This is a genomic window from Clostridium sp. HBUAS56010 (assembly GCF_007115105.1).
GTDB lineage: Bacteria > Bacillota > Clostridia > Lachnospirales > Lachnospiraceae > Lacrimispora.
Genome location: NZ_SULJ01000008.1, coordinates 57,672 through 115,342 on the forward strand (window position 1 = coordinate 57,672; position 57,671 = coordinate 115,342).

Below are 57,671 nucleotides of genomic sequence, written 5' to 3' on the forward strand. Positions count from 1 at the left end.
CCAATTCAAAAGCAGGGAAATACACCACCAAGATTTTTCTGGCTTTTATAAAAAGTCTATTTGTACTATGCCTGTTGAGCGTGATCGTGATCGCCAGCATTTCTTTTGGTATGCTAAAAGGAATCATAGACAATGCTCCTGATGTTGATATATCAACGATTGTCCCAAGTGAATATGCCTCTACTGTCTATGACAGTGCCGGCAACGTTACAGAAACTCTGGTTACTGCAGGCTCTAACCGGGAAGAAGCCACTTATGAGGAACTTCCCAAGAATCTTATAAACGCTTTTGTTTCCTATGAAGATTCCCGTTACTGGGAACACAACGGAATTGACCTTCGTTCCATACTCCGTGCTGTAAGAGGTGTTTTAACAGGCGACTCTTCTGCCGGCGGAGGAAGTACGATCACCCAGCAGCTCATCAAAAACAGCGTGTTTGGGGGCGGTATGGAAAAAAGTTTCGGAGAGAGACTTGAGCGAAAATTTCAGGAATGGTTTCTGGCTGTTAAAGTAGATGGGATTATGTCCAAGGAGCAGATCATTACCAATTATTTAAATACCATTAATCTGGGGAACAACTCTTTAGGAGTCAAAGTTGCTGCCAAAAGATACTTTAATAAGGATGTAAAGGATCTGACTTTGTCTGAATGTACAGTTCTGGCTGGAATTACCCAGAACCCTTCCAAGTTCAATCCTATTACAGGTCAAAAAGCCAATTCCGCCAAGCAAAAGGTAATCCTTCAATATATGTTCGATCAGGGTTACATTTCAAAAGAAGAGGAAGAACAGGCTCTTGCCGATGACGTTTACTCCAGAATCCAGAATGTGGACATGGCTGCCAAGGAGTCCTCTACCCCATACAGTTATTTTACCGATGAACTGGTGGAACAGGTCATAAAGGCGATGAAGGATCAACTGGGGTATACCGATACCCAGGCGCACAATATGCTCTACAGCGGCGGATTATCCATCTATACGACCCAGGATCCTAAGATCCAGACTGTGGTTGATGAAGAGATCAGCAATCCTGAGAACTATGGAGCTGCCCGATATTCCATAGAATACCGGCTGTCAGTGACCCATAAGGACGGAACTACCAATCATTATTCGGAAGAACACATCAAGCGTTTTCACAGGGAAAACAAGGCTTCCGGCTTTGATGGTTTATACAATTCAGAAGATGAGATCAAAGCAGATCTTGACGCCTTTAAGGCAGATCTTTTAAAAGAGGGGGACAACATCATCGGGGAAAGCCTTCACAAGACGTTAGAGCCTCAGGCTTCTTTTGTTATTATGGATCAAAGAACCGGCGAGGTAAAGGCCATAAGCGGCGGACGGGGAGAAAAGACAGCCAGTCTGACACTAAACCGTGCAACCAAAACTTATCGCCAGCCTGGTTCCACTTTTAAGATTCTAACTGCTTTTGCTCCTGCCATCGACACCAGCGGGGCTACACTGGGAACGGTTTATTATGACTCTGTTTACCGGATCGGCAATAAAACCTTCTCTAACTGGTACAGTTCAGGATATCAGGGATATTCCAGCATCCGGGATGGAATTGTTTATTCCATGAACATTGTTGCAGTCCGGTGCCTGATGGAGACGGTAACACCACAATTAGGTGTGGAATACGCCAAGAACTTCGGAATCAGTTCTCTGACCGATACGGATTACAACCCGGCACTGGCACTTGGCGGAATTACAAAAGGTGTCACGAATTTAGAACTGACCGGCGCCTTTGCCACAGTTGCCAACGGCGGTGTGTATACAAAACCTGTGTTTTTTACGAAAATCCTAGACCATGATGGAAAGGTTTTAATTGAAAACACACCGGAGACACACAGGGTTTTAAAAGATTCCACCGCTTTCCTGCTTACGGATGCTATGGCAGATTCCATGAAAGGCGGAAGAAAGTTCTCCAGCAACGGTCCTTCTGCAACCAGTACTGCCGCAAGAATTCCAGGAATGTCTGCCGCTGGTAAAAGCGGAACCACAACAGGCAACAACGATATCTGGTTTGTGGGATATACCCCTTATTACACCGCTGGAATCTGGGGCGGCTGTGATGATAACCAGAAGCTTACAAAACAAAACGGAGGAACTGCTTTCCATAAAGCAATTTGGCGTAAGATCATGACCCGGGTGCATGAGGGAATGTCTGATCCAGGTTTCCCACCTCCAGACAGCATTGAAACTGCAGAGATCTGCAGAAAGTCAGGTAAGCTTCCTGTTACGGGCGTGTGTACGGAGGACCCAAGAGGCAATCCGGTTTATACAGAGTATTTTGCAAAAGGCACTGTTCCTACGGATGTCTGCAACATTCATGTAAGGGCAACGGTTTGTGCTGTTTCCCACAAGCTTCCTACTCCTTACTGCCCTGAGCGGACTACTGCCGTCTTTTTAGTATTACCCCCTGGCGAGGAAGGCGAAACCGATGATTCCAAATATGCAATGCCTGGATATTGTACGATTCATTCGTCTAACTCCATTATTATTCCACCGGGGAATGTTCCTGATATTCCAGTCAGCCCGCCGGAACGTCTGCCCTATGAACCAGGACCTGTCCCCCAGGCACCTGGAGGCGGGTTCTGGCCCTGGGAACGCTAAAGAATTGGTGATTAACTCACTAATTTCTAGGTTGTAAGAAAACTGCTTGTTTCAACATGTGTGTTACAGCAGGATTGCTGTGAATAAAGGGTTAAGTCATCTCTTACGTCTTTGATTAGAGGGGAATTACCGCAGACTTTGCAGGTTTTATTAGGGGAACGGTAGGTTATAGTTCTGAAATTCATTTTTAAGGCATCAAATACCAGCATTCTTCCGATGAGCAGGTCTCCGGTTTTTAGTATATATTTCAGGGCTTCCAAGGCTTGCAGGCTTCCGATGATGCCTCCCATTGCTCCCAGGACTCCGGCCTGGGAGCAATTCGGGACTGCATCTTTTGGAGGAATCTCTTCAAATATACAACGATAGCAGGGACCTTTTTCTGGTACATAGGTCATGAGCTGCCCTTCAAACCTCAGAATTCCTCCATGAGTGAATGCCTTTCTGGCTATGACACAGGCATCGTTTATCAAGAATTTTGTTGGAAAATTATCGGTTCCGTCAATGATAAAGTCGTATTCCTGAATAATATCCATAATATTATCTGGCTGAATGCGGGTAGAATGGGTTTTTACGGTTATACCAGGATTGATTTCATGTATGGCTTGTTTAGCTGATTCTGTCTTGTCTGTTCCGACAGCTTTTGTTTTATGGATAATTTGTCTTTGAAGGTTGGATAGTTCCACCTTATCATCATCTGCAATTCCTATGGTCCCAACACCAGCGGCGGCTAAATACAATGCCGCGGGTGCTCCCAGTCCCCCTGCACCAATGATTAATATTTTGCTCTCTAAGAGAGCTTTTTGTCCTTTAACTCCTACATTTTTAAGTAAAATATGTCTGGAATAACGTTCAATTTCTTGTGCTGATAACATTGCTTATTACCTCCGATATGGTCTTTTTTAACGGGAAAGCCAGACGTTACTTGGGCTTGGAATCTGATAATGGAATTTTATGCTTCTATTTCTTCTCGCATTGTACCTGATCTTTCAGCCAGCCGCAAAATCCATCAGTTAAGTTGTAAGCCTCGTATTGCGCATCTATCAGTAATTCTACAATCTCACTGCTTATTTCTCCCTTTTGACAGCATACAATGACTGGTTTGTCTTGAGGAATTTCATAGAGCTTTGCGGCTTCTTTTGGAAATGGGATGTTGATGGAACCGGGAATGTTGCCGGTCTGAAAGACTACAGAATCCCGTATGTCTACCATCAGATAATCTTGTTTTTCAAATATCTTCATCTGAGCCAAACTCAGATTCTTTCCATTTTCTTCCTGGGGAAATAATCTTTTATTTGCTTTGATCTGCATATGGTTCCTCTTTTCTTCAAGTTTCACCTGGATTACCAATCTTACTGCGGAGAGAACCTTCTATTGCGTTTACCAATTCATCTGGATTACTGCTTTTCATGAACTGGGACATCATACAGACTCCTGTGGCCCCTGCTTCCAGGCATTGACCGGCATTTCCCATGTCAATGCCGCCTAATGCGTACACCGAGATGGATACAGAATTGCAGACTTGTCTCAAATAAGCAAGACCTCGTGGAGGTACTCCTTTTTTACAGTCCGTTTGAAAAACATGGCCGGCGGTGATATAGGTAGCTCCTAAGGATTGGGCTTCCAGAGCTTCTTCCGCTGTATGAGTGGAGCATCCTATGGTTGGAAAATTTTGTTGTGCTTCAAGGTAAACCTGCCTTAGCTGAAACAGAGGTAAATGAATGCCATCTGCCCCTTGTTTTATTGCTGTCATTATGTATGTATGATAAATACAACGAACCTGCTTTTTCTTACAGATATCAGATACTTCTGCGGCCAGTTTCTCATATTCTTTCTCCAATAAATCTTTTTCCCTTAAAATAATCGCTTCAGGACCTGCATCTGCTACTTTTTCTATTTGCCGGAGAAAGTTGTCTCCGGCAAGACTGCGATTTGTAATACACAGAACGTTAGACATAGATATAATCGTTTAAAACAGGCTGCAGACCCTCGGACTTGATATCACGGTACATGGCATCCAGAGTTCTTTCATCGACAATTTCAAACTGCTCATCTCCTGCATCCTGTTTATCCTTCCCTTCATACTTGTTTTCGTGATCCCCAATTCCCGTAGAAACTCCTGCTGATACCTTTGTTGCGGCAATTTTTACAATTCCATTGCGAAAATCCTGGCTTTCTCTTGAAGAAACCGTTATCCCAACGTAAGGGAGGAAAATACGATAAGCACACAAAATCTGACACAACTGGGTTTCATTAACGTCTAGGGATCTGATGTTCGTATTATTAACAATAGGCCTTAAACGGGGGCAGGATAAAGAATATTCCACGTGAGGATACTTTTTTTGGAGATAGTATACATGCATTGCGGTCGCAAGCGCATCCTGGCGAAAATCCCCGAGACCAAGCAATGCGGACATACCTACCCCTCGCATACCTCCTATAATGGCACGCTCCTGTGCTTCAAAACGATATGGAAAAATCCGTTTGCGTCCCAGCAAATGCAGATTTTCGTATCGATCGGAGTCATAGGTCTCTTGAAAGACCGTTATGTAATCCACGCCACACTGGTGAAGATACCGGTACTCATCCACATTGACCGGGTAGATCTCCAGTCCAATATTGCGAAAGTACTTTTTTCCCAGTCTGCACGCTTTACCAATGTATTCCACATCGCTTTTTTCAGGACTTTCACCTGTAAGGATCAGAATTTCTTCAATACCAGAATCAGCAATTACTTTCATTTCGTGCTCTATTTCCTGCATGTCCAGTTTTTTACGCACAATATCATTGTAACAGTTAAACCCACAGTAAACACAGTAGTTGGTACAGTAATTAGCAATATAGAGAGGCGTGAACACATAGACTGTATTTCCAAAAAACCTTCCAGTCTCCTGCTTAGCCCTCAGTGCCATTTTTTCTAGAAAAGGCAATGCTGCCGGGGATAAAAGAGCTTTAAAATCTTCCGTGCTGCAAGTTTCATGACCCAGAGCTCTTTTTACATCCTCCTGAGTATAGCGGCTGCAGTCGTAAGAATTCATGGTCTTCATGACTTTTGTCATAATATCAGAGGAAAGCTGGTCCATATCTGGCAGATATTCCATATGATTGGTCCGGCTTGCCGGATCTGCTTCTAATAAGTGCTTCTTTCTGTTTGCGGCTGGACTTAACCTGCCGGAATCTATTAAAAAACTATTTTCATCCATTCTATTTCACTCCAATTTATTTTACTTTTCACAACTTAGTCAATGATTCAAAGATTTCATTAATCTCTTAAAAATCCTGTCAGGGGATCAGAAGAAGCTGCTCCTCTTTCCAAGACTCTTCCAAGACCAGACAGATAGGCTTGTCTGCCAGAGCATACCGCATGCCGAAAAGCAGATGCCATTAAGGGAATATCTCCTGCTGTTGCAATGGCAGTATTGGCCATAACCGCCGCTGCTCCCATCTCCATTGCGGCACATGCCTCTGACGGTTTGCCGATTCCTGCATCCACGATAATGGGAACATCAATTTCGTCAATCAGTATCTGAATAAATTCTTTTGTGGCAAGGCCTTTGTTGGATCCAATAGGTGCCGCAAGGGGCATGACAGAGGCTGCTCCCGCATTGACCAAATCCCTGGCCGCATACAGATCCGGATACATATAAGCCAGTACCGTGAACCCTTCCTTTGCCAGCTGCTCTGTGGCTTTGACTGTTTCTGCATTATCAGGAAGCAAATATTTAGTATCCCTCATAATCTCCACCTTTATAAAATCTCCGCAGCCAAGTTCTCTTGCAAGCCTTGCGATCTGCACCGCTTCTTCTGCATTTCTCGCTCCGGAAGTGTTGGGAAGCAAGGTAGCCTCTTTTGGAATATAATCGAGAATATTTTCATTCTCTTTTGTATTTGTTCTGCGAACCGCAAGTGTAATGATCTGAGCCTCCGCACATTCGATTGCTGCCTTAATCAGATTTAGTGAATATTTTCCAGAACCCAAAATAAATCTTGATGAAAATTTCTTACCGCCTAAAACAAACAAATCCTGATTCTCCATATCCTTTGCTCCTATCCATATGTATTCTTTTTTCAACGCTTCATTTTTCTTGTTTTCCTGCTCAATAAAGGTCAGCCTCCACCTACCAGCGAAACCACATCAATTGAATCCCCCGGCACCAAAACAGTGATATCGTACTGAGCTTTTGATATAATCTGTCCATTTACCGCAACTGCAACCCGCTCCAGATGATAGCCGCTGTCCTTTAAACAATCACTTAATATCTGGTTATCTGCCGCAATTTCTGTTCCATTAATCCGAATCATAAAGTCACCTCCTTAGCAATAAAAAAGGCCGCACAAAAAGCTACACCCTAGGTGGTGTACCCCTTTATGCGACCAAATGTCAACATACAAATTTTTATTATTGATTTTATTTAGAATAACATTATTTCTAATAACTGTCAACATATAACAAAAAAATACAAGCCTTTATAAGCCTCTCTCTTAACTCTTCATCTTTGGCTTAAATAGAATGGATCCTATATAGCCAAATATAAGTGCTCCTGAAATCCCCACCGCACTTGCTGTAAATCCGCCCTTGAATATTCCCAGAAATCCATCTTCTCCCATGCTCTTCCATACGCCTTTCCACAAGCTGTTTCCAAATCCAAGAAGAGGTACGGTGGCTCCGGCTCCCGCCCATTGAGAGAAGGGCTCATAGATTCCTACGGCACCTAAGATGCTTCCGGCTACTACAAGGAGTACCATGATCCGCCCTGGCATGAGTTTGGTATTATCCATTAAAATCTGGATCAGGGCACAAATGACTCCTCCTACTAAAAATGCTTTTACATAGTCCATTTTTTACTCCTTTCCTCTTATGGCTGGTTTCCGATATGCTCAATTACGACTCCATGAGCAATACCTGGAATCGTTTCTCCCTCATTAAAGCTGACAGTCGAAAGTAAAGCTCCGGTAGGAACAAAAAGAACCCGTCTCCACTCTCCGCTTTTAACTTTGGGAAGAATATAGGAACAAAGAGTGGACGCTGCACAGCCACAGCCACTGCCTCCAGCGTGGGTATCCTGCGCCTCACTGTCATAAATTTCGATTCCGCAGTCTGTGTGGATCTTTTCTAAGTCATGTCCCTTATTTTTCATAAAATCCAGAAGAATCGTCCTGCCCACCTGGCCCAGATCGCCTGTGATGATCTTGTCGTAATGATTCTCATCTACAGAAAAGTCTTCAAAATTTTGCTGGATTGTATGAAAAGCGGCAGGCGCCATAGCGGCACCCATATTCATGGAATCTTTAATTCCCATGTCCACCATACGCCCGGTGGTAATTCCCGTTATGGCAGCGATTCCCTCTTTTCTATTTTTCCCCAAAACAACAGCACCGCATCCGGTTACTGTCCAGGAGGAAGAGAAAGGGCGCTGATTCCCGTATCCAAGAGGAAAACGGAATTGTTTCTCGGCCGTTGCAAAATGACTGGAAGCCATGGCAAGGATCTTATCCGCATACCCCCCGGCTACAGTCATTGCACCCAGATTTAGCGCTTCCCCTATGGTAGAACATGCCCCAAATAATCCAAATAAGGGAATTTCTAAGTCAACGGTTCCAAAAGACGTTGCAATCAATTGTCCAAGTAAATCTCCTGCAAATAAATATCGGATGTCTTTCCTTCGTATATCTCCTTTTTCAATAGCCAGATCAGCCGTCTGCTTCTGCAGGGCGCTTTCTGCCTTCTCCCAGGTTTCTGTCCCAAACATATCATCTTGTTCCACCACATCGAACAGCTTTCCAAGGGGGCCTTCGCCTTCTTTCTTACCGACGATGGAGGCCACGCTTTCAATAACAGGCGGTTCTTCGAATTTTATACTTGCTTTTCCTATCTGCATGTTTTTTCTCCATTTCTCTCCATGTTCTTTTCTACAATATGCCAAAAGCCTTTAACACATAGGCGATTACTCCAAGGACCCAGGAGCTTAAAATTCCATATAAAATAACAGGACCGGCTATGGTGAATATCTTGCATCCAATACCAAATATCTGTCCTTCTGCTTTAAACTCCACTGCCGGCGCTACCACAGAATTGGCAAAGCCTGTAATGGGCACCAGTGCACCTGCACCTGCAAATTTTGTAATTTTAGGATAAATGTTTAATCCGGTTAAAATAACACTGGCTGCAATCAGAATTAAGATGGTCCATGCGGAAGCCGCTTCCTTTTCAAGACCAGTATTTAAAAAATAATTCGTAATAAGCTGCCCCAGGGTACAGATGATTCCACCTACCAAAAATGCTTTCAGGATATTGGGCAGTTTTTTGTTGACTGGTGTTACTTCTTTTACATAAGCTTCATATGCTTTTTTGTTTATTTCCATTGTATTCCTCCATTTTGTACATCAGTGAATGCCGTTACTGACCAAACCGTTCTGCAAAAAAGACCAGAGAACCCAGCAATTTGCCAAGTCCCAGAGACAGGATAATATATTGAATTCCCACCCCCAGATTGATTCTCCGGCTGATGACCGGAAGCGCTTTTAGAGTCTCTGCCAGAGACATGACCAGACAGCCCACAAAAATTCCCACTGCAAGTCCAAAGGTCCCAAGAGCAAGATTCCCACCAAATCCGATGGGGATTTCATAGATGTCAGAAATATTTCCAAGAACTCCCCCAAGGATAATAAAGGTTTCATAGAGCATGATGTGTTTTTTTGTTTTTGTAATCGAGATCAGTCTTGGAAAAACTCCAATAATCGCTAAAAATGCAAAAACGCCGGCTGCGATTATGCCGCCAGCGCTTAATCCGATAAAACAAAGAAATACTTCTTTAAGTAACATCAATATCAGACTCCTTTCTTCCGTCATTCTGAATCAGGGTTTTACTGACATTATCCTCATAAAGCCGCATTTCTACCTCGATAGGCGTCGGATCGGTATTAATCTTATACTTTGCAAAATGATTAAAAAATCCTACAATCCCCAAAAACAGCCCTACAGAATAGCTGACTTCCAGAATTGTAAATCCACTGGACTCTTCTCTCATAATAATCTTGTAAATCTCTTTAAAAACATCGGTAACACTCACATCATTATTGAATGTCATAATTGCAAATGCGGCCCCACAGAAACAGATAATACAGACGAAAATGGTTTTTATCCACTGCCATACCCAGTTTGGTCTTTTGGATTTATGATAGTCAATGATATAATCCACTTCTCCAACATTATTTACGGTAATCGCCGGGTCCATTTCCACTAATTTCTTAATGACATCAAGAGCGCTTTCCACATACCTTTTATTCCGGTCCAGACGAATGGTTTTTATTCTCAAGGCATTGCACTTATTCATTGTGGCTGAATCGTCACAATATACATCAGCAACATCCTTTAACTGGATTTCCTTGTGATGCACTTCTGTAATCTGGCTGATATTTAAGTATACTGTTTTACTCATAAAACCAGCCTCTCCACTCCGGGAAATGCTTCTACTAAAGTCCCTTCTTTTTCAAGACCATCCGGCATAACTGCAATCATATACCAGATGGCAACTGCAATCGCAATCAGGCATAACACAAGAAGTGTCATGGCGATCTTATGTTTTACGGATTCCATACATGCTCACATCCTTTTCTCTGGTTTTCAAAGTTAGTATGAGCCATAGGATTTTTTTTATTCTACATTTTTTCGCGCATTTGCTTTAAAATCTTTTTTTCCAGACGGGAAACCTGAACCTGGGATATTCCGAGTTTCGCCGCAATCTGACTTTGGGTTTCATTATAATAGTACCGTCTGATAATGATCTCCCTGTCTTTATCGGAAAGTTCTGTCAGCAGATCTCTCAGCACCATTCGGTTTAATAATTCCTCCTGTGCAGAGCTTTCTTCCTCAATTTTATCAATCAGTAAAATACTGTTTTCATCATTTTTATTAACGGAGCGGTACAAGGACTCCACTTCTGCTCCCGCTTCCATGGATGCCGCAACTTCTTCTTTACTTGCCCCGATTTCCCCGGCAATCTCTTCCACCGTAGGTTCTCTTCCGAACCGGAACACCAGTTCTTCTCTCACTCGTTTTACTTTTAATGCCATCTCTTTGATGGAACGGCTGACCTTTATAATTCCGTCATCCCTTAAAAAACGTTTGATTTCTCCTGTAATCATGGGCACTGCATAAGTAGAGAATTTTACATCATAGGACATATCAAATTTATCAATGGCTTTCATCAGTCCAATGGTCCCAATCTGAAATAAATCCTCCGGCTCATAACCACGCCCTGTGAATCTGCGCACAATGCTCCAGACCAACCCAAAATTGTCGGTTACAAGCTGGTCCCTTGCCGCTTTATCTCCTTCGTGAGCCATTTCTATCAATCTCATGGTCTCATCCATAGGGCTCACCCACTAATCTTCTTTTTCATGGTCACAGCAGTTCCTTCACCCGGTACTGACTCTACCTCCACCTGATCCATAAATGCTTCCATAAAGGAAAATCCCATGCCAGACCGTTCTCCATCCGGATCTGTGGTGTACATAGGCTCCATTGCCTGCTTAATATTTGGAATACCGATTCCTGTATCCCGGATAACAATGGTAATTTCCTGACCTTCCACTTCTACAGTCAGATGTATGATTCCCCCCTTTCCCTGATACCCGTGAATGACCGCATTAGTAACAGCCTCCGACACGGCTGTTTTTACATCGTCTACTTCTTCCAGAGTAGGATTTAGCCTTGCCATAAAAACAGCAACTGCTACTCTGGCAAACTCCTCATTCTTTGATAAAGCTTCCAGTTCCATTTTCAGAATTTCTGGTTTATTTTGTTCAGACATACGTTCCTCCTCAACCTGTGACTGCTGCTTCCTTAGAGTCATATAATTTCATTAATTTTAAAACGCCTCCCATTTTAAGAATGCGGAGAGCCTGGGCGCCTGCACCATAGATGGCAACGGTTCCGCCGCTTAATGCCATCTGCTTGTAACGATTTAACAAAATTCCCAATCCTGAAGAATCCATAAATCTGGTTTTCGAAAAATCAAATAAAATCCGCTTGATATAATTCTCAGAAAGGATTAAATCGGTTTCATATTTAAGCCCTGAGCAGTTATGATGATCCAACTCCTCCGGCAGATGGACAATTAAAGTCTGACCTTCTGCCTCATATGTAAAGTGCGGTTGATTCATATGCAATCTCCTCCATTCCTTATTGTCTGCCCGTAATGTTAAAAAAGACACCACAAAAAAAGAGTTCTCTTCTGTAGTGTCTTTCTATCAATACCTTTTTAAAAACCTCGTTCTGCTTTTGCTTTTGCAGATAGTTCTGTATCTTTGCTGTTGTTAATTATATCTGAGAAAAGTCCATTGGCCTGTTCTTTCTGTTCCAGACCCTTATAGATTACTGCAGCTTTGAATTTCGCCTGCCAGCTCGCCGGTTTTAATTCAATACACTTGGAATAATAGACCAGGGCGGTCTGATTGTCACCTGCTGCCACTGCCTTATCACCAAGGTTCTCCAATACTGCCGTTCCATTCTCCGCCATGTCTTTTCTGATCTCTCCAATGACAGCCTGTACCTGATCCGACGTAATTAAACTGGAATCCAGACCGGCATAAATCTTCACGGCTGTGTTAAAATCATTTTTCTTATACGCTTCAAGAATGCCAATAACTGCCTGATACTGAGCCAGAATGCTATCTGCATTATTGGTCAGAGAGGCGAGAGATTCTTCTGCCGTCTTCTTCTGTGCTGTTAATGTCTCAAGCTGGTTATTTAAGCTGTCAGACTTCTTATTCGCCTGACTTAACTCTTCGCTATACTTTAACATTTCTTTGTTATGGCTGTCATTAATGGACTTGGTAATGGCAGGCATAACCAGAAAAAAGATGACTGCTGCGCCCAGAATCAGTCCCGCCAGAATGTTCATAACCGCCTGATCTTTTGTATTCTCCCTGTAACTGGGGGGAATAATAACATCATCGTCTTCCATCTGTCTGTGGGAAAGTACATTCTTTAATTTACGTTTTTCCGGTTCCCGTTCTCGTTCCCTTACAGGTTTTACAGGAACACCGGAAGCCTTCAAAAGTGTTTTATAATATAATGCTTTGGAGTTGCTGCAGTCTATCTGCAGAACTTTCTGAATTGCTTTTCCTGCCTTTTGGTAATCTTCTCTCGCAATGCATAAGATGGCAAATAAAAGCTGTGCCTTTATATAGTTCGGTTTGCTCTCCACCACTTTGCTAAGCTGCAGGACAGCAAGATCCTCGCTTCCGCTCTGGGCATAGACAAGTGCCTGGTTAAACCTGCGTACGGTACGCCGTTCATTGTCCATGGCACCTTTTTTTCGCTGTATCTCCCCCAGATAGTAGTCTGCCCGGTTTTCTTCCGGCTGAAGATTCATGCTGATTACCCACTGGACAAGCGCCTCACCTACTTCCCCCACTTCATAATAAATAAGCCCTAAAAGGTTTCTTGCCTCTGTCATATACTTATTAAAATGAAGGCTCTTCTTTAAACATTCTGCTGCGCCTGTCAGATCTCTGAGTCCTGCCCGTTCCAGTCCCATGTTGTAATAGCTGTTGGCAATTACACGGGTTTTTCTTTCATAATCCATATCTCAACCGCCTATTCCCTGGTGACTTCTTTTATCAGATCCATCATTAAATCCTTCATATCTGTCAGATCACTTCTCACAATGGTATCCTCAATGGCATCAACTTCAAGACTTGGCCTGTATTCGCTAATCTCCTTTTCAAAATCAATCATATCCGTTCCTCCTTAAAACTGCTTTTATCTCACCCATTAAGTAGAGGGAACCTACGCAAAAAAGCAAATGTCCGCTATCCCTTTTTTCAAGCATAGATAAAACCGCTTCCTCCACTGTAGAAAATCCTGTCACCTGACTTTGAGAAACATCCTGAAACTTCTGAAGAAGTGTCAGGCTCTCTAACCCTCTTTCTGAATCAATGTGAGTCACTGCTGCCAGATCAAGAGGAAGTGTCTCAGCAATCCTTTTTATCATCTGTTCATAATCCTTATCGGACACTGCCGAAAATAAAACTCTGGCTCTTTTCTTCCTGCTTTTACACAATCCCCCGGCTGATTCTAAAAACGCTTCAATTCCTCCAGGGTTATGGGCTCCGTCAAGAAATACTCCAGGCATAACCTCTTCCATTCTTGCAGGCCAGTGCATATGGGCAAATCCCGTTTTTATTCCTGTTCGCCTGTCAAGTCCTGCTGCCTCCAGTGCTCGGTAAGCGAGAAGCCCGTTCATAACCTGATATTCCCCCTGACAGGGGATCAGTACCTTTAATAAAGGCTCTTTATCTCCACAAAAATCTACCTGAAATCCAGTATCATCATAACCTGTAATCTGATAGTCCTGCTTGTCCACCTGATAAAAAGGTGAGCCCAGTTCTTCTGCCCTTTTTTTCATTACCAGTCCCGCCTGTCCGTCATTTCCATCAAAAACGACTGGAACTCCCGCTTTTATAATGCCTGCTTTTTCAGACGCAATCTTTTCAATGGTATCTCCAAGAAATTCTGTATGATCCAGACTGATTGAGGTAATAACGCAGCAAAGGGGATGCCGGATTACATTGGTAGTATCGAGCCTTCCTCCCAGTCCGGTTTCCAAAATAACATAATCCAGGCGTAAATCCCGGAACATGTCCATCGCCATGTAAAACAGAAATTCAAAATAGGAAGGATGTTGAAACCCTTTTTCAGTCATTGTCCGGGACAGCTTTCTGACTCTCTCAAAACTTTCTTTAAATGTATGTTCAGACACCATCTCTCCATCAATGGAGAAACGTTCCCTGGTATCAATCAGATGAGGGGACGTAAATGTCCCAACATGGAATCCGGAACTTTGTAAAGCAGATTGAAGAAATGCACATACAGATCCTTTCCCATTGGTTCCTGCCACATGAAAAATCTTCATATTCTCATCTGGCTCCCCCATCTCTTCCAAATACCTGCGGATATCCTGCAGGGAATTCTTCTTACTTGCCCACATGGGAATCCGTCCTAAGTATTCTTCTGCCGTTTCATTAAACTTCATCGTAAAAGTACCAACTTCCATTGAAAATTAACCCTTGATTTTATATTTTAAGATAAAACCAACCATTCGATTTGGAAAAGAGCAATCGAACTTCCTCAATTTATTATAATATAAGTCCGGCAATATGCAACCCATTTCTTTCGCAAAAAGCCCTTAATTTCTACAAGTGCTCCCGATTCCCGTTCTTATGGGGAATAAAAAGAGAGCACTGCATCTTAAAGTGCCGTACTCTCTTGCTTTGCCGCCTTCTTTTCTTTCCATACCAGATTGCTCTTATTCACCGCAATATGCAACTGCTTCAATCTCAATGAGAGAATCCTTTGGTAAGGCTGCCACTTCAAACGCTGCTCTGGCAGGACAATCCCCTTCAAAAAAAGTCGCATAAACTTCATTCATGGCTGAAAAATCGCCGATATTCTTCAACAATACCGTAGTCTTTACCACGTTAGCCATAGTAAAACCACCGCTTTCCAGAATTGACTGGATGTTGGTTAAGGACTGCTTTGTCTGGGTTTTGATATCATCACCTGCAAATGCTCCTGTGGCAGGGTCGATAGGAAGCTGTCCGGATACATATACATAATCGCCGCAGCGCACTCCCTGAGAATATGGACCGATCGCTGCCGGTGCCTTTGGGGTTGATAACACTTTTTTCATTCTTTCCTATCTCCTTTCGTTCGTAAAAAGTAATAGTATTAGATTAGCACACATTCTCCAAAAGTCAATATTTTACTGACTTCTTTCTTCATATATTTCTAAATTTAATCACCTTTTACCTCTTGTCATCTGGTATTCAATACTATATAATATAATAAAGGAATTCATTCCTTATGTGGGCATCTGCACACAGAACGGAGGAACAGATGAAAACAAACGACGAAAGAATGCAGGACATCTTAAAGCACCTGGAATCCTTTCAGCATATTAAACCAGAAACCATTCCAAACATTGATTTATACATGGACCAGGTCACCACATTTATGGATGAGCATTTAAAAGATACCAAGCGTTATCCAGATGATAAAGTTCTTACCAAAACCATGATCAACAATTATGCCAAGAATAATCTTTTGCCCGCTCCTAATAAGAAGAAGTATTCAAAAGAACATATTCTATTACTTATATTTATTTATTATTTTAAGAATGTCCTGTCTTTCAATGACATTGCACAGCTTTTTAAACCGATTACGGATAAACATTTTAACACCCAGCAAGACATGCCCATGGAAGAGATCTATAAAGAAATCTTTGCTCAGGAAGAATCCGAACTGAGCCGTATTAAAGCAGATATTACGGAAAAATACGAACATGCCCAGAAAGCCTTTGAAGATCAGAATTTAGATCCGGAAGATCTGGAACACCTTCGCCTGTTCTCCTGGATCTGCGGTCTTTCCTTTGATGTTTATGTAAAAAAGCAGGTAATTGAACAATTAATTGACGGATTAAAAGAAACAGAACCTGGTAAAAAGAAAAAAATATAAAACAAGGGGGCAAAGACCCGTAAGGTCTGTCCCCTTGTTTTAATCTTCCTTTTGTTCTTCCAGCCGTTTAAATACCATATCATATCCATCGTTTCCATAATTGAGGGAGCGGTTCACACGGCTTATGGTGGCGGTTGATGCACCAGTCTTCTCTGCAATCTCCAGATAAGTACGTCCTTCCCTCAGCATCTTTGCTACTTCGTATCGCTGGGATAAGCTCAGCAATTCATTTACCGTACAGACATCCTCAAAGAACCGGTAGCACTCCTCTGGTGTCTTAATTGTCAGAATTGCTTCAAACAGATGGTCTACGGCATCTGTCTTTATTTTCTTATTCATAATATAATTCGATCCCCTTTGTTTAACTTTTATTGTTATGTATATTTTAACATATTAAAGTTTTAAAATCCACTCTAAGCATGTCCCGACAGCATAAATTTTTCCACTACATGGGCAATGCCATCATCATTGTTTGAAAAAGTCACATAATCAGCCGCTTTTTTCACCGAAGGAACTGCATTCTCCATAGCCACACCAAGACCTGCATACTGAATCATGGACAGATCATTATACCCGTCTCCACATGCAATCATCTCTTCTCTTCCCATAGAAAGTTCATGAAGCAAACGCTCTAAGCTTGCCGCCTTATCAATTCCCTTTGGAAGAACTTCTAAAAAGAAGGGTTCAGAACGATACACACTGTAATCATCTCCTAAGGCTTCCTTCACTTTTGGTTCCACCTGAGAAAGAATTTCCCCATCACCGAGAAGCAGAAACTTTACAACAGGAAACGTTACATATGCTTCCATATCCTTTACTTCTTTTACTTCCAGCTTATTGATAAAGGCCTCCTTTTTCACATATTCATCGGAAGCGTCAGGGGTAATAATACAGTCATTTTCATAGGTCAGAAAATTCACGCCCTGCTCTTTGGCAATTTCTATAATCTTCTTATTCGAAGAGATGGGAAGTTCTTTTTTAAACACAATCTCTCCAGTGCTTAAATTAAGAATCCTGCCTCCGTTATAAGACAAAATATATCCACCCGTCTCATAAAGCTTCAGTTCTTGGGCAAGAGGCGTAATTCCATATGTAGGACGCCCAGATGCCAGAACAATCACACCTCCCTGGCGCTTTAACTCAAAAAGTGCCTCTTTTGTCTTAGGCGTGATCACTTTTCTTCCATTGGTCAGCGTCCCATCCAAATCCAGCACAATCATTCGATAGTTCATGTTATTTCTCCCGCTTTTGTCAATTTACCCTAGGGCGTGTCTGAAAACTCATTGATCCAATCTGCACGCTCTAGCAGTATATCACAATTTCATTTCTTATTCCATTGTAAAATAAACAATTGTTCATTTCATGAGGAACGATCCCATAGGGATTTTCATACAATGCTACCAGAACAGAGAAGAAAAGGAGGAATCATGTGAACCGGGTAGTCTTTTTATTTCTGGCTGTCCTTATGATCGCGGCCTCCATGACCAGTTGCAGATACACAGCCAGAAAACGCATACGTCCTCTTTTTTTTCATACGGAAACCCAAATGGGTGATCCGGCATTTTTTTTGAGACAAGGTACCAATTGTCAACCAGATAATACTATGTAGTATTAAGAATTCCCTAAGGAGGGTTATATGAGAAACGTTTTACGTCCTTTTCTGACTGCCATACTTGCCGGAACTGCTTTGATCACTCTGACAGCCTGTGGCTCAAAAGCAAATGCATCGGATCTGACTCCGGTCACTTTAAATGAAGTTGCCCATTCCATCTTTTACGCTCCCCAATATGCTGCCATTGAGTTGGGATATTTTGAAGATGAGGGAATTGATCTGACCCTTGTGAATGGAGCTGGTGCTGATAAAGTCATGACCGCATTGATCTCCGGTGATGCTGATATTGGATTTATGGGTTCGGAAGCCAGTATTTATACTTATGCCAACGGATCAGATGATTACGCCATAAATTTTGCCCAACTGACTCAGCGTGCCGGTAACTTTCTGGTAGCAAGAAGCAGCCAGCCTGACTTTAAATGGGCGGATTTAAAAGGAAAGAAGGTTCTTGGCGGAAGAGCCGGAGGAATGCCCCAGATGGTATTTGAATATATCCTGAAAAAGAACGGCCTTGATCCCACTACAGATTTAGCCATTGACCAGAGCATTAACTTCGGATTAACTGCTGCTGCATTTACAAGCAACGATGCCGATTATACCGTAGAGTTTGAACCCTTTGCCACCGGACTTGAAAAAGAAGGAAGCGGATTTGTTGTGGCATCTCTTGGGGTTGATTCCGGTTATGTTCCCTATACTGCTTACAGCGCAAAAAAGAGCTACTTAGAAAAAAATCCAGAGACAATCCAGAAATTTACAAATGCAGTCCAAAAAGGTCTGGAATATGTAAATTCCCATTCTGCAGAAGAGGTGGCAAAGATAATCCAGCCTCAGTTTAAAGAAACCGATGCTGCAACCATCACAGCCATTGTAGAACGCTATAAAGCCCAGGATACCTGGAAAGGGGATACTATATTCCAAAAAGACAGCTTTGATCTCCTTCAAAACATTTTAGAAGAATCCGGTCAATTAAAAGAGCGGGTTCCTTATGAAACGCTGGTCACTACAATTTTTTCGGAACAGGCAGTAAAATAAGTTTTCCTCTTTTATATTCCAATCGTAAAAAGCAAAATCACAGACCCATTATAACTTTGGCTCTGTGATTTTTTATCGATTTTTCGTATCCCTGATTGCAGCAATTGTAAGCGCGATTGGAACCGGCTCAAAAAAGCCACCGCTTACGAAATCTCTTCGAAGTCTGAATCAGTCTATGATACTTCCAATGCTTTTACAGGCACAGAAGAATCAGACAGTTCCTATTTTGAAGAAAGCACCTCTGCTTATTTAGAGGGGACTTCTGCTTCTTATCCAAAGGGGATACCATTTCCGTTACTGGAATATGCAACGGATTGTTCGCAAATATATCGTTAGATAACTGTATCATCGAATAAAAATGCCGCTGTCCGGTCTTATCAGTCCGGATGGCGGTATTTTTTTTACTTAATCTCAAAAGAAACAATGGGAAGCGCCACTCATATTACCCCCTTATCTGCATATTATAAAACAAATGCTTCTTTTGAATCGGACCGGGAGGCAAATTTGGAAAAAATTCTGGATAATGATTATTACGATCTTATTATCAATAACATTTCAATCCCGCTCGTTGATTCGGGAGATAATGTCACGATGCTTAATTTCAGGCATTCTCTTGTAAATATACCAAGAACCGACTTCGACCCCTGTATTCTTGGAGAGTATCCATATCACAATTTTCCAACCTTATATATTCCCACTTCTACCATTAGTATTGAAAAATCAGGGATTGGCAATGTTCAGCGTAACCCTTTTTTGAATCTAACCGGCCGTGGCGTTCTTGTGGGCATTATTGATACAGGAATCTATTATCCTAACTCCGCATTCCGTTATAATGATAATACAACCAGAATCCTTTCAATCTGGGACCAGACCATTCAGACAGGCCCCATACCGGAAGGTTTCACCTTTGGTACAGAATATACCAGAGATATGATTAATCTGGCTCTTACAGCGGAAGATCCATTTTCTATGGTTCCCACTACGGATACAAATGGTCACGGCACTGCCATTGCAAGTGTAATTGCAGGCAGACCCAATGCAGACACTTCCTTTTCCGGCGTTGTACCAGAAGCAGATCTGGTGGTGGTAAAGTTAAAAGAAGCAAAACCAAATACCAAACAGGTTTTTTTTGTCCCCGAAAATGTACTTTGTTATGAAGAATCTGACATTATGCTGGCTCTGCGCTATATGGAATCTGTTGCACTGAAAGCCAGCCGCCCCATGGTTATCTGCATTGCACTTGGAAGCAGTCAGGGCGGCCATGACGGAAGCGGTGCATTGAGCAATTATTTGAATTATCTCGCACGGATTCCAGGAATTGGAATCTCTGTTTCCGCAGGCAATGAAGGAAACTCCAGAAGACATTATTTTAACAGCACTTCTGCCGCCCCTTTTTTTCATGATTTTGAATTAAGGGTTGGAGAAGAGGATAATCTTTTTTCCATGGAAATATGGCCTTATGCTCTGGGCAGGCTCTCCATTGATATTTCTTCCCCAAACAGGGAATCCACCCAGCAGATCTTTCCTCAGATCAGGGATTGCCGGGTATATAACTTTATTTTTACTCCCAGTATTGTGTGGGTCAACAATTTCCTGTTTGAAGAAGAAACCGGGGACCAGCTCATACTTTCCCGCTTTCAGGATGCCCTTCCTGGTGTATGGCGCATCCGTATTCAAAGTCTGGAAGATACTCCTCTTTCCTTTCATGCCTGGCTGCCTGCCGGGAATATGATTTCAAATGAAACCTATTTTGTCAATGCAAATCAGGACACTACCATAACCTCTCCAGGCAATGCCCCCAACCAATTGACCGTAACTGCCTATAATCAATTCAATGACAGCATACTGATTGAATCCAGCAGAGGCTATACCCGCAATGGACTTGTAAAACCGGATATTGCTGCACCGGGATATCAGATTCCCTGTGCACTGCCGGCTAACGAATACGGCACCTTAACCGGGACCGGTGCTGCCGCTGCTCATGCCGCAGGTGCCATTGCAATGATCATGGAGTGGGGAATTACAAGAGGAAACTATTCCGTTTTGACTGGTTATGATGTAAGCCGTCTCATCATAAGAGGTGCAAGGCGTGACCCCTCCATTGTATATCCAAACAACATATGGGGATATGGGCAACTGGATGTCAACATGCTTTTCCAGAGACTGGCAAACATCCAGTCCTGAGCCTTTTTGCACCGCTCATAAAGGCATTTCCTGCGCATATGATATATTATACATTTTATCCAGACAGACAGGAGGCAGATTTTTGAGTAAAATTCTAGATAATGACTACTATGATTTATTCATAAGTAATATTTCTGTCCCTTCCTATGATACAGGGGATAATATCACTTATCTGAGTGAACGTAATTCGCTTCTTCATGTCATAAGAAGTCAGGTTGAACCATGTGACCTTGGAACCTATCCATATGCTTCTTTTCCCTCTATCTACACCCTTGAATCAACCATAAGTATTGAAAAATCCGGCATAGGAACCGTCCAGAGAAATCCCTTTTTAAGTCTGTTTGGCCGCGGAGTAATTGTAGGGGTAATTGATACCGGAATCGACTATCAGCATGAGGCATTCCGCAACAACGATGGAACCACACGTATTCTCTCGATCTGGGATCAGAGTATCCAGACAGGAAGCATACCGGAGAATTTTACCTTTGGCAGTGAATACAGCAAAGAAATGATTGATGAAGCACTGACTTCCGAAGACCCCCTCTCCATTGTTCCCTCCACCGATACCAACGGCCACGGAACAGCCATCACCAGCATTATTGCCGGCAGACCTTCTGAGGACGGCAGCTTCTCTGGAATCGTTCCCCAGTCAGATATTATTGTAGTTAAATTAAAAGAAGCAAAGGAGAATCTAAAAGATATCTTCTTTATAAGAAAAGATGTGCCCTGCTTTCAGGAATCTGACATCCAACTGGGGGCAAGATATCTTTTAACCGCCTCTCAGCGGATTGGAAAACCGGTCGTTATCTGCATTGCACTCGGAAGCAGCCAGGGAGCCCATGACGGCAGAGGCATACTGAGTTCTTACCTTACCTATATAGTCCAGCTTCCCGGAATTGGTGTGGCAGTTTCCGGGGGAAATGAAGGAAATAAAAGAAGACATTATTTTAATAATACCTCTGTTCCCCCATTTTTTAATGATTTCGAATTAAGAATCGGGGAAAATGACAACTTTTTCTGGATGGAAGTATGGGCATATGCCCAGGAACGGATTTCCATTGATGTGTCCTCTCCCAACAGAGAATCCACTCAACGGATATTTCCAACCCTGGGAGACTGCAGAAGATTTAATTTTATCTTTACCCAAAGCGAAATCTGGGTTAATAACATTATTTTAGAAACAGAATCAGGCGATCAACTGATTCTTATTCGTTTTCAAAACCCGGCATCTGGTATCTGGTACTTTCGTGTCCAAAGTGTGGGAGACGAACCTTTTGGCTTTAACGCCTGGCTCCCAAACGGAGATTTATTATCCAATGAAACCTTTTTTCTCAATCCCAATCCGGATACAACCATTACCTCGCCTTCAAACGGCAGCAATATGCTGACCGTAACTGCTTATAATCAGCTCAATGACAGCATTCTCCCGGAATCCAGCAGAGGATACGCAAGAAACGGTCTTGTAAAACCAGATATCGCTGCTCCAGGTTTTCAGATTCCATGTGCTGTCCCAGGCAATCTGTACGGCACTGCCACAGGTACCGGAGCCGCCTGCGCCCATGCTGCTGGAATTATCGCAATGGTTATGGAATGGGCAATTCCAAGGGGAAATTATATTTCCATGACTGGAAATAATGTGAACCGGCTTATTATCAGGGGAGCAAGACGCAGTACCACAGAACTTTACCCCAATAATGTGTGGGGATACGGACAAATTGATATAAACAATTTATTTGAACGTCTGGCAAATATCTGATTTGATTAAAAGATATAAAAGGTTTCAGTTAAATTGCCCAGATTACGTTCCTATTTTTGTGCAAAATTGTGGGAAGCCATTCATTCTTTTCACACATACTACATAAAAACAGGAGGTATCTGATGTTTCCCGACAAAATTTATTATGAACCAGCTTCTCTTGATTATGAATCAGGAAAGTTTTTAAAAGAAAAATACAATAACATTCCATGGGTGCCTATCGAAAGCCACAACAGAATTGATGAACTCCGCACTCAGCCCAACAAGGAATTTACCAATTTAAAGCAGCATCTGGTAATTGGAGTAAGAAAAACCCATAAATATGTTCCCAATCATAAAGTATCGGATTTTCTTGTTCCTTATACTTCCTCTGGCTGTACTGCCATGTGCCACTACTGCTATCTTGTCTGTAACTACAATAAATGTTCTTATCTGCGGATATTTGTAAACAGGGAACAGATGTTGAAAAAAATCATAGATCATGGAATCCGTTACGAAAAAGATTTTACTTATGAAATCGGAAGCAACAGTGATCTGGTTCTGGAAAATACCATAACGGGAAACCTTGCCTGGACGATTGAGGAGTTTCAAAAAAGTCCCTACGGTTCCCTTACATTTCCTACAAAATTTAATAAGATTGAACCTCTGTTGGGGCTAAATCATGGCGGACGTATTATTATGAGAATGAGTGTAAATCCTCAATCCATTATCAGCCGTTTTGAACCTGGCACCTCTAATTTAAATGCAAGAATTTCAGCAATCAATGCCATGTGTGATGCGGACTATCGTGTAGGGCTGCTGATTGCGCCTGTTATCTTAACAGAAAACTGGAAAACACTTTACCAGGAGTTAATTGAAACCCTGGCAGAACAACTGACTGAAAAAGCAAAAAAAAATGCTCCTATTGAAATTATCTTTATGACCTACAGCTATGTGCACAACGCCATTAATTCAGAAGCTTTTCCCTCATCCGACAAGCTTTATTCCAAAGAACTGATGACCGGACGGGGAAGAGGCAAATACTGTTACCGCAATGACTTACGGGCTGATGGAGAACATTTTTTAAAAACTTTGATTGGTGAAAAATTAAAAGAAATGAGTATTTTATACGTTGTATGATTCTCTCCCGGACAGAACATGACTGTCTGGGAGATTTTACATAGCTGCCATTAGTGGGCAATTAGTGCCTTTTGAAACTTTATTATCCGTTGTAAGGCTATTACATTTAGTCAATTAATAACCAAAATAGTTAATTATAGTAACTTTTTTTCCGATAATGTATTATTTAATGTCGATTTATGTCGATTATAATGATGTTGAACAGACTGATTTAAAAGTCAAAAGAAAGAAAGGAGGTTATTCTCTTATACGCACACAAAATCTTTTCTGTATGCTGCGCAGTAAACTTTTTGTTTTATTTTTAAGGGAACATAACAAATGATGAAAAATAAGAAACAATTGAATTTCAATGATTTCAAACTTTCAACAAAAATGTCTATCATAACAGGAATCATTCTTGCTCTGAGTCTGACTATATTGATTGGAATCTCAGCTTTGCAGTCAAGCAAAGCACTGGCAACGGCAATTAACGGAGAGTTTTCCGGAATTGCTGCTACAAACGGTCTTATGGTACAATCCATTATCACCGAAGCAAGCGGATCCGCCAAAGAATTACAGGATTATTTCACTAAACTTTACAATGGAAATCAATCCTCTGGAGACGAGTGGATCGGAGAAACTAAAAAAAGCCATATCTATCATGCAGATCTGACAGAGAAAAATTATGTTACAGAGTCTTATGTAATTAATACAGCACTGGCTGCTCTCAACAGCAATGAAGATCTGTATGGCATCGGTGCATTCTTCGAACCAGGTCAGTTTGATCCTTCTGTAAAGGATTATTCGGTCTATGTGGACAGAACTAACTTAAAAGACCGGAGTGCACAGTCCCTTGGGGCTTACAGCGAATACTCCCAAAATGATTACTACAAAATTGCAAAAGAACGGAAAGCACCTTACATTACAGATCCTTTTGATTACAAGGGTACCATGATGAGCACCATTGCCTTTCCTATTATGAAGGGAGACACCGTTATTGGTGTGGTACTGGCAGACATTGGTCTGGATAAGTTCTCACAGATTAAAACCTCGGACTCTAAATATCCCACCATGTATGTCAACATCTTTACAGACAGCGGTACCATCTCTTTTGACAGCAAGTCAAGCGATACCATTGGCAAAAAACTGGAGGAAATGGTTCCTGCCTCAGAATACAAAAAAATCATTTCCTTGCAGCAAAATAATCAGCAATTTCATTTAGATACAAAACGGGCTGACGGAACTCTGGAATCCAGCCACTACTATCCCATTACCTGTGAATCCCAGACATGGTGGGCTTCCAGCAGCCTGGATCAGTCAGATTTAAACAGGGACGTAGTTATGATTGTTGCTGTCATGATTATCATGGCTGTAATTGCCACAGTGATCACCATTCTCATCATTACATATGTTATGAAAAAAATCTTAAAACCAATTGACGGTGTTGTGGCTGCTGCCGGTAAAATTGCCGGAGGAGATCTGGACATTGACCTGGAAGTTAAATCCAATGATGAAATTGGTCTTCTTTCAAAGACATTTATTGATATGGGCCATAATCTGAAAGTAATTATCCAGGATATCAATTATCTTTTAGGAGAAATGGGCAACGGCAACTTCAAGGTGAAAACAGAGAATGAAGATAAGTACATCGGCTCTTACCGCTATATTTTAGAAGCAATGCGCAACATCCGCTTTACTCTAAGCGATGCGCTTTTAGAGATCGACCGTGCTTCTGAACAGGTCTCCACCGGTGCTTCCCAGGTATCTGATGCCGCCCAGGCTTTAAGTCAGGGAGCTACGGAACAGGCTTCTTCCATTGAAGAACTTTCTGCAACCATTACCGATATCTCCAATCATGTAAAGCAAAATGCATCCAATGCTTCTGAGGCAAACGCTTTGTCCCAGCAAACCAGTGAAGGAATCCTCACTGGAAACAAAAAAATGGAAGATATGATAGTTGCAATGAATGATATTGCAAACACCTCCAATGAAATTGGAAAAATCATTAAAACCATTGATGATATTGCATTCCAGACAAATATTCTGGCATTAAATGCTGCTGTAGAAGCGGCCAGAGCCGGTTCTGCCGGAAAAGGATTTGCAGTTGTTGCAGATGAAGTCCGCAATTTAGCCGGTAAGTCTGCAGAAGCTGCGAAAAATACTACCAGCCTGATAGAGAATGCCATTTCTGCCATTGGAAACGGAACAAAAATTGCTGGCGAAACAGCCGAAGCGCTTCGGCTTGTAGTTGACAAATCCAATGTTTCTGCGGTACGAATTGCAGAGATTGCAGAAGCATCCACAGCGCAGGCAGACGCCATCATGCAGGTAACAACTGGTATTGATCAGATTTCTGCTGTTGTCCAGACGACATCTGCCACTTCTGAAGAAAGTGCAGCGACATCTGAGGAATTATCCGCTCAGGCAGCAACCTTAAAAACACTGGTTGGAAAGTTCCAGCTTATGGATACTGCGAATGAGAATTTTAATAAACAAAAGAAAGTGGATGACAGATCAGAATATTCCAAAGATTTCCCTTCCGAGGAAAGTCCTTACGGAAAATACTAATTTTTCAATTACTGTATTTACTTAAAAAAATGCCCCCATACAGCAATCGCTTGCTGTGTGGAGGCATTTTTTCATACAGATCCAGCTTCTTTACATTTCTATATACATATGATAAAGTATTTTATATCTTAATTTTAAAGGGGTAAAAGGAGAAACCAATGCTGACTGACGATTATGCGACAAGAATGACCAATAGTGTGGTAGGCACTTTATTAAAATTGATCTTTCATATAGAACTTGGAAAAAATGAAGATACTGCATGGAAGGATGAAGAACTGAAAAAAACTTATACCGGTCTGACTCATCTGGTAGACCAGGGTGAGATTAATGAGGCTGAAAACCAGCTTTTTGACCTGTTGGATCCAGAAAATACAGAATTTTTCAAAATGGCTCTGATGTTCTATTATTATACCAATGAAAAAGATGGCGATTTTTTAGAAAAGCACGATTATACAAAGACTGAAATTACCGATGGGTTAAGACATGTATCCACCCTTTACGGGTATGAAAGCATGGCAGAGGCGCTCTTAGGTCCTGCCTCTTAAAGGACGAGCATCAAAAGGAATCAAAACCTTTCCAAAAAAGGGCTGCAAAGCTTCATTTGCCTTGCAGCCCATCTTTTCGTCAAGAATGGATTATTCTCCCTTTGCCATATGCACATTAAGCTTTTCTACCAATGGCTCTACCGGAACTCCATGAACCATGCATGCTTCTTCCAGACTTTCCATGGTTGAGGAAGGACAGCCAAGACAGTGCATTCCCATCTCAAAAAAGAATGGTGCAGTTGACTGGTCTTCTCTTAAAATCTCTCCAATTAATGTTTCCCTCGTTACTGTCATTTAAATTACCTCTCTTCTTATATTATTTAATGGGTCAACTGGTTCCAAGTGTCTCCCGTTCCCTTCTTTTTGCCAAAGCACATGCTCAAGCCTGGGGAGGGAAATACCCAGTGTCTCCTTCAGTACATCTTCTATGGTTTCTACTGAAACCACAGTGAGCTGATTCTTCACTTCTTCCGGAACCTCTTTTAGATCAATTACATTATCTTTTGGTATTAACACCTTTTTTATTCCTGCTCTCTGCGCTCCCAGAAGTTTTTCTTTCAGACCTCCGATCGGAAGCACCGCACCTCTTAATGTGAGTTCACCGGTCATTGCCAGCTTTGAATCCACTTTATTGCCTGTAACCAGAGAAGCAAGCGCTGTAAACAATGCAATTCCTGCTGACGGACCATCTTTTGGAACGGCACCTGAGGGTACATGAATGTGAAGGTCTCTTTCCTTAAAATTAAAGGAATTTAAAGGCAGTCTGGACTTTAACAGGCTTAAGGATATTCTGGCAGACTCTTTCATGACATCTCCCAGTTTTCCAGTGAGAATCACATTCCCTCCGCCTGGCATATCTGTTGCCTCGATGAAAAGAATCTCTCCTCCTACCGGTGTCCACGCAAGCCCTGTTACCACTCCAGGCGGATTATCTGACTGTGCCCTCTCATGGCGGGAAACCTGTCTTCCAAGAAGCTCTTCTAATTCGTCTTCCTTAATGTGAAATGCCTCTTTTCCTTTGTTTAATACAATCTTTTCACTGACCACTCTTGCAAGTGCCGCAAGCTGTTTTTTCAGTCCTCTTACGCCAGCTTCTAAGGTATAATCACTGATAATTTTCTTTAAAACTTCATCTTCCAGTACAAGCTGACCGTTTTTTAATCCATGATCATCTAACACAGCCGGCAGCAAATGTTCTTTTCCAATATGGAACTTCTCTTCTATCGTATAGCTGGAGATGGGAATTACTTCCATTCGGTCTCTTAAAGGACCTGGAATACTTTCTAAAGAGTTGGCTGTGGCAATAAAGAACACATCGGACAAATCATAGGGCAGATCCAGATAATGATCGGTAAAGGTGCCATTTTGCTCCGGGTCCAATACTTCTAATAATGCACTGGAAGGATCTCCGTTATAACCTCCAGTTGTGACCTTGTCAATCTCATCAAGCACCATAACCGGATTGGAATGTCCTGCCTTCTTTATACTTTGAATAATTCTTCCCGGCATAGCACCTACATAAGTTCTTCTGTGACCACGAATCTCTGACTCATCCCGGATTCCGCCAAGGCTGATTCTTATATATTCCCTGTCAAGAGCTTCTGCAATGCTTCTGCCAAGACTCGTTTTACCAGTTCCCGGAGGACCTACTAATAAGAGAATGGAACCTTTTTTATTTTTATTGAGCTGCATAACTGCAAGATGCTGTATAATTCTGTCCTTTACTTTTGAAAGTCCATAGTGCTGCTCATTGAGAATCTTTCTTGCATGCTCCAAATCAATGGATTTAGGATCTTCCTTTTTCCATGGAAGCTGAACCAGTACATCAAGGTAATTGCGAATCACGTTATAGTCTGTTCGGTTCGGTCCCTGATCTTCTAACTTCCGGTACTCCTCTAATGCCGCTTCTTTGACTTCCGGCGGCATTCCAGCCTCTTCAATACGTCTTAAATAATCTGGTTCTTTCTTTGTGCTGTCTTCTTTCCCTTCATTTAACTCTTCCTGAATTGCTTTTAACTGTTCTCTTAAAACTGTCTCCCGGTAATTGCGGTTTGCCCGCTCTGAAAACTTCTCTGAAATTTCCATCTGAAACTGAATCACTTCTTTGTGCTTTAATAAGTGATCCATGAACCGAAGGCTCCGCTCCTTGATTGATTGGATCTCTAACAATTCATAACGCTCATTGACAGGAATCTGAAAGAACTGGGATAAGTATACGATCAGAGAGTTTAAATCATCAATGTTTTCTATAATCTTTTGATACTGTTCTCCTCCGGTAAACTTAGAACTGATCTCTCCTGTGACTCTCTTCATATAGCTGAGCATTTCCTTTTTGCTGGACTCATCAAGATCCAGTTTATCAGGTGCAGCTTCAAAATCAGCAGTTAAGATTCCCTCCTCTTCCCTAAACTCCTTTATCTCTACTCTATCTGTAAGCTTTGCGGAAATCTGTACACCTTTTTCGGTCTTTTCCAAATGATTGACTTTAAATAATACTCCGGTACGGTAAAAGTCCTCTTCTGCTTTCCTTGCTGCTCCAAAATTCTGTTTTAAAGGAAGAGCAACTTTTTGGACCTCTTCATTATTTAGATATTCAATCAGCTTTTGATCTGTAAGCTCCATATGAATGGTCGTTACAACATTCGGCAATATAACCTTATAGGAAACAGGAAAAACCATACTTGTTTGATCATTATTGTTATTTTTCATCGTTTTATCCTTTCTGTGTGCCGTTCTAAAGTGAATGTTCATTTATAATATTTTGTTTTTTTGCGAGATCTTTCCAGAACTTTCTGTAAATAATCCCGCATTTTAACCCTATCGCAATATTGCATATTCTATAATCTGAATCATCTCCTGCAAAAGCACTTCTTTCTGCTCTCTTGTCTTCCGGTTATCCACTGCAATCGCCTTAACCGGCTGAAATAAAATCGCAATTAAATTATCTTCCTGATAATCCTTTATGATATTCTCCTGCTTCATCTCGGTCATCAGGTGATAAATCTTGCAGATTCCCTGTCTTCCGCTGCACTGACCTGCCAGAGAGGGACAGTTGGAAAACTGTTCCACAAAACTAAAAATCTCTTTGTTCTCCAGAATATAGTTATAATAACTTCGGATCAGAATCTCAATCTGTCTCTGTCCTTCTGTATTCCGGTCTACGCTGTCTAAAAGGTAGGTGTAGATCTCTTCCGAATACTCCATGTAAATATCATTTAACATATCATCTTTGTTCTCGTAATAAATGTAAACCGTTGCCGGCGAAACCCCTGCCATCTTTGCGATTTTAGAGACAGAAGTGCCATGAAAGCCCCCCTGCAGGATCAGCTTAATTACCGCTTCCTTTATGCTTCTCACTTTTTCGTCGTCTTTTTTCCTCATTTCATCACCTCTATGAGTCAATAATAAATGATCATTCACTTATTGTCAAGATTTTTTTCCGGTTTTTTAGGAAACCAGCCCTTTTCCACTCTCTTTTTCTGCTCAAACAGTTCTTGAATGCTCCATAACAGAGAAAAACCAAGGACTGATAATAGGGATGATAAAACCTGTCCCTGCAAAAAAAGAGAGAAGAAAATGCACACAATTCCTGACAGCAGAAATGCAGGCCACACTTTGGTACCGCAGTAATACTCTGATTTAATGACAACCGGGTGCAGTAATCCAATGATTAAAAATGCGCCAATTCCGATCATAATTCCTTCATAGTTCATATGTCACCTCAAAGAAAGTTTTTTAACATTGTATTGGAAAGAGCTGCCGTTTAAGACCATTATTTTTTAATAATATAATAGAGAGATTTTTTCTCTCTTATCACGCTTTGAATCTTCACTTGAAAGGTTTCCTCAATCTGGTCTTTCAGCTTGTAGTCGTCTACCGGATTGCAGGCAAGAACTTTCCCCTTTTCCATTAATATCACTCTGTCTGCATAATTCAGGGCTAAATTCATATCATGCAGTACCATGACTATGGTTTTATGTCTTGTCTTATTTAGCTGTTGTATCAGTTCTGCCATTTCATAGGCAACATTGATATCCAGATATGTGGTTGGCTCATCTAAGAACACATAGGGTGTGTCCTGTGCCATAACCATGGCGAGAAAAACCCGCTGCCGCTCTCCCCCTGATAACTGATTCATTGATTTATGACAGAGCGTCTGACAATTCATCTGTATCATGGCATCTTCTGCCATATCCCTGTCTTTCTTTGAAAAGGAACCAAACGGAGGCTGGTGGGGATACCGTCCGGATAAAACCACCTGCTTTACTGTCATATCAGGGATATGGGTGCTCTGCATCAGTACCGATACTCTCTTTGCAAATTCCCTGTTTTTATGGCTGCGTATGTCCTGTCCGTCCAGGAGAATTTTTCCCTTCCGGGGGATCAGAAGCCTGGAGGCAAGTTTCAGTACTGTGCTTTTCCCACAGCCATTGGGACCGATCACTGCAGTAATCTTGCCTTCTTCAAAAGTCAAATCCATATCTTTGATAAAATCACGTCGGTTGTAAGAAAATTCAACCGCTTTAAACTCCATCATAAAGTCCCTCCTTTCTTTTTCCTTTCCAAATCAGGAATAGAAAAAAAGGACTGCCAAGAAAAGACATAAGTAAGCCCACCGGCAATTCATAAGGCAGAAATAAGGTTCTTGAAAGCAAGTCACAGAGAATCACAAACATCCCGCCTGTCAAAGCACTGGCAGGAATCACAAACCGGTTATCAGACCCAATGATCAGCTTTACCCCATGGGGAACCAAAAGTCCTACAAAACCGATCAGTCCGGCAAAACTAACCGCCGAACCTGCAAGAATTGCGGCAACGGCAACATAGAGACAACGTTTTTGCAGCACATTCATTCCAAGAGACCTGGCGCAGTCAGTGCCAAGGCTTAAAAGGTTTAAGCCTCCAGAACAGGCAAGAGCTAAGAAAAGTCCCAATAGGATTAAAACAGCGGGACAGGCAAGGGTTTTGATTGTTACAGAAGAAAGACCTCCGATCAGGAAATTTCCTGCTCCCACATAGGCATCCGGATACAGGATTAAAATCGTATTCATTCCGGCACTGAATATGGTATTAATGACCACTCCGGCAAGAACCAGATAAAGCCGGGACATCTGACCGCCTGCACCAGATAAAAGCACCACCATGGACGCCGCCAATGCCCCTGTAAAGGCAGAAACAGAAAGAAGATACATGGATGGCGGCAGCAATGCAGAGGCCAGAAGAACACAGAATCCAGCACCTGCGTTGACCCCTATAATATTGGGACTTGCAAGGGGATTATGTAAGACGGACTGTAAGATGGTTCCAGACACCGCCAGTCCGCTTCCCGCAAATAATCCGCCCAGTACCCTTGGCAGCCGGACGGCAAAAAGAATCTGGTAAAAGGAATCTTTTCCGTGTTTCTGCATGAGCGTTTCTAAAAAAAGAGAAACGCTCATGGGGTTTGCACCAAGACACATGCCGGCACCCATGGAAATCATAAGCAAAACGGCAGAAAGAGCAAGAAAAACCCAGGATTTATGATTGGTTTCCATAAAGGATTTTGGATAAATATTCATAGCTTTCCCCCCATTTGGAATCCGGTTTATATAAGAATTTCTCCTTTGGAAGCATGACATATTTTCCTGTCTTTACTGCACGCAGACGGCTCCATACGGGACTGCTTTCCACCGTTTCCCTTAAATTTTTCTCTGCAAGTTCTTCGTCATTTCCCATTGGAATCACAAAAATATAATCCGGATCAAGCTTTAAGATGGATTCTAAGTTAAACTCTTTTAACAGGCTTTGATTTTGATCCGCAATATTCTCACAGCCCAGATCCTTTAACATCTTTCCTGTCATGGTCTTGGAATCCTGTGCCGCTGCTCCCCCGGAATAAGTGATGAGCAAAAGAGCTGTGGGCGAAATCTGGTCCTTATGACTCGCTGCAATGGCATCAATCTGCTTTTTTACCTCCAGCCCGTTTTTCTCATAGAGGTCTGATCTCCCGGTAATATCCGTGCACGTTTTAAGCATGTTTAAATAGTCCTCAAAGTAAGTGACATGGAAATAAGCAGAAGGGATTCCCGCCTGTTTTAACGTATCCTTGATTGCCACATGTTCTTTTGTCTCGGAAGACAAAAGCACCAGATCTGGCCTGCAGGCAATAATCTGCTCCACATTGGGACTGTTATAGGTTCCTACCGTAACAACGTCTTCTGGCAGATTTAGTCCTCTTTCATCAAACACATCATCGGTTACCCCTGTCAGTTCTCCTCCTGCCTCCAGCCACACCTGGGCAAAGCTTCCCATCAGTGCCACCACCCGTCTGGGATCTTTAACAGTTATTTCCTGTCCGAGAGCATCGGCAAACCGGTACCCCTCCACGGTCGGTGCCGGCTCCTGCCTTTTTTCACTGCAGCCAGTAAGGAAACTGGTTATCAGCAATGCAATTAATCCAATCCACATGACTTTTTGCTTCACTTTAAAAAAATCCTCCTGCTTTTTGTTGTTCTCCATATGCGCAATAACTGTCTTCTGCCATATAATCTCCCTGATGGTAATATCCTGCTCTTGCCCGGCAGCCACCGCATTCTGTTTCATAAGCACAGCCATGACATGTCCCCTTGTACTGTCTGGTTCGAAGACGTTCAAACACTTTGCTGGTTTTCCATATCTGGTCAAATGGCTCTTTTCTCACACTTCCCGCCTCTTCCACCATGTAGGCACAAGGTCTGACGATTCCTGCCGGATCAATGATGCAGTAAGACAGTCCAGCCAGACAGCCTTTGGTAAAACGGGTCTTTACTTTCATTTCACTGGCAACCCGGATAAACTGCGGCGCACAGGTTGGCTTGATGTCAATGGAAACCTGATTTTGTTTTTTCATAATCGTTTTTAAAAGCTCTTCGTATTCCAGCACTTCAAGAGAAGTCTCTTCCAGAAATTTTCCTCTTCCAACAGGAATCAGAAAAAACAAATAGCTGGCAATTGCCCCCACCTCTACACAAAAATCAATAATGTCGCAGACTTCTTTTCTGTTCCACTCCATGATAGTGGTATGAATCTGAAAAGGAAGGTCTGCCTTTTTGCAATTTTCAATCCCTTGAAGCGTCAACTGGAAGGCATCTTTTTTTCCTCTGAAAAAGTTATGCTTTTCTTCAATCAAACTGTCCAGGCTGATTCCCATTGCCTTTGCGCCGCACTGTTTTAATGCCTCCGCCTTTTTTCTTGTAATTAAGGTGCCGTTGGTTCCAAAGACCGGACGGAGTCCCAAAGATGCGGCAAAAGCTACCAGCTCATAGATATCAGGGCGCATAAGAGGTTCCCCTCCGCTGAATATCATGATCTTAAATCCAGCGGCAGATATTTCCCCAATCATCTTTTTTGCTTCTTCTGTAGTCAGTTCCTGATCCTTTTTACAGCCTGCATCCTGATAACAATGCCTGCACGCCAGATTACACTGATTGGTTGTCAGCCACGAAACAATCATAGGTCTTCTCCTTTCACTCTTCTGCGTATTTTTCTTTTCATACCCCAAGTATATGCCTATTATATGTAGGGGATGTTTCTCCTAGAATCAGACATCCTTTTTCGAAAACGGAAAAGCTCTCCCAAGAAAATACTTGACACTGAAAAATCTCCGTGCTATAGTGACGTTAATTGAATAATATCTTCAGGGCAGGGTGCAAATCCCTACCGGTGGTATAGCCCACGAGCCGCAAGGCAGATTCGGTGTGATTCCGAAGCCGACAGTATAGTCTGGATGAAAGAAGATGCGTTACATCTCCATGTGTATAAATACAGTCTCTGAAATCGTAATAGATTTCGGAGTTTTTGTTTTTATTTCACATCCTTTTGTTGAAAGTCAATGCCTTGAATGATACCGTTCAAGGCATTTTTTTATTTCAGGAGGTGTATGTTGACAGATCATGAGTACATGAAGCAGGCATTAGAACTGGCAGTAAAGGGCATTGGCTGGGTAAATCCTAATCCAACGGTAGGAGCGGTCATTGTCAAAGGAAATGCCGTTATCGGAACCGGATATCATCATGGTTTCGGAGCTGCCCATGCAGAGCGGGATGCCCTTTCCAATTGTACAGAATCTCCAAAAGGTGCCACTTTATATGTAACCTTAGAGCCTTGCTGTCATTATGGAAAAACCCCTCCCTGCACCGATGCCATCATAGAAAGCGGAATCAGACGGGTGGTGATCGGCTGCCTGGATGCAAATCCTCTGGTAGCTGGTAAGGGAGCCGCAATTTTGCAGGAACAGGGCATTGAGGTGGTACATGGAGTGCGAAAAGAAGAATGTATGAATCTCAATCAGGTGTTTTTTCACTTTATACAGAAAAAAACTCCTTATGTGGTCATGAAATATGCCATGACAATGGATGGGAAAATCGCTGCTGCCTCCGGTGATTCCAAATGGATTACTGGAAAAACTGCCCGCATGAGAGTTCAGGAGGACAGACACCGGTATTCTGCTATTATGGTTGGCACCGGAACTGTTTTGGCAGATGACCCCATGCTTACCTGCAGACTTCAAGAGTGTAAAAGTCCTGTGCGTATTATATGCGATACCAGACTAAGGACTCCCCTGACCGCCAACGTGGTAAAAACAGCCGGCAGTTACAAAACCATCTTTGCTACCTGCTGCAGCCAGGCTCAGGCAGCCCCTTACATAGACGCAGGCTGCGAAGTTCTTTCAATAAAAGAAACTGACGGACATGTGGATTTAAATGAATTGATGCTTCGCCTTGGGGAACAGGGATTAGACAGTATTTTATTAGAAGGGGGAGGAACCTTAAACTGGTCCGCTTTAAACAGCCAGATTGTGAACAAGGTGCAAGCCTACCTTGCCCCTAAATTACTGGGAGGCGAAAAAGCAAAATCTCCGGTTGGGGGGATGGGGGTTTCTTCTCCTGACAATGGATTTTTCCTAACTCCTCCAACGATTACACGTCTTGGAGATGATATTCTTCTGGAAAGCGAGGTGCTTTGATGTTTACGGGAATCATTGAAGAAACGGGCGTAGTCCGCTCTGTTAAAAAAGGAGCTCTTTCCGCCGTTCTTACCATTTCAGCTTCTAAAATCCTGACAGATACCAGAGTGGGGGACAGTATCTGTGTCAATGGAATCTGCCTCACAGCTACATTGGTTACACCAGATTCTTTTACGGCTGATGTGATGCACGAAACCTTAACCCGCTCCTCTCTTGCCAGACTTCACTCTGGATCAAAGGTGAATCTGGAGCGTGCCATGCCGGCAAACGGAAGGTTCGGAGGGCATATTCTGACCGGTCACATTGATGGAACCGGTGTCATTCGTTCCATTCAAAAAGATGATAATGCCATTTGGTATACCATAAGAACTTCGGATCAGCTTTTATATTACATTGTTGAAAAAGGTTCTATCGGGATTGATGGAATCAGTCTGACGGTTGCCAGACTTTCTAAGACAGATTTTTGTGTCTCCGTCATTCCCCATACTGCTGCCAAAACCACTCTTCTTTATAAGAAAACTGGTGACACTGTTAATCTGGAAAACGACTGCATCGGGAAATATATTGAAAAATTCCTTACCGCACAGGCACAACCTGACAAGATCAGCCGTCTCAATTCATAGGAGGTATTATGTCTGAATTTCAAACAATCAAACAAGCCCTTGAGGATCTGCGTCAGGGGAAAATTATTCTGGTTACAGATGATATGGACCGGGAGAATGAAGGAGACTTCATCTGCGCAGGTCAGTTCGCTACAACAGAAAATGTAAACTTTATGGCTGTTCATGGAAAAGGACTGATCTGTATGCCCATGAGCCAGTCTCTTTGTGAAAGCCTGGGGCTTACCCCCATGGTTGCCAATAACACAGATAACCACGAAACTGCCTTTACAGTTTCTATTGACCACAAAAGCACTTCCACCGGCATATCCGCTCTGGAACGGGGAATCACAGCAAGAGCCTGTACCACGGATGACGCAAAGCCGGAAGATTTCCGCCGTCCCGGACACATGTTTCCCCTGGCAGCCAAAAAAGGGGGTGTTTTGGAACGAAACGGACACACGGAAGCAACGGTAGACTTACTGCGTCTTGCCGGACTGAAAGAATGTGGACTGTGCTGTGAAATCATGAGAGAAGACGGTACCATGATGCGTACCAAAGAACTGATGGAACTGGCGAAAACCTTTCATATAACCATGATTACCATTAAAGATCTCCAGAATTACCGCAAGACCAATGACAAACTGGTAGAATGTGCCGCCTTAACGAAAATGCCCACCAGGTTCGGTGATTTTAAAGCTTATGGATATGTTAATAAACTAAACGGAGAACATCACATCGCACTGGTTATGGGAGAAATCGGAGATGGAACCGATCTTTTATGCAGGGTTCATTCGGAATGTCTTACCGGAGATGCTTTTGGTTCTCTCCGCTGTGACTGCGGTCAGCAGCTTGACGCTGCAATGAAGCAGATCAGCCGGGAAGGACGGGGAGTTTTACTATACATGCGTCAGGAAGGGCGGGGAATTGGTCTGATCAACAAACTGAAAGCTTATGAATTGCAGGATAAGGGCATGGATACCCTGGATGCAAACCTTGCACTTGGATTTGCAGGTGACCTGCGGCAGTATTTTATCGGTGCACAGATTCTAAAGGATCTGGGTGTAAAAACTCTTCGTCTTATGACCAACAATCCGGATAAGGTATACCAGCTTTCCGACTTTGGTATTGAAATTATAAAAAGAGTTTCCATTCAGATGGATGCTACTGCCCATGATCTGTTTTATCTAAAAACCAAACAGATGAAAATGGGACATATTTTAAACTATAAAAAGGAGATTCAATCATGAATATAATAGAAGGAAATTTCATATCCAAGGACATAAAAATAGGAATTGTTGCAGCACGTTTTAACGAATTCATTACCTCCAAACTGCTTTCCGGTGCTTTAGACGGATTGAAACGGCACGACGTAAAGGAAGATAATATTGATATTGCCTGGGTTCCAGGAGCTTTTGAGATTCCCCTGATTGCCTCCAAAATGGCAAAAAGCAAAAAATATGATGCTGTAATCTGCCTTGGAGCCGTTATCCGGGGAAGCACAAGCCATTATGACTATGTCTGCAGCGAAGTCTCAAAGGGAATCGCCCAGATCTCTCTTGCCAGTGATCTTCCTGTTTTATTTGGCGTTCTGACAACGGAGACGATTGAACAGGCAATTGAACGAGCAGGCACCAAAGCCGGCAATAAAGGATTTGACTGTGCCCTGAGTGCCATAGAGATGGTAAACTTAATCCGCGCCCTCTAATATAAAAATCTCTCCTTTTGCACTTTACAACCAAAACCGGATTGGATACAATAATTAGGAATGGATTGATATTGGAAGAAAAAGCCCGGAACAAAAGGAGAAAACCATGAGTGATTATTATATTTCCAAAGTTTCACCCACCGATCACAGAAACAACCAGTTCATTGACGAACTTCTCATAAAAGAAGGTATACGCAGGGATAAGAATCTGGATTATACATGTGCGGTGTTTGATGATGATTGCCATGTGATTGCCACAGGAAGCTGCTTTGGCAATACCTTGCGATGCCTTGCCGTAAGCAGCAGCCATCAGGGAGAGGGACTGATGAACCAGATCATCACCCATCTCACCGAAGTGCAGTTTCAAAGAGGCAATTCCCATATATTTTTATACACCAAATCTTCTGCTTCCGGTTTCTTTTCGGATCTGGGTTTTTATGAGATTGTCAGTATCTCCGATAAGGTTGTATTTATGGAGAACAAAAAACGGGGATTCAAAGATTATCTTGAACGCCTGACAAAAGAATCATTACCGGGAAACAATGCTGCTGCCATTGTTATGAATGGAAATCCCTTTACCCTCGGACATCTCTATCTGGTTGAGAAAGCGGCGGCACAACATGATGTGCTTCATCTGTTTCTTGTCAGCGAAGACGTAAGTCTGGTGCCTTTTTCCGTCCGGAAACGGCTTATTATGGAGGGAACGGCTCATCTGCCTAATATCTGCTATCATGACAGCGGACCATATATTGTCAGCAATGCCACCTTCCCCAGCTATTTTCAAAAGGATGACCAGGCGGTTATTGAAAGCCACGCTCTTTTAGACCTGGGTGTTTTTGTAAAGATAGCAAAATCTCTTGGCATTACCACAAGATATGTAGGGGAAGAACCAAACAGTCAGGTAACTGCCAGGTATAATGCCATTATGAAAGAAAAACTGCCGGAATCAGGCATTGACTGTGTGATTATTAAAAGAAAAGAAACCAATGGGTCTGTGATCAGCGCATCCACAGTCAGAGAACTCATTAAAAATGGTGACTTTTCTCAGTTAAGCAGCTATCTTCCCCCTGCTGTTCTGCGCTACTTTACCAGCAGGGAAGCCATTCCAGTCATAGAGAAGATCCAACAATCAGAAGATGTGATTCATTATTAAAAAGCTGCAGAGATTTCTCCGGATATCTCTGCAGCTTTTTAACTTCCCAATAGTTTCCTTTTGTTATCTAGTACCTTAATGGTGCCTACTTTACGTTGCCCTCTACCAGTATTATAATAATGGTAATGAACCTGGCTTCATTTTTTTCATCAAAAGTTAGATATGTCTAACCAGATTAAACATAACTCATATCAGCTTTTTGTAAAAATGAAACAATATAGAAGCATTATTTATAAAAAACGGAGGTGTTGTATCATGGCGGCAACCATTATTATCGTTGGACTTCTTGCAGCTTATGTTGGTTTTCTTGTTGTAAGAGGCATTGGAAAAATGAAACGGGGAGAATCCGGCTGTGGCTGCGGTTGTTCCGGATGTTCGGAAGAAAAAGAATGTTAAAAAAACGGTTTTCCTTTTCGCTATTTGAAAGGAAAACCGTTTTTTACTGTGAAACATTTCGTCATTTAGCCAAATATTTTTTTTAAATCCTCATCTGGTGTGCTGATTGGTGAAATGTTATACTTTTCTACCAGTATATTTAAAACATTGGGAGAAATAAATGCTGGCAATGTTGGCCCTAACAGAATATTTTTTATTCCAAGAGATAAAAGGGTTAAGAGAATACATACCGCCTTCTGCTCGTACCAGGAGAGAACCAGGGATAAAGGAAGCTGGTTTACATCACATTCAAAGGCATCTGCCAGAGCCAGAGCTACCCGGATCGCACTATAGGCATCGTTACACTGTCCCATATCCAGAATTCTCGGGAATCCCTCAATCTGTCCCAAATCAAGGTCATTAATCCGGAACTTTCCACAGGCAAGGGTTAAGATAATCGTATCCATCGGAGTCTTTTTGGCAAACTCTGTATAATAACTTCTTCCAGGCGCCGCACCATCGCATCCTCCAATCAAAAAGAAACGTCTGATCTTACCTTTCTTAATCAGGTCAATAATCGTACCGGCAGAAGATAAAACCGTTTCATGGGCGAATCCGGTTGTTACCGTACTTCCATCATTAATTCCTGTCATAGGCTGATCTTCCGGATATCCGCCGCATTCCAGGGCCTTTTCAATTACAGGAGTAAAATCTTTATCCTCACCAATATGAACCAGTTCGGGATAAGATACAACAGACGTTGTAAACACTCTGTCATTATAGCTTTGTCTTACAGGCATCAGACAGTTGGTTGTAAAAAGAATGGGAGCTGGAATATTATGAAACTCGGACTGCTGGCTCTGCCAGGCGGTTCCGAAATTGCCTTTCAGGTGTTTATACTTTTTAAGCCCTGGATATCCATGGGCAGGCAGCATCTCACAATGGGTGTAAATATTGATTCCTTTATCCTTTGTCTGTTCCAGAAGAAGTTCCAGGTCGTGAAGATCATGTCCGCTTACCACAATAAAAGGTCCTTTTTCAATGGAAAGAGGCACTTCTGTCGGAACCGGAGCCCCGTAACTTTTTGTATTTGCTTCATCCAAAAGCGCCATACATTTAAAATTCACTTCACCCGTCTTTAATACCAGCGGAAGCAAGGTATCCACATCGTAATCTTCTCCAATGGCGCATAAGCCTTCGTAAAAAAATGCTGTAACTTCAGAATCCGTAAATCCCAGTGCAAAAGCATGGTAAGCATAAGCAGCCATACCACGAAGCCCAAATAAAATCAGAGACTTTAAAGAACGAATGTCTTCATTATCTTCCCATATATTGCGGACATCGTAATTCTCTGTATTGGATGAGATGTTTTCTTTTTCGTTATTTACTTCATCCATTAATTTTATAACCGTATCATTATAAAAGTTTACATTGGTAATGGTGGTGAATAATCCTTTAATCACTAATTCATCTGATGTTTTAGACGGACCCTTTTCCATAACCGCTCTGGACAGACCAATTAAGGCACTGGTCAGATCATCCTGATAATTTGCGGTATCGCACTTTTTCCCGCAGACACCAGCTTTTCCTTCACAACCGGTATTGTGTGCTGTCTGCTGACATTGAAAGCAAAACATTTCCTGCATGACTGTTAATCTCCTCTCTGAAACCCATAAGTATTATTGAAGAATATACCAGGTTACTGTTTCCAACATCTTCATTTTTTATTCCTGAAACAGCAAAACCTTGTGGTTGAATTTTCAGAAATCTCAATCATGACACCTTGAATCCACTTTATTATCGTATAAAAAAAGCCCGTCACAGACACTGCATCTGCAGCATCCATAACGGACCCGTTTTGTTCTATATTATGCGTTCATGAATAACTCAATATCATCATCCACACTGCCGATTCCGGCAATACCAAAGGTATCAACAAGAACCTTTGCCACATTAGGAGAAAGGAATCCTGGTAATGTAGGTCCTAAGTGAATGTTTTTCACACCTAAGTGAAGCAGGGCAAGAAGTACAATAACTGCCTTCTGCTCATACCATGCAATGTTATAAGCGATTGGAAGCTCATTGACATCATCAAGACCAAATACTTCTTTCAACTTCAATGCAATCAATGCAAGGGAGTAGGAATCGTTACACTGTCCTGCATCAAGAACTCTTGGAATTCCACCGATATCACCAAGCTCTAACTTATTGTATCTGTACTTTGCACAGCCTGCTGTAAGAATAACTGTATCCTTTGGAAGCTTCTCTGCAAATTCTGTATAATAAGATCTTGATTTCACTCTGCCATCGCAGCCTGCCATTACAAAGAATTTCTTGATTGCGCCGGATTTTACAGCATCCACAACCTTGTCAGCCAGTGCAAATACCTGATTATGTGCAAAACCACCTACGATTGTTCCAGTCTCGATCTCCTCAGGACTCTTAAGAGTCTTTGCGAGTGCAATGATTTCAGAGAAGTCTTTCTTTCCGTTCTCATCCGCTTCAATGTGCTTGCATCCTGGGAAGCCAGTTGCTCCTGTAGTGAAAATTCTTGCTGCTACTTCTGGTGATTTTGGAGGAACGATACAGTTTGTAGTAAATAAGATCGGTCCGTTAAAGGTCTGGAATTCTGTAACCTGTTTCCACCAGGCATTTCCATAGTTTCCTGCGAAATGATCATATTTCTTAAATGCTGGATAATAATGAGCTGGAAGCATCTCACCATGGGTGTAAACATCCACGCCAGTGCCCTTTGTCTGCTCTAATAACTGTTCCATATCCGTTAAGTCATGACCGGAAATAAGAATAGCCGGATTTTTTCTAACACCAATATTAACGGTTGTAATCTCTGGATTTCCATAACGGGTTGTATTGGCTTCATCTAAAAGAGCCATAGCGCTTACCCCTAATTCACCAGTCTTTAAAGTTAATGCAACCAGATCATCGGCTGATAATGTATCATCAAGAGTTGCTGCCAGTCCTTCATACATAAATGCGTAGATATCGTCGTTTTCTTTTCCGATGTTAAACGCATGCTCTACATAAGCAGCCATACCTTTAATACCATAGATAATCAGTTCTCTTAAAGAACGGACATCCTCATTCTCTGTTGCAAGTACACCAACTGTAGCTGCCTTTGCAAGCATAGATTCTCTTGTATCTACAGTAAATACTGCTGCATCATGATTTCCATGATAGCCTGCACTCTTAGCAAGCTGATCTCTAAGTCCAAGTACTTTTACAATCTGTGCCTCAATTGCATCTGCATCAAAGTTGGCATTGGTGATTGTAATAAAGAGACTTGTCACCATCTCACGGTTAATATGATTAATATCGGAAACCTTGATTCCTGCCTTTACAACAACTTCGGAAATTCCTTTCACTGCATAAATAAGCAGATCCTGAAGCTTTGCAACCTCTTCCGTCTTTCCGCAAACTCCCATAACTGTACAGCCTGTATTCTTTGCTGTCTCCTGACACTGATAACAAAACATGCTCATATTCCTTACCTCCTGTAGTAAATTATTATGATTAACACCCAGTTTAACTGAGCGCTCACACTCATAAGCAACGTCGTTTCGGTTTGTAAGATTGAGGGAGATGAACTCGGTTTCTGTCCTGCCCTCGATCCTTGTACAGGATAACATCAACCAGAAATTATGTCCGTTGTTATTACAACATAGTTGAAAGTTTTTGAGATTTTTTATTTATATACACTCCTTAAGAATGGAACAAAGAACCTGGCTATGAGATTTTCTTTTCTTTGTTTCAGTGCCTACAATACAGATTCTTGAGTATCTTTCATACTGTGACAGAAAATAAGAAGTAATATTGCGTTCTTTCATCAGATCCTCATACCCTTTTTTATACTGGTCCCAGGAAATCCATCGTTTTAAATAGGAATCTAAGAGTTCATTCATTGGTGCAAACTGACGGTCATGCACATAATCTGCATGGACAATCGTTTTAACCATATATTCAAGATCTCGTTTTTTTGTAAAACCACATAATTGGGAATCATTCTTCTGCCTTACGTCTAATACCAGGTCTACCTGATATTGTTTTAATGTTTCAAAAAACTTCTCAGCACTTGTTTCATAAGCACTGAGTTCATATATTTCTTTCATTTGCAGTATCCCCTTTCACGAATGTACCTGGAATCAGTTTTTATATTTTCTTTTCAAAGAATATCTGTTTTTCCGGAATTAGTTCCTCCAAAACTACGTCTGTGGAACCAGCATATTCAAATCCAAAGCTTCTATATAAGCCTGCCGCCGGATCATTCTCAATATGAGTATCCAGCCTCATAACCGTACAACCTGTTTCCTCCGCTTTCTTCAGTGCAAAGGAAACCATCTTTTTCCCAATTCCTTTTCCCGCCTTTGACGGAGGAATGCAAAGGGTATGTAAAACCAGCACTTTTTCTCCACTCGCAAAATACTTCCATGGAATCCGCGTATATCCTTCCGACTGGAAATGATTTAAAATCATGCTGGCACAGATTTCTCCTTCCTCTTCCATCACATATAAGGTGTTTTCGGTCTCACTTTTTTCGGCTACAGCTCTTGTGGGATATACACCAAGAACCCAATGGGAATGTCCACCATGTTCTTTTTCATATATCAATAATTCCCTATAGGTCTCTGCGACCTTCTCAATATCTCCTTTTACTGCTTTTCTGATCATAGGTTCCTCCTGATACTTATTGTGTTTTTACTGTTTTTCATGTTTCACTTCACCTTGCCCATTATAATGGATTCTGCCACATTTATCAAAGAATTTATGCAGTTTCGTGAATAAATATAATTTTTTTCTTCTGCTTTTCCTGTAACACTTTTTTTCATTTCAAATATATTAGTCTAAGGAAACTTTTTAATCTCCCTTAAAGGCGTTTCAAACGCAATCATTCCTTTCATATACATCAATTTTTATTAATGATAAAGATAATCATTCTTTTTTTTGATATACATATTGCATATTCTTATTTTTAGGCATATACTATAAATAGTTTAGGCATGCCTAAAATTGGAGGCATTTGATGACACCACAAAAAGAAGATTATTTAAAAGAACTATACAAACTGGGAGGGTCCGAACACTTAACCAGTAATAAACAGATTTCCAAAGCATTAAAAATTGCGCCGGCTTCTGTATCGGAAATGCTTGCAAAGCTAAGTCAGGAAGGACTTCTTATTACAGAACCATATAAAGGCGCAAAACTGACAAAAGAAGGCAGAGAGATTGCTATTGCTCTTTTAAGGGGGCACCGGCTGTGGGAAGTGTTTTTGATCCGTCATCTGGGCTATTCCTGGAGTGAAGCCCATGAAGATGCGGAGCTGCTGGAACACATCTCTCCTGTCAGACTTACCAACAGGCTGGAACAATTCTTAAATTACCCCCAGTACTGTCCCCACGGCAATGCCATTCCAAATCAGGAAGGACAGATGAACGAAGGATCTTTGATTCCCCTTTCTGCCCTTGCCAAAGGAAAAAGCTCCGTCATAAAAAAAGTGCAGGAAGAAAAAGAGCTTTTGGATTATTTACAAATTCAAGGAGTGCAAATCGGAAGCCATATTACCGTGGTTTCTGTCGAAGACTACGAAGGTCCCTTTACCCTGGTACTTGATGACAAAACCATACGAATCAGCCATAAGGCTGCCTGTCAGATTTATGTTTCTGCCAGCGAAACCACTTAAAAACCGGATAAGAATTGGAGGAAAGAATGAATAAAAGAGGAAAAATGCTGTTATCGCTCTGCCTGATTGCAGGTTTACTTCTAAGCGGCTGCCAGAAATCCGACCAGACTAAAACAAGTGATACCCTTAATATAGTAGCTACTACTACCATGCTTGCTGATTTAGCCAGTGAAATCGGCAAAGAACATGTAACCGTAAATGGACTGATGGGTCCTGGAATTGATCCACATTTATATCAGGCAAGTGCAGGTGATGTTACTTTGATGCAGAATGCTGATGTGGTTGTTTATAACGGACTTCATCTGGAGGGAAAGATGGGTGAGATATTCCAGTCCCTTACAGACCGGGGAAGCACAGTGATCTGTATTGAAGACGGGCTTCCAAAGAACCGGCTCCTGTCATGGGAAGATGACAGTTCCGTTCATGATCCCCATATCTGGTTCGATGTTTCTCTCTGGAAATCTGCTGCGGGCACAGTGGCAGAAAAGTTATCAGAAGCAGACTCAGACCATGCAGATGATTATAAGAAAAACCTGGAAGCCTATATAAAAGAACTGGATTCCTTAGACGAATATGTGAAAGAGAAAATTAACGAAATTCCAAAAGAGCAACGGGTTCTTATTACAGCCCATGACGCGTTCCAGTATTTCGGAAAGGCATACGGCATGGAAGTAAGAGGACTTCAGGGAATCAGCACTGATGCAGAAGCAGGAACTGCTGACGTAAGCAGTCTGGCACAATTTATAACAGACCGGAAAATCAAGGCAATCTTTGTAGAATCTTCTGTTCCACCAAAGACCATTGAAGCCTTGAAGGCTGCTGTTCAATCAAAAGGATTTGACGTTGTCATAGGTGGAGAACTTTATTCTGACTCTTTAGGAGGGGAAAATTCCGGCGCAGAAACCTATCTTCTTACGATAAAAGCCAACGTGGACACCATCGTAAATGCTTTAAAATAAATAGAAATAAGGAGGAACTCCAATGAAACAAAATCAATTGGATTATGCCGTTCATATTGAAGATTTAACCGTTGCCTATGATTCCAAGCCGGTTTTGTGGGATATTGACTTAGATATCCCACAAGGAAAACTAATGGCAGTGGTCGGTCCTAACGGAGCGGGCAAAACAACACTTTTAAAAGCCATGCTGGGACTTTTAATTCCGGTTACAGGTTCTGTTGAATTTTTCAAAGTTAAAGAAACCAATCTTCGCAAATTAAAAAACCTGGTAGCCTATGTTCCCCAGAGCGGAAGTGTTGACTGGGATTTTCCCGCAACAGTTTTAGACATTGTTCTCATGGGCTGTTACGGAAAGCTTGGACTGATCCGCCGTCCCGGAAAACAGGATAAAGACATGGCACTAGAATGTTTAAAAAAAGTAGGCATGGAATCCTTTGCCAGCCGCCAGATCAGCCAGCTCTCAGGAGGACAGCAGCAGCGGGTCTTTCTAGCCAGAGCCTTAATGCAGACAGCGGATATTTACTTTATGGATGAACCATTTAAAGGAGTGGATATCCAGACGGAGAAAGCCATTGTCCTTCTCTTAAAAGAACTGAGGGAATCCGGGAAAACAGTGGTGGTGGTTCACCATGATTTACAGACTGTACCCGAATATTTTGACTGGGTAACCTTAATTAACATTAAAATCATTGCCAGCGGTCCGGTGGAAGAAGTATTTCACGAAGCAAACTTAAAAAAAGCTTACCGCAGTTCTGCAAATCTTTTGCAGGGCACTGTATAAGGAGGTGGCAAAATTGGAACAGATCCTTTCCCTTTTCACCGATTATACGTTTCAAACCGTTGCGCTTGGATCTGCGATCCTGGGACTGTTAAGCGGAATCTTAGGAAGCTTCGCAGTTCTCCGAAAGCAAAGCCTTTTGGGGGATGGTGTCTCTCATGCCGCTCTCCCGGGCGTAATCCTTGCCTTTGTGCTGACCGGCTCAAAGAATACGGAAGTGCTTTTATTCGGGGCACTGATCTCCGGCTTAATTGCCACTTTATTCATAATTAGTATTGTAAAACATACCCGGATTCGTTTTGACAGTGCTCTTGCCTTAGTCATGTCCGTCTTTTTCGGACTGGGGCTTGTTCTTTTAACCTTTGTACAGAAGATTCCAAACTCCAACCAGGCAGGATTAAAACGTTTCATCTTCGGGCAGGCCTCTACCCTGCTAAAACGGGATGTAATTTTTATGATTGTATGCGGAGCCATACTTCTGCTCCTGGTATGTCTGTTCTGGAAAGAATTTAAACTTTTTATCTTTGACGCAGAATATGCCAGAAGCCTTGGATTTCCTGCATCCAAAATCAATCTTTTACTTTCTTTTATGATTGTTCTTGCAATTATTATCGGACTTCAGACTGTTGGTGTAATTTTAATGAGCGCCATGTTGATCGCCCCGGCTGTTGCTGCCAGACAGTGGACTGACAGACTATGGGTTATGGTAACCCTTTCTGCAGTCTTTGGGGCCATATCCGGCATTCTTGGAACCATAGCAAGCTCTATAACTGCCAAACTGCCTACAGGTCCTGCCATTGTAGTCTTTATAAGCTGCATTGTCTTATTCAGTATCTTATTTGCACCCGGAAGAGGCATGATCCAAAAGATGCTTCACCGGAAAACCTTACAGCGGTCACTAAAAAACAAAGGAGGGAATGAGGATGTCACCACAATTTGAAATACAACTGATCGCAGTCATTGTTGCAGTCGCCTGTTCTCTGCCGGGAGTCTTCTTAGTCCTTCGGAAAATGTCCATGATGTCAGACTCCATCACCCATACCATTCTTCTTGGAATTGTCCTCGCATTTTTCTTAACCCATGATCTCTCCTCCCCTCTTCTCATTGTGGGAGCCGCTCTCATGGGGCTGGCTACCGTATGGCTGACGGAAACACTGAACCGCACAAAATTACTTTCGGAAGATGCTTCCATTGGAATCGTTTTTCCTCTGCTTTTCTCTATTGCCATTATTTTAATTACCAGATATGCTGGCTCTGTCCACCTGGATACGGATTCCGTCCTTTTAGGAGAACTTGCCTTTGCCCCATTTAACCGGATGATTTTATTTGGATATGACATTGGTGCCAAGGCAATCTACAGCACCCTGATACTGCTTCTCATTAACTTAGGATTCATTGCTTTATTCTTTAAAGAATTAAAAGTTGTTACCTTTGATCCGGTTTTATCCGCTGTACTTGGGATATCTCCTGTTCTGTTTCACTATGGACTGATGTTTCTGGTATCCATGACAACCGTAGGCGCATTCGAAGCAGTAGGTTCTGTCCTTGTAGTGGCATTTATGATCGGACCTCCTACTACTGCCTATCTTTTAACCGATGATTTAAAACGAATGCTGATTCTGAGCGCTGCAATTGGAGCGTTCAACGGAACCTTCGGATTTTATCTGGCTTCCTGGCTGGATGTGTCCATCTCCGGCAGCATGGCGGTGATGACCGGTCTGGTATTCTTTGTGGTTTTTATCACTGCCCCCAAAAGGGGACTGATCAGTTCCATCCGCAGAAGGCGGTTGCAGAAACTGGAATTCAGCAAAAAGACCCTTTTATTCCATCTTCATCAGCACGAAGGAAGCGAAGAAGAGCTTCAGGAAGCCGGAATCCACACCTTATCCGCCCATTTTCACTGGGATCAGGCATTTACCGATAAGATCATAAAATATCTGTTAAAAGATGAGAATATACTGATTGAAAAAGAAATTATTAAACTGACGGACAAAGGTCGGAAAATCAGTGATCAGGAGTATAAAGAAATTTTTTATGAATAAATAAAAATGCCGCCCTCCGTTTCTTCTAAAACGGTGTGGCGGCATCTTATATTGGTCAGGACTCATCCCGCACCTTAATATCCAGAATATCCAGGAAAAAGATGAACAGAGGAATTCCAAACAGCAATCCCCATACCCCGATATAATGTTCGCTGACAAGCAAAATCAGAAATACCAGAAATACCGGAAGCTTGGTTTTTGCAGACATCAGTTTGGGATTCAGCACATAAGTCTCCAGGGAATGAAGCACAACAATCATGATAATTACTTCAATGATCTTGACTGCTCCTCCGATATGAAAGGCAATAATGGCCAAGGGAACCAGAGAAATAATCACTCCTGCAACAGGAATCAATCCCAGAATGAAAATCATGGCTCCAAGCCCCAATGTCTGGGGAAATCCCATAACCGTAAGAGCCAGGACCGATAACACAGAGTTAATAAATGCGATGAGAATCTGGAGTTCAATTACCTTACCAAAAGAATTTAAAAACTTCTTCCCATAAAAAGAGAAATACTCATAGAGAAAGGAAACCTTGCTCTTTTCCATATGTTTAAAGAACGTCAGAATCTCTTCTTTTTCCAAAAGGAATAAAAAGCTGATTAAAAATGCCAGTAACAGATGGATGCTGAACGTTCCTGCCGTTGCAACAAAACCCAGCAGACGCGTCTCCGCCAGTTGAATGTAAGAATCAATCTGGTCTTTTGGAATACTGCTGATTAAATTAAAATCCACTTTTGACTGAATCTCGCTTAAATCAAAGGTTGAGATCATTTCTATCACATCGAGAAGCTGCTGAGTAACCTTTGGAATATAGACAATCCCGGAAATCGTAAAAAAACCAAGAATTACCACATACATCAAAATGGTAATCAGTTTACGGCTGACTTTTATATGATGATTCACTTTATCATAGATAAATTTCTGAAGCTGACCGAAAATAAAAGTTACAATAAATATAAGCAAAAGCTGATTGAGCATTCCCCGGAACAAATACATGAATAGCACCAGTAACAGAATACTGATTAATTTTTTCGCAAGGGAATTATGAAGTATATCATCAAATTTGTCCATTCTAACTGCCTCCCTATTCCCAAAAAGGGAACATATCATTAAGTATAATTTCATCCTTTCTTCCATCCTGTCATGTAGATTATAATATAACTGGAACACTTTGGAAATAGCATATTGAAAAATCTTTCACCGGTCAGGAATTTTTTACCACACCATGGGCTAATAAAAAGTCCGTCCAGATATGATAATAAGCTGCCTTTAAATGGATATTATCAAAGGTATATTCCTCTGGAATACCTCCAGTTTCATCTGTAATTGCCTGATTTACATCAATATAAAAACTATCTTTCTGGTCTGCCAGGGCTGCTATGGCAGCATTGCGTTCCTGAATATTAGGATTATTAAAGATGGGATCTGTATCTGATTTCTTCTTTGATACACACATAATTCCTTCTATAAAAATAACTGCATCTGGCTGAAGCTGCCTGATTCGGTCAATTACCTGACCGTACTGTCTGGCAAATGTCTCTGTGGTTCCCCGCCCCATCTCATTAATGCCTAACATCACATAGATTTTGCCAAACTTCTGTTTTTCCAAAGCCTGTTCTATGGTCAGAGTCTCGCCATTCCCCTGTGCAATCTCTTTATGAAGAACATCGTAAATGGTAAGACCTATATCTGCGTAATATGTAGGATTCTTCCAGCCAGAATATTGTGACAAGCCTACGGTTCTGGAATCTCCTATAAAAAGGGCATCGTCAAAATAACTCTGATCAACCTGGACAAAGCTCTTAACAGTCTCCGGCTGAGCCTGTGTTTCCAGATCAGTCCCTGCTGTCTCTGGCACTGGTTCCTCTGTCTCCTCTGGCTCTTCTTTCTGATCTTCTGCTTTCGTTTTAGCCAAAACCGGCTCTGAGCGGCGCATAAGAATCTCCCAGGGATATGTTCCTTCCTTCATTCCCTCAAACACGGCTGCAAGCTGAGGTTTCTCAAGTGGATTTCCATGGCTTATCTCCGCATAAACACTATTTTTTCCTGCATATCCAATGATGGAAAAAGCGACACTGCTAATCACTAAAAGGACTAACAGACGATATCGTTTAAAGTCTCCCAAATTTTTCATCCCTATCCTTTTCTGTGTTGAAACATTTAAAATTTAAAATATAAGAACGGATTATTTGCTCCGTTTGCTATCTGATATATGGAAAGCCAGAACAGAACCAGTAAAAACAAAGTGCAGACCAGATGATTCTGGAATTTTTGAAAGATCCGTTTTCCCAAAGGAAAGCAAAGAAAAGCTCCAATCAGAAAAAGTACTCCGTACTGGCTGAAATACTTCAAAAAATCTTCGGGATTCACATTTACTCCCGAATAAATACCGGACATTCTGCCAAGATACACACCTAAATCCTTTAACCTGCTGATTGCAAAGATCATCCATGTAACTGGAATTATCAATGCCATATAAACTCTGGAAAGAATCACAGAACGGTCCAGCAAGGGCTTTAAACAAAGCTTTTCTATATAGATCAGCAGGAATAACGAAAAGCCCCACAGAATGAAGTTCCAACTTGCCCCATGCCATAATCCGGTAAGAAGCCAGACAGAAAAAAGATTGATTGCCAGCCGCCCTTTCCCCTTCCGGTTGCCACCCATGGGAATATAAACATAGGTCCGAAACCACATTCCCAAAGTCCTGTGCCATCTTCGGTAGAATTCCGTCACTGATTTTGATATGTAAGGGTGGTCAAAATTCTGAGGCAGATAAAAGCCCAGCATTCTGCCTATTCCAACCGCCATCAGGGAGTATCCCTGAAAGTCAAGATAAAGCTGGATGCTATATCCAAATGCCCCAAACCATGCAAGAGGGGTTGAGATACTCTCAAAACCAATCACCTGTACATCATGCCACAGAATTCCAAGCCGGTCGGCAACCAGTACTTTCATCGCCAGACCCATAATAAAATACCGCAGACCTATTTCCAGTTTAAACACATTGTATTTCCGCTTTACCAGCTCTTTGCCAATCTCTTCAAAGGGAGTGATGGGACCTGATAAAAGCTTTGGAAACATGGTAACATAAGCTGCAAAATTTAAAAATGTAAGTTGTCCTCCAATTGCGCCTCTATAGACATCTGCAACGCAGGAAATAATCTGAAAGGTGTAAAAACTGATTCCTAATGGCAATTCCATATTCATGGCAGGAATATGCACTCCCATTCCCACTGCACCTGAAAGGGCATTTATATTCTCTATAAAAAAATCTATGTATTTAAAGAAAAATAAGCTTCCAAGATTATAAATCAAAGAAGCAGAAAACCAGAATCTGCTGTTTTTTTGATGCCGCATTATTTGACATACCACAATATAATTGATCCCAACGGATAATAAAATCAGCGGAAGATACTTGAAATCTCCAATGGCATAGAAGCAAAGACTTCCTATAAGAAGGACATAATTTCTATACGTTGAAGGAGTCAGATAATACAGAACCAAAAAAGCCGGAAAGAAACGAAATATAAATTCCAAACTGCTGAAAACCACAAAGTTGTCCTCCCTTTTGCTGTCATGTAAGGCTTATATCAATTACTTTTTTATAGGCCACAAGGAAGTATTATAAACTTTTATTTCCAGAATACCATTAATTAAGCATTAATTAATTTTAAGTTTTCCTTTATATATTAACAATCTCTTAACAAATGATTTCATCTATACCAATATATGGAAATAAGCGGTTTTACTGCAAAAAACCGCAGGTATCATACCTGCGGCTTCGCTGTTTCTTTCCTGACACTTTGTTATTTATTTACCATTCATTTCATCTTCAACTTTTTGCACATTCAGCATTTTAGCTTCTTCTTTATACCGTTCCATTCCTTTTTCTACGGTCAGATCACCCATGATTACTTTTGCAGTGATTTCCTGTTTAAGCAGTTCCAAATCTGATTTGATCTTTGTTAAGGTAGATGATACAGGATATACATTTTTAGCAACGTTAAATTCATTGACAATTTTAAGAGAATCTTCTATTTCAGGAGCGAGTTCCATCTTCTTATCGGTCAGATCCAGAGGTCTGATTGCAAGCCATGGAGTCATCCATGCTTTCTTTAAGGTTTCCTGAGGATTTGATAAGGTTGGAAGTGGTTTTAAATATTCTCCATCCTGCTCCCAGTGAAGGCCTTCTACACCACTCTGGAACAACACCTGGCCTTCGCCTCCGTCGTGCATGTATTCAACCATGTATTTAAATATAGATGCAACCCGGTCTTCGCTGATCTTTCCTGAGATACAAAGAAGACTTGGAACTGAAGATTCATATACAGCACCTTTAATTGGTTTGATGGCAATGACTTCTGCTTCCGGAACATTCATTTTGAGACGTTCCGTTAAAGTCTGACCCCATAAGCCGCCCCAATAGTTAAATACACCTACAGAGCCGCTATACCACTGATCCCGGCAGTTAGAAGTTGTATTGGTAATTACTTCGCTGTCAAGAAGTCCTTCTTCATATGCAGTGCGGAGATTGGTCAGTGCCTGATACATGTTATCCTGACCCATTCCATCGACCCATTTTCCATCAACCTTTATAAATTCAGGAGTTGCACCCTGGAAAAATTCCGGTAAGTTCATAGATGATTTCAGTGCCGGAGCAGTAATCGGAACCGTACACTCCGGTATCTCATTTTTAAATCTGCGAAGCATCTCTATAAATTCATCATAAGTGGTAGGAACTTCCATTCCAAGGCGGTCCAGCCAGTCTTTTCTAATATAAGTTACAGATCCAGCGGCTTTTTCCATTGGAATTCCATAGATTTTTCCATCCAGGCTGATAAAATCCCAGGTCTCTGCATCTATCTCATTGTACAGTTCAGAATTTTTAACCAGATCCGTTAAATCCGCAATTGCATTCTGTTTTGCATAAACACCCAGATTTACACCGGTTAAATCAAACACATCAGGAACTGTATCTGATGCAAAGGATAATTCCAACATCTGTGTGTATTCGTTGTTGGATATGATCTCAAGATTCATCTTGATTCCTGTAAGCCGCTCAAATTCTACAGCCCACTGGTCTGTTCCATTCTCCTCATTCAGGCCGTTATGTACCATCCACCGAATGCTCTCTGGTTTCGCCACTTCCCCTTTGTCACCCGTGGTTTCTCCTGCCTTTGTTTCCTGGCTCCCGGTTTCTTTTTTCGGTTCTGTACCGGTTCCCACACAACCGCTTAAAACCCCGGCGCTCATAATTGCCGCCATTGCCAGTGCTGCTGCCTTTTTCATTAATCTCATGATGATCCTCCTTATTTATATATAGTTTCGTAAAACCCTTCTTTGCTGGTGCTGCATCTTACCCCTTCACAGCCCCTATGGTAACCCCTTTTGTAAAATATTTCTGAATAAAAGGATAAATGATCAGGAAAGGGAACACCACTACAATTACAACTGCGGACTTTAACATCTCCTGTGACATGGTAAGGGTTGCCGCATTTCCTGAAATACCATCATTTAAAATCAAATCCCTGACTTTTACCTGGAAGTTCTTCCAGTTTGGATTGGTAATGTAGAGAATAAAGTGCATATATTCATTCCATAACCCTACTGCTATGAATAATCCGATGGACGCCAGCGTCGGTTTGGACAGTGGAAGCACGATCTTCCAGAAGGTATCAATCGGAGTACAGCCATCCAGTGCTGCTGCTTCATATAAGGTGTGCGGAATGGTTTCAAAGAAACTCTTCATAAGAATAATATTATAAGCACTTAAACTGCAGGGAACAATCACTGCAATCAGATTGTTCATTAATCCCAGGTTTTTTATATTTAAGTATGTAGGAATTAATCCACCGCTAAAAAGCATGGTAAACAAAATAAAATTGGTAAATATCTTTCTCCCGGGCAGATCTTTCTGAATAATAACGTAGGCACCCAGAGTGGTAAGAAAAAGTCCCACTGCAGTTCCCACAACTGTGGTCAGTACAGAAACCATTAAAGGTCGGTACAGCGTAACATTTTTCAAAATCATGGTATATGCCGTTGAATCCCACATCTTGGGTCACAGCCGGATTCCATAGGTTGACGGGTCAACGGAATCAACAAACACTTTTAACAGCGGAATCACCATCAGAGCCATTAAGATACCTAAAAACAGATAATTAAAGATCAGGAATACAGCTCTGGCACGATGCCCTTTTTTTAATGAAAACTTCTCTTTGGCTTTTCCTTCCATTATAAAATCCCCTCTCCATTAATTTTTTTACTGGCTCGATTGGCAATGGTCACCAAAATAACAGATATGATTGATTTAAACAAACCGGCTGCGGTTGACAATCCGTAGTCTGCACTGGTAATACCAAGACGGTATACGAATGTTCCAAGAACATCAGAAACACCAAGCACCATGGAGTTTTGCAACACCCATACAGAATCGAACAGATTTAAAACCTTTGCAAGATTTAAAATAAATACCACCAGAATTGTTCCTGAGATTGCCGGAAGGGTAATATACCAGATGCTTTGAATCCGGCTTGCACCATCAATTCTGGCTGCCTCGTACATCTCCTGATCCATACCTGCCAGGGCAGCGATAAAGATGATGGTTCCCCAACCAGTCTCTTTCCAGCGGTTTACCACATAAAAGACCGGTCTCCACCATGGTTCATTTGCTAAAAAATAGATGGGTTCTCCGCCAAACATAGAAATGACCTGATTAATAATTCCGCTCTTAGGTGAAAGGAACATGGTAAATATAGAAGCAACTACAACCCAGGAAATAAAGTGAGGAATATAAACAATGGTCTGGGTCACCTTTCTAAACCGGACTGACGGCAGTTCATCAATGAGCAGGGCAAGACCAACACTGCTGACAAGACCAAGTACCATATTAATGAAACTGATCTGGAGCGTGTTCTTAAATGCCCTCCAAAACGCCGGACTGGAAAACAAGGTACGGAAATTCTCCAATCCAATAAAAACAGGATCTGTAAAAGGTGTGTACTCGGTAAACGAATAAAGGACACCTACCATAGGAAGATAACTGAATACCACCATACTGACAAAAACCGGAAGAAACATAACATAAAACCACCGGTTATGATAGATGCGTGTTCTCAAAGGCAGATTGCTGTGATGAACATATTTTGTTTCTTTACTTTTAGTTTTTCCCATAACTCCCTCCGTATCTTTGGAATTCTTTGTGCATCCCGTCTGTTTATTCATCATACCAGTAAAGAAAAGGCAGCATAAGATACAATTTTTGATTCTAAAAAAATGTATCGAAAAGGGAACCATATTTCACATTTCTGAAATATGGTTCCCTTCTTTACTGGATTTCTCGTTAGTTTCTGGCATCTTTGGGACTAATTCCCTTTGCCCGTTTAAAGGCACGCCGGAAGGACTGAACACTGTTATATCCCACCATGCCGGCAATCTCATTGACAGTAAGAGAACTGTCTTTTAACAGTTCACATCCTCTCTCAATCCGGACATGTTCCAGGTATTCTCCAAAATTAATCCCAGCCTGTTCCTTAAACACAGAAGAAAGGTATCCCTCCGATACTCTGAAAACCGTTCCCACCTGTGCCAGCCCCAGACCGGAATCCATATAATTGGTATTGATATAATCAATGACATTCTCAATCATGATTCCACGCTGCTGTTTCTTCTTCTCTCCGGTTTCCTGGCAGATTCTCTGACACACCTGCTCAAGGCGATGGAAATACTCCTCATATCCCTCTTCGGGATTGATAACAATCTCATTGATCCACAGAATTAAATCTTTGTCTGAACTGTTCTGTTTTAAAAAACCTGACAGCAGTTCTGTAAGCGTTCTGTTAAACTTGATAAAAAGAGAACGCCTCACATTTCTTTTTTCAAAATTTTCTCTTTTTAATATACAAAGAATCTCTTTCACTTCTTCCAGGTGTCCTGCTTTTAGAGATACGAAAAGTTTCTCTTCTGCAATATCGGGGAAATAAAATTCATCATCATTGACAAGCCCCAGGTCATATTCCACCACAGGATTCTGGGCATCGGCATGAGAAAGCGCATGCCTTGCCTCTTCTCCTGACTTCCACAGATACAAAAGATCGCTGCACGTCTTTCCAATTCCCCAACTGGTATTTACCTGGTATTCTGCAATCATCCAGTCATGGATGTCTGTAATGGTCCTTTTAATCTCCTCATAATCCTGGGCAACAGCAAAGATCACCACAGTATCTCTGTAATTCTTTTTGTAAAACCAGACCCTGTCATGATACAACTCTTCCAATCTGTTTCGGATCAGTCCGATAATGATTCTTAATTCATCAAGAGTCTGCCCATCGATATCATTAAAATCGTCGTTGGAAAACAGTTCAAACGATGCCACAAAATATTCCGTATTGGTCATGGCAATCTCTGCTTTCTGCGCAGAGATTCTCAATTGATTTTCACTGTCAAATCCTGCC

Annotated in this window: 60 protein-coding genes and 1 riboswitch (2 of these 61 cut by a window edge); of the genes, 19 read left to right on the forward strand and 41 right to left on the reverse strand. The window is 41.8% G+C overall.

Going from position 1 to position 57,671, the window contains the following annotated elements; genetic code table 11:
- Window positions 1–2,606: the 3' portion of a transglycosylase domain-containing protein gene (locus tag FAY33_RS13165; RefSeq protein WP_143321695.1), read on the forward strand. 43 nt of this gene lie to the left of the window's left edge; only the last 2,606 of its 2,649 coding nucleotides appear in the window; its start codon lies beyond the left edge, outside the window; its stop codon occupies window positions 2,604–2,606.
- Between the two features lie 26 nt (window positions 2,607–2,632).
- Here FAY33_RS13165 and moeB read toward each other — a convergent pair whose 3' ends face one another.
- The 19 genes from moeB to FAY33_RS13250 form a co-directional block, all read right to left on the reverse strand.
- On the reverse strand, window positions 2,633–3,478 hold the full coding sequence (moeB, locus tag FAY33_RS13170; protein ID WP_143321696.1) for a molybdopterin-synthase adenylyltransferase MoeB: 846 nt from the start codon (window positions 3,476–3,478) through the stop codon (window positions 2,633–2,635).
- Window positions 3,479–3,563: 85 nt separating this feature from the next.
- Entirely contained in the window at window positions 3,564–3,914 is a 351-nt protein-coding gene (locus FAY33_RS13175) for a rhodanese-like domain-containing protein (RefSeq protein ID WP_143321697.1), read from the reverse strand.
- Between the two features lie 16 nt (window positions 3,915–3,930).
- Window positions 3,931–4,560 (reverse strand): thiamine phosphate synthase, encoded by a 630-nt coding sequence (locus FAY33_RS13180; RefSeq protein WP_143321698.1) that lies wholly within the window; start codon window positions 4,558–4,560, stop codon window positions 3,931–3,933.
- Entirely contained in the window at window positions 4,553–5,806 is a 1,254-nt protein-coding gene (gene thiH / locus FAY33_RS13185; RefSeq protein WP_143321699.1) for a 2-iminoacetate synthase ThiH, read from the reverse strand. The genes FAY33_RS13180 and thiH overlap by 8 nt, the downstream gene beginning before the upstream one ends.
- Window positions 5,807–5,865: 59 nt before the next feature.
- Window positions 5,866–6,639 (reverse strand): thiazole synthase, encoded by a 774-nt coding sequence (locus FAY33_RS13190; RefSeq protein ID WP_143321700.1) that lies wholly within the window; start codon window positions 6,637–6,639, stop codon window positions 5,866–5,868.
- A 71-nt stretch (window positions 6,640–6,710) separates the two neighbouring features.
- Entirely contained in the window at window positions 6,711–6,905 is a 195-nt protein-coding gene (gene thiS / locus FAY33_RS13195; RefSeq protein WP_143321701.1) for a sulfur carrier protein ThiS, read from the reverse strand.
- A gap of 180 nt (window positions 6,906–7,085) precedes the next feature.
- On the reverse strand, window positions 7,086–7,442 hold the full coding sequence (spoVAE, locus tag FAY33_RS13200; protein ID WP_143321702.1) for a stage V sporulation protein AE: 357 nt from the start codon (window positions 7,440–7,442) through the stop codon (window positions 7,086–7,088).
- A 17-nt stretch (window positions 7,443–7,459) separates the two neighbouring features.
- Complete coding sequence (gene spoVAD, locus FAY33_RS13205) at window positions 7,460–8,482, reverse strand: stage V sporulation protein AD (RefSeq protein WP_143321703.1); 1,023 nt, start codon at window positions 8,480–8,482, stop codon at window positions 7,460–7,462.
- Between the two features lie 31 nt (window positions 8,483–8,513).
- Window positions 8,514–8,966 (reverse strand): SpoVA/SpoVAEb family sporulation membrane protein, encoded by a 453-nt coding sequence (locus FAY33_RS13210; protein ID WP_143321704.1) that lies wholly within the window; start codon window positions 8,964–8,966, stop codon window positions 8,514–8,516.
- A gap of 34 nt (window positions 8,967–9,000) precedes the next feature.
- On the reverse strand, window positions 9,001–9,426 hold the full coding sequence (locus FAY33_RS13215) for a stage V sporulation protein AB (RefSeq protein ID WP_143321705.1): 426 nt from the start codon (window positions 9,424–9,426) through the stop codon (window positions 9,001–9,003).
- Complete coding sequence (locus FAY33_RS13220) at window positions 9,416–10,042, reverse strand: stage V sporulation protein AA (protein ID WP_143321706.1); 627 nt, start codon at window positions 10,040–10,042, stop codon at window positions 9,416–9,418. The genes FAY33_RS13215 and FAY33_RS13220 overlap by 11 nt, the downstream gene beginning before the upstream one ends.
- Window positions 10,039–10,200 (reverse strand): hypothetical protein, encoded by a 162-nt coding sequence (locus tag FAY33_RS19530; protein ID WP_185967624.1) that lies wholly within the window; start codon window positions 10,198–10,200, stop codon window positions 10,039–10,041. The genes FAY33_RS13220 and FAY33_RS19530 overlap by 4 nt, the downstream gene beginning before the upstream one ends.
- A 62-nt stretch (window positions 10,201–10,262) precedes the next feature.
- Window positions 10,263–10,976 carry an RNA polymerase sporulation sigma factor SigF gene (gene sigF / locus FAY33_RS13225; RefSeq protein ID WP_143321707.1) on the reverse strand — a complete coding sequence of 238 codons (714 nt, stop codon included), beginning with the start codon at window positions 10,974–10,976 and terminating at the stop codon, window positions 10,263–10,265.
- Between the two features lie 5 nt (window positions 10,977–10,981).
- Window positions 10,982–11,392 (reverse strand): anti-sigma F factor, encoded by a 411-nt coding sequence (gene spoIIAB, locus FAY33_RS13230; protein ID WP_347562702.1) that lies wholly within the window; start codon window positions 11,390–11,392, stop codon window positions 10,982–10,984.
- A 34-nt stretch (window positions 11,393–11,426) separates the two neighbouring features.
- Window positions 11,427–11,768: an anti-sigma factor antagonist gene (locus FAY33_RS13235; protein WP_143321709.1), complete on the reverse strand. Its 342-nt coding sequence runs from the start codon at window positions 11,766–11,768 to the stop codon at window positions 11,427–11,429.
- Window positions 11,769–11,866: 98 nt separating this feature from the next.
- Window positions 11,867–13,195 carry a hypothetical protein gene (locus tag FAY33_RS13240; RefSeq protein WP_143321710.1) on the reverse strand — a complete coding sequence of 443 codons (1,329 nt, stop codon included), beginning with the start codon at window positions 13,193–13,195 and terminating at the stop codon, window positions 11,867–11,869.
- An 11-nt stretch (window positions 13,196–13,206) separates the two neighbouring features.
- Complete coding sequence (locus FAY33_RS19535) at window positions 13,207–13,347, reverse strand: hypothetical protein (RefSeq protein WP_185967625.1); 141 nt, start codon at window positions 13,345–13,347, stop codon at window positions 13,207–13,209.
- Window positions 13,340–14,644: a folylpolyglutamate synthase/dihydrofolate synthase family protein gene (locus tag FAY33_RS13245; RefSeq protein ID WP_143321804.1), complete on the reverse strand. Its 1,305-nt coding sequence runs from the start codon at window positions 14,642–14,644 to the stop codon at window positions 13,340–13,342. The genes FAY33_RS19535 and FAY33_RS13245 overlap by 8 nt, the downstream gene beginning before the upstream one ends.
- 273 nt (window positions 14,645–14,917) lie before the next feature.
- The gene (locus FAY33_RS13250; protein ID WP_143321711.1) at window positions 14,918–15,301 is read right to left on the reverse strand and encodes a RidA family protein; all 384 of its coding nucleotides are present in this window, start codon (window positions 15,299–15,301) and stop codon (window positions 14,918–14,920) included.
- Window positions 15,302–15,507: 206 nt separating this feature from the next.
- Here FAY33_RS13250 and FAY33_RS13255 point away from each other — a divergent pair, with 206 nt between their 5' ends.
- Entirely contained in the window at window positions 15,508–16,125 is a 618-nt protein-coding gene (locus FAY33_RS13255) for a DUF1836 domain-containing protein (protein ID WP_143321712.1), read from the forward strand.
- A 39-nt stretch (window positions 16,126–16,164) separates the two neighbouring features.
- Here the strand turns inward: FAY33_RS13255 and FAY33_RS13260 are convergent, their stop codons facing one another.
- The gene (locus FAY33_RS13260) at window positions 16,165–16,464 is read right to left on the reverse strand and encodes a YerC/YecD family TrpR-related protein (RefSeq protein ID WP_143321713.1); all 300 of its coding nucleotides are present in this window, start codon (window positions 16,462–16,464) and stop codon (window positions 16,165–16,167) included.
- Window positions 16,465–16,538: 74 nt separating this feature from the next.
- Complete coding sequence (locus FAY33_RS13265; protein WP_143321714.1) at window positions 16,539–17,357, reverse strand: Cof-type HAD-IIB family hydrolase; 819 nt, start codon at window positions 17,355–17,357, stop codon at window positions 16,539–16,541.
- A 404-nt stretch (window positions 17,358–17,761) separates the two neighbouring features.
- Here FAY33_RS13265 and FAY33_RS13270 point away from each other — a divergent pair, with 404 nt between their 5' ends.
- The 6 genes from FAY33_RS13270 (at window position 17,762) to FAY33_RS13295 (ending at window position 26,919) form a co-directional block, all read left to right on the forward strand.
- Window positions 17,762–18,769 (forward strand): ABC transporter substrate-binding protein, encoded by a 1,008-nt coding sequence (locus FAY33_RS13270; protein WP_143321715.1) that lies wholly within the window; start codon window positions 17,762–17,764, stop codon window positions 18,767–18,769.
- 504 nt (window positions 18,770–19,273) lie between these two features.
- Window positions 19,274–20,953: a S8 family peptidase gene (locus FAY33_RS13275; RefSeq protein WP_243126739.1), complete on the forward strand. Its 1,680-nt coding sequence runs from the start codon at window positions 19,274–19,276 to the stop codon at window positions 20,951–20,953.
- 82 nt (window positions 20,954–21,035) lie between these two features.
- On the forward strand, window positions 21,036–22,709 hold the full coding sequence (locus FAY33_RS13280) for a S8 family peptidase (RefSeq protein ID WP_185967627.1): 1,674 nt from the start codon (window positions 21,036–21,038) through the stop codon (window positions 22,707–22,709).
- Between the two features lie 122 nt (window positions 22,710–22,831).
- The gene (locus FAY33_RS13285) at window positions 22,832–23,827 is read left to right on the forward strand and encodes a spore photoproduct lyase family protein (RefSeq protein WP_143321718.1); all 996 of its coding nucleotides are present in this window, start codon (window positions 22,832–22,834) and stop codon (window positions 23,825–23,827) included.
- A 318-nt stretch (window positions 23,828–24,145) separates the two neighbouring features.
- Window positions 24,146–26,374: a methyl-accepting chemotaxis protein gene (locus FAY33_RS13290; protein WP_143321719.1), complete on the forward strand. Its 2,229-nt coding sequence runs from the start codon at window positions 24,146–24,148 to the stop codon at window positions 26,372–26,374.
- A gap of 158 nt (window positions 26,375–26,532) precedes the next feature.
- Window positions 26,533–26,919 carry a DUF6483 family protein gene (locus FAY33_RS13295; protein ID WP_143321720.1) on the forward strand — a complete coding sequence of 129 codons (387 nt, stop codon included), beginning with the start codon at window positions 26,533–26,535 and terminating at the stop codon, window positions 26,917–26,919.
- A gap of 90 nt (window positions 26,920–27,009) precedes the next feature.
- Here FAY33_RS13295 and FAY33_RS19545 read toward each other — a convergent pair whose 3' ends face one another.
- From FAY33_RS19545 to nirJ2, 8 genes are all read right to left on the reverse strand, one after another.
- Complete coding sequence (locus FAY33_RS19545) at window positions 27,010–27,213, reverse strand: DUF1858 domain-containing protein (RefSeq protein ID WP_185967628.1); 204 nt, start codon at window positions 27,211–27,213, stop codon at window positions 27,010–27,012.
- Window positions 27,214–29,628 (reverse strand): endopeptidase La, encoded by a 2,415-nt coding sequence (gene lon / locus FAY33_RS13300; RefSeq protein ID WP_185967629.1) that lies wholly within the window; start codon window positions 29,626–29,628, stop codon window positions 27,214–27,216. It abuts the gene before it with no gap.
- A 108-nt stretch (window positions 29,629–29,736) separates the two neighbouring features.
- Window positions 29,737–30,300 (reverse strand): TetR/AcrR family transcriptional regulator, encoded by a 564-nt coding sequence (locus FAY33_RS13305; protein WP_143321721.1) that lies wholly within the window; start codon window positions 30,298–30,300, stop codon window positions 29,737–29,739.
- 35 nt (window positions 30,301–30,335) lie between these two features.
- Entirely contained in the window at window positions 30,336–30,632 is a 297-nt protein-coding gene (locus FAY33_RS13310) for a DUF4491 family protein (protein ID WP_143321722.1), read from the reverse strand.
- Window positions 30,633–30,691: 59 nt separating this feature from the next.
- Window positions 30,692–31,456: an ABC transporter ATP-binding protein gene (locus FAY33_RS13315; protein WP_143321723.1), complete on the reverse strand. Its 765-nt coding sequence runs from the start codon at window positions 31,454–31,456 to the stop codon at window positions 30,692–30,694.
- Window positions 31,443–32,477, reverse strand: a complete 1,035-nt coding sequence (locus tag FAY33_RS13320) for an iron ABC transporter permease (RefSeq protein ID WP_243126741.1) — start codon at window positions 32,475–32,477, stop codon at window positions 31,443–31,445. Before FAY33_RS13320 ends, FAY33_RS13315 begins: the two co-directional genes overlap by 14 nt.
- Window positions 32,437–33,501 (reverse strand): ABC transporter substrate-binding protein, encoded by a 1,065-nt coding sequence (locus tag FAY33_RS19955; protein ID WP_185967630.1) that lies wholly within the window; start codon window positions 33,499–33,501, stop codon window positions 32,437–32,439. The genes FAY33_RS13320 and FAY33_RS19955 overlap by 41 nt, the downstream gene beginning before the upstream one ends.
- Window positions 33,383–34,390, reverse strand: a complete 1,008-nt coding sequence (nirJ2, locus tag FAY33_RS13330; RefSeq protein WP_143321725.1) for a putative heme d1 biosynthesis radical SAM protein NirJ2 — start codon at window positions 34,388–34,390, stop codon at window positions 33,383–33,385. Before nirJ2 ends, FAY33_RS19955 begins: the two co-directional genes overlap by 119 nt.
- Window positions 34,391–34,565: 175 nt before the next feature.
- Window positions 34,566–34,679: riboswitch (FMN riboswitch) on the forward strand.
- A 137-nt stretch (window positions 34,680–34,816) separates the two neighbouring features.
- Here nirJ2 and ribD point away from each other — a divergent pair.
- From ribD to FAY33_RS13360, 6 genes are all read left to right on the forward strand, one after another.
- Window positions 34,817–35,902: a bifunctional diaminohydroxyphosphoribosylaminopyrimidine deaminase/5-amino-6-(5-phosphoribosylamino)uracil reductase RibD gene (gene ribD / locus FAY33_RS13335; RefSeq protein ID WP_347562699.1), complete on the forward strand. Its 1,086-nt coding sequence runs from the start codon at window positions 34,817–34,819 to the stop codon at window positions 35,900–35,902.
- On the forward strand, window positions 35,902–36,525 hold the full coding sequence (gene ribE / locus FAY33_RS13340) for a riboflavin synthase (protein WP_143321726.1): 624 nt from the start codon (window positions 35,902–35,904) through the stop codon (window positions 36,523–36,525). Before ribD ends, ribE (FAY33_RS13340) begins: the two co-directional genes overlap by 1 nt.
- Before the next feature lie 8 nt (window positions 36,526–36,533).
- Entirely contained in the window at window positions 36,534–37,751 is a 1,218-nt protein-coding gene (locus FAY33_RS13345) for a bifunctional 3,4-dihydroxy-2-butanone-4-phosphate synthase/GTP cyclohydrolase II (protein ID WP_143321727.1), read from the forward strand.
- Window positions 37,748–38,209 (forward strand): 6,7-dimethyl-8-ribityllumazine synthase, encoded by a 462-nt coding sequence (ribE, locus tag FAY33_RS13350; protein WP_143321728.1) that lies wholly within the window; start codon window positions 37,748–37,750, stop codon window positions 38,207–38,209. Before FAY33_RS13345 ends, ribE (FAY33_RS13350) begins: the two co-directional genes overlap by 4 nt.
- Window positions 38,210–38,315: 106 nt before the next feature.
- Window positions 38,316–39,362, forward strand: coding sequence for a [citrate (pro-3S)-lyase] ligase (gene citC, locus FAY33_RS13355; protein ID WP_143321729.1), 1,047 nt, complete (start codon window positions 38,316–38,318; stop codon window positions 39,360–39,362).
- A 255-nt stretch (window positions 39,363–39,617) separates the two neighbouring features.
- Window positions 39,618–39,758: a FeoB-associated Cys-rich membrane protein gene (locus FAY33_RS13360; RefSeq protein ID WP_143321730.1), complete on the forward strand. Its 141-nt coding sequence runs from the start codon at window positions 39,618–39,620 to the stop codon at window positions 39,756–39,758.
- Between the two features lie 65 nt (window positions 39,759–39,823).
- Here FAY33_RS13360 and hcp (FAY33_RS13365) read toward each other — a convergent pair whose 3' ends face one another.
- From hcp (FAY33_RS13365) to FAY33_RS13380, 4 genes are all read right to left on the reverse strand, one after another.
- Window positions 39,824–41,383: a hydroxylamine reductase gene (hcp, locus tag FAY33_RS13365; RefSeq protein WP_143321731.1), complete on the reverse strand. Its 1,560-nt coding sequence runs from the start codon at window positions 41,381–41,383 to the stop codon at window positions 39,824–39,826.
- A gap of 222 nt (window positions 41,384–41,605) precedes the next feature.
- Complete coding sequence (gene hcp / locus FAY33_RS13370; RefSeq protein ID WP_143321732.1) at window positions 41,606–43,237, reverse strand: hydroxylamine reductase; 1,632 nt, start codon at window positions 43,235–43,237, stop codon at window positions 41,606–41,608.
- Between the two features lie 207 nt (window positions 43,238–43,444).
- Window positions 43,445–43,864 carry a DUF488 domain-containing protein gene (locus FAY33_RS13375; protein WP_143321733.1) on the reverse strand — a complete coding sequence of 140 codons (420 nt, stop codon included), beginning with the start codon at window positions 43,862–43,864 and terminating at the stop codon, window positions 43,445–43,447.
- 40 nt (window positions 43,865–43,904) lie between these two features.
- Window positions 43,905–44,423: a GNAT family N-acetyltransferase gene (locus FAY33_RS13380; RefSeq protein ID WP_143321734.1), complete on the reverse strand. Its 519-nt coding sequence runs from the start codon at window positions 44,421–44,423 to the stop codon at window positions 43,905–43,907.
- A gap of 352 nt (window positions 44,424–44,775) precedes the next feature.
- Here FAY33_RS13380 and FAY33_RS13385 point away from each other — a divergent pair, with 352 nt between their 5' ends.
- The 5 genes from FAY33_RS13385 to FAY33_RS13405 are packed head-to-tail and all read left to right on the forward strand — an operon-like array spanning window position 44,776 to window position 49,211.
- Window positions 44,776–45,432: a metal-dependent transcriptional regulator gene (locus FAY33_RS13385; RefSeq protein WP_143321735.1), complete on the forward strand. Its 657-nt coding sequence runs from the start codon at window positions 44,776–44,778 to the stop codon at window positions 45,430–45,432.
- Between the two features lie 26 nt (window positions 45,433–45,458).
- Entirely contained in the window at window positions 45,459–46,391 is a 933-nt protein-coding gene (locus FAY33_RS13390; RefSeq protein WP_143321736.1) for a zinc ABC transporter substrate-binding protein, read from the forward strand.
- Window positions 46,392–46,413: 22 nt separating this feature from the next.
- Window positions 46,414–47,172, forward strand: coding sequence for a metal ABC transporter ATP-binding protein (locus FAY33_RS13395; RefSeq protein ID WP_143321737.1), 759 nt, complete (start codon window positions 46,414–46,416; stop codon window positions 47,170–47,172).
- A 13-nt stretch (window positions 47,173–47,185) separates the two neighbouring features.
- Window positions 47,186–48,109 (forward strand): iron chelate uptake ABC transporter family permease subunit, encoded by a 924-nt coding sequence (locus tag FAY33_RS13400; RefSeq protein ID WP_143321738.1) that lies wholly within the window; start codon window positions 47,186–47,188, stop codon window positions 48,107–48,109.
- On the forward strand, window positions 48,093–49,211 hold the full coding sequence (locus FAY33_RS13405) for a metal ABC transporter permease (protein WP_143321739.1): 1,119 nt from the start codon (window positions 48,093–48,095) through the stop codon (window positions 49,209–49,211). Before FAY33_RS13400 ends, FAY33_RS13405 begins: the two co-directional genes overlap by 17 nt.
- Window positions 49,212–49,266: 55 nt before the next feature.
- Here FAY33_RS13405 and FAY33_RS13410 read toward each other — a convergent pair whose 3' ends face one another.
- The 8 genes from FAY33_RS13410 to FAY33_RS13440 form a co-directional block, all read right to left on the reverse strand.
- Window positions 49,267–50,286, reverse strand: coding sequence for an AI-2E family transporter (locus tag FAY33_RS13410; RefSeq protein ID WP_143321740.1), 1,020 nt, complete (start codon window positions 50,284–50,286; stop codon window positions 49,267–49,269).
- 133 nt (window positions 50,287–50,419) lie between these two features.
- Window positions 50,420–51,349 carry a GDSL-type esterase/lipase family protein gene (locus tag FAY33_RS13415; protein WP_143321741.1) on the reverse strand — a complete coding sequence of 310 codons (930 nt, stop codon included), beginning with the start codon at window positions 51,347–51,349 and terminating at the stop codon, window positions 50,420–50,422.
- A gap of 26 nt (window positions 51,350–51,375) precedes the next feature.
- Window positions 51,376–52,770, reverse strand: a complete 1,395-nt coding sequence (locus tag FAY33_RS13420) for an MBOAT family O-acyltransferase (protein WP_143321742.1) — start codon at window positions 52,768–52,770, stop codon at window positions 51,376–51,378.
- Window positions 52,771–53,028: 258 nt separating this feature from the next.
- On the reverse strand, window positions 53,029–54,516 hold the full coding sequence (locus FAY33_RS13425) for an extracellular solute-binding protein (protein ID WP_143321743.1): 1,488 nt from the start codon (window positions 54,514–54,516) through the stop codon (window positions 53,029–53,031).
- A gap of 58 nt (window positions 54,517–54,574) precedes the next feature.
- Entirely contained in the window at window positions 54,575–55,273 is a 699-nt protein-coding gene (locus FAY33_RS13430) for a carbohydrate ABC transporter permease (RefSeq protein ID WP_243126743.1), read from the reverse strand.
- A gap of 6 nt (window positions 55,274–55,279) precedes the next feature.
- Window positions 55,280–55,453: a hypothetical protein gene (locus tag FAY33_RS19960; protein WP_243126744.1), complete on the reverse strand. Its 174-nt coding sequence runs from the start codon at window positions 55,451–55,453 to the stop codon at window positions 55,280–55,282.
- The gene (locus FAY33_RS13435) at window positions 55,453–56,391 is read right to left on the reverse strand and encodes an ABC transporter permease subunit (RefSeq protein WP_143321744.1); all 939 of its coding nucleotides are present in this window, start codon (window positions 56,389–56,391) and stop codon (window positions 55,453–55,455) included. Before FAY33_RS13435 ends, FAY33_RS19960 begins: the two co-directional genes overlap by 1 nt.
- A gap of 169 nt (window positions 56,392–56,560) precedes the next feature.
- A protein-coding gene (locus FAY33_RS13440) for a helix-turn-helix domain-containing protein (protein ID WP_185967631.1) crosses the window boundary here: on the reverse strand, window positions 56,561–57,671 show its final stretch. 1,118 nt of this gene lie beyond the right edge of the window; 1,111 of the gene's 2,229 nt are visible here — the last part of the coding sequence; the start codon falls outside the window, past its right edge — the gene reads right to left on this strand; its stop codon occupies window positions 56,561–56,563.

Bases quoted from the DNA above. Each gene is read 5' to 3' on its own strand.
- moeB (WP_143321696.1), bottom strand. From the start codon at position 3,478: ATGTTATCAGCACAAGAAATTGAACGTTATTCCAGACATATTTTACTT.
- FAY33_RS13175 (WP_143321697.1), bottom strand. From the start codon at position 3,914: ATGCAGATCAAAGCAAATAAAAGATTATTTCCCCAGGAAGAAAATGGA.
- FAY33_RS13180 (WP_143321698.1), bottom strand. From the start codon at position 4,560: ATGTCTAACGTTCTGTGTATTACAAATCGCAGTCTTGCCGGAGACAAC.
- thiH (WP_143321699.1), bottom strand. From the start codon at position 5,806: ATGGATGAAAATAGTTTTTTAATAGATTCCGGCAGGTTAAGTCCAGCC.
- FAY33_RS13190 (WP_143321700.1), bottom strand. From the start codon at position 6,639: ATGGAGAATCAGGATTTGTTTGTTTTAGGCGGTAAGAAATTTTCATCA.
- thiS (WP_143321701.1), bottom strand. From the start codon at position 6,905: ATGATTCGGATTAATGGAACAGAAATTGCGGCAGATAACCAGATATTA.
- spoVAE (WP_143321702.1), bottom strand. From the start codon at position 7,442: ATGGACTATGTAAAAGCATTTTTAGTAGGAGGAGTCATTTGTGCCCTG.
- spoVAD (WP_143321703.1), bottom strand. From the start codon at position 8,482: ATGCAGATAGGAAAAGCAAGTATAAAATTCGAAGAACCGCCTGTTATT.
- FAY33_RS13210 (WP_143321704.1), bottom strand. From the start codon at position 8,966: ATGGAAATAAACAAAAAAGCATATGAAGCTTATGTAAAAGAAGTAACA.
- FAY33_RS13215 (WP_143321705.1), bottom strand. From the start codon at position 9,426: ATGTTACTTAAAGAAGTATTTCTTTGTTTTATCGGATTAAGCGCTGGC.
- FAY33_RS13220 (WP_143321706.1), bottom strand. From the start codon at position 10,042: ATGAGTAAAACAGTATACTTAAATATCAGCCAGATTACAGAAGTGCAT.
- FAY33_RS19530 (WP_185967624.1), bottom strand. From the start codon at position 10,200: ATGGAATCCGTAAAACATAAGATCGCCATGACACTTCTTGTGTTATGC.
- sigF (WP_143321707.1), bottom strand. From the start codon at position 10,976: ATGGATGAGACCATGAGATTGATAGAAATGGCTCACGAAGGAGATAAA.
- FAY33_RS13235 (WP_143321709.1), bottom strand. From the start codon at position 11,768: ATGAATCAACCGCACTTTACATATGAGGCAGAAGGTCAGACTTTAATT.
- FAY33_RS13240 (WP_143321710.1), bottom strand. From the start codon at position 13,195: ATGGATTATGAAAGAAAAACCCGTGTAATTGCCAACAGCTATTACAAC.
- FAY33_RS19535 (WP_185967625.1), bottom strand. From the start codon at position 13,347: ATGATTGATTTTGAAAAGGAGATTAGCGAATACAGGCCAAGTCTTGAA.
- FAY33_RS13245 (WP_143321804.1), bottom strand. From the start codon at position 14,644: ATGAAGTTTAATGAAACGGCAGAAGAATACTTAGGACGGATTCCCATG.
- FAY33_RS13250 (WP_143321711.1), bottom strand. From the start codon at position 15,301: ATGAAAAAAGTGTTATCAACCCCAAAGGCACCGGCAGCGATCGGTCCA.
- FAY33_RS13255 (WP_143321712.1), top strand. From the start codon at position 15,508: ATGAAAACAAACGACGAAAGAATGCAGGACATCTTAAAGCACCTGGAA.
- FAY33_RS13260 (WP_143321713.1), bottom strand. From the start codon at position 16,464: ATGAATAAGAAAATAAAGACAGATGCCGTAGACCATCTGTTTGAAGCA.
- FAY33_RS13265 (WP_143321714.1), bottom strand. From the start codon at position 17,357: ATGAACTATCGAATGATTGTGCTGGATTTGGATGGGACGCTGACCAAT.
- FAY33_RS13270 (WP_143321715.1), top strand. From the start codon at position 17,762: ATGAGAAACGTTTTACGTCCTTTTCTGACTGCCATACTTGCCGGAACT.
- FAY33_RS13285 (WP_143321718.1), top strand. From the start codon at position 22,832: ATGTTTCCCGACAAAATTTATTATGAACCAGCTTCTCTTGATTATGAA.
- FAY33_RS13290 (WP_143321719.1), top strand. From the start codon at position 24,146: ATGATGAAAAATAAGAAACAATTGAATTTCAATGATTTCAAACTTTCA.
- FAY33_RS13295 (WP_143321720.1), top strand. From the start codon at position 26,533: ATGCTGACTGACGATTATGCGACAAGAATGACCAATAGTGTGGTAGGC.
- FAY33_RS19545 (WP_185967628.1), bottom strand. From the start codon at position 27,213: ATGACAGTAACGAGGGAAACATTAATTGGAGAGATTTTAAGAGAAGAC.
- lon (WP_185967629.1), bottom strand. From the start codon at position 29,628: ATGAAAAATAACAATAATGATCAAACAAGTATGGTTTTTCCTGTTTCC.
- FAY33_RS13305 (WP_143321721.1), bottom strand. From the start codon at position 30,300: ATGAGGAAAAAAGACGACGAAAAAGTGAGAAGCATAAAGGAAGCGGTA.
- FAY33_RS13310 (WP_143321722.1), bottom strand. From the start codon at position 30,632: ATGAACTATGAAGGAATTATGATCGGAATTGGCGCATTTTTAATCATT.
- FAY33_RS13315 (WP_143321723.1), bottom strand. From the start codon at position 31,456: ATGATGGAGTTTAAAGCGGTTGAATTTTCTTACAACCGACGTGATTTT.
- FAY33_RS13320 (WP_243126741.1), bottom strand. From the start codon at position 32,477: ATGAATATTTATCCAAAATCCTTTATGGAAACCAATCATAAATCCTGG.
- FAY33_RS19955 (WP_185967630.1), bottom strand. From the start codon at position 33,501: ATGAAACAGAATGCGGTGGCTGCCGGGCAAGAGCAGGATATTACCATC.
- nirJ2 (WP_143321725.1), bottom strand. From the start codon at position 34,390: ATGATTGTTTCGTGGCTGACAACCAATCAGTGTAATCTGGCGTGCAGG.
- ribD (WP_347562699.1), top strand. From the start codon at position 34,817: ATGTTGACAGATCATGAGTACATGAAGCAGGCATTAGAACTGGCAGTA.
- ribE (WP_143321726.1), top strand. From the start codon at position 35,902: ATGTTTACGGGAATCATTGAAGAAACGGGCGTAGTCCGCTCTGTTAAA.
- FAY33_RS13345 (WP_143321727.1), top strand. From the start codon at position 36,534: ATGTCTGAATTTCAAACAATCAAACAAGCCCTTGAGGATCTGCGTCAG.
- ribE (WP_143321728.1), top strand. From the start codon at position 37,748: ATGAATATAATAGAAGGAAATTTCATATCCAAGGACATAAAAATAGGA.
- citC (WP_143321729.1), top strand. From the start codon at position 38,316: ATGAGTGATTATTATATTTCCAAAGTTTCACCCACCGATCACAGAAAC.
- FAY33_RS13360 (WP_143321730.1), top strand. From the start codon at position 39,618: ATGGCGGCAACCATTATTATCGTTGGACTTCTTGCAGCTTATGTTGGT.
- hcp (WP_143321731.1), bottom strand. From the start codon at position 41,383: ATGCAGGAAATGTTTTGCTTTCAATGTCAGCAGACAGCACACAATACC.
- hcp (WP_143321732.1), bottom strand. From the start codon at position 43,237: ATGAGCATGTTTTGTTATCAGTGTCAGGAGACAGCAAAGAATACAGGC.
- FAY33_RS13375 (WP_143321733.1), bottom strand. From the start codon at position 43,864: ATGAAAGAAATATATGAACTCAGTGCTTATGAAACAAGTGCTGAGAAG.
- FAY33_RS13380 (WP_143321734.1), bottom strand. From the start codon at position 44,423: ATGATCAGAAAAGCAGTAAAAGGAGATATTGAGAAGGTCGCAGAGACC.
- FAY33_RS13385 (WP_143321735.1), top strand. From the start codon at position 44,776: ATGACACCACAAAAAGAAGATTATTTAAAAGAACTATACAAACTGGGA.
- FAY33_RS13390 (WP_143321736.1), top strand. From the start codon at position 45,459: ATGAATAAAAGAGGAAAAATGCTGTTATCGCTCTGCCTGATTGCAGGT.
- FAY33_RS13395 (WP_143321737.1), top strand. From the start codon at position 46,414: ATGAAACAAAATCAATTGGATTATGCCGTTCATATTGAAGATTTAACC.
- FAY33_RS13405 (WP_143321739.1), top strand. From the start codon at position 48,093: ATGTCACCACAATTTGAAATACAACTGATCGCAGTCATTGTTGCAGTC.
- FAY33_RS13410 (WP_143321740.1), bottom strand. From the start codon at position 50,286: ATGGACAAATTTGATGATATACTTCATAATTCCCTTGCGAAAAAATTA.
- FAY33_RS13415 (WP_143321741.1), bottom strand. From the start codon at position 51,349: ATGAAAAATTTGGGAGACTTTAAACGATATCGTCTGTTAGTCCTTTTA.
- FAY33_RS13425 (WP_143321743.1), bottom strand. From the start codon at position 54,516: ATGAGATTAATGAAAAAGGCAGCAGCACTGGCAATGGCGGCAATTATG.
- FAY33_RS13430 (WP_243126743.1), bottom strand. From the start codon at position 55,273: ATGTGGGATTCAACGGCATATACCATGATTTTGAAAAATGTTACGCTG.
- FAY33_RS19960 (WP_243126744.1), bottom strand. From the start codon at position 55,453: ATGGAAGGAAAAGCCAAAGAGAAGTTTTCATTAAAAAAAGGGCATCGT.
- FAY33_RS13435 (WP_143321744.1), bottom strand. From the start codon at position 56,391: ATGGGAAAAACTAAAAGTAAAGAAACAAAATATGTTCATCACAGCAAT.